This is a genomic window from Pseudomonas sp. FG-3G (genome assembly GCF_901007645.1).
Classification (GTDB): Bacteria; Pseudomonadota; Gammaproteobacteria; order Pseudomonadales; family Pseudomonadaceae; genus Aquipseudomonas; species Aquipseudomonas rhizophila.
This window is the reverse complement of record NZ_CAAKGZ010000008.1, coordinates 1-55,833: the sequence shown is the minus strand read 5'-3', so window position 1 is coordinate 55,833 and position 55,833 is coordinate 1. Positions and strand designations below refer to the sequence as shown.

Below are 55,833 nucleotides of genomic sequence, written 5' to 3'. Positions count from 1 at the left end.
GCCCAGGCATCGTTCGACGTGCTGCAATACCTGGCTCACCGCCGCGCTGACCGGCGTGCGGCTCGACGCCGAGAACAGCGCCACCCGCAGGCTGGCCAGCGGCTCGCTGGCGGTGAACGGTACGTCGACGGTGTCCGGATCCTGTCCGTCGGCACCGCTGATCAATTGGCCGAGCAGCGCCAGGTCATCGACATAGCGGCCCATCACGCCAAAGGCCGAGGTCATGTGGAACAGCCCGGAACGGTCATTGGGAAACTGGCCGGTCAGCGGCACCCGCCCCTGGGTCAGTTTCAAGCCGCAGATGCCATTGAAGTGCGCCGGTATCCGCACACTGCCGCATGCATCGGACGCCAGCCCGGCCGGGGAACACCCGGCAGCGATCGCCGCTGCCTCACCGCCGCTGCTGCCGCCGGCGGAGCGTTGCAAGTCGTGGGGGTTCAGGGTCCGGCCGTAGACCAGGTTTTCGGTTTCGAAGGCCATGCACAGCTCAGGCACATTGCTGATACCCAGAATGATCGCCCCGGCCTGTCGAAGCCGGGCAACGGCCGTTGCGTCCTGCTCGCTGGGTTCGCCCAACAGCTCCCCCAGCCCTCGGGACATCTTGAAACCACGCACATGCAGGACATCCTTGATGGTGATGGGAATGCCATGCAGCGGGCCACTGATCTGGCCAACGCGCGCCATCTCGTCAGCCTCGCGAGCCTGGCGCCGCAGTTCCTCGACTGGCGCCAGCTGGATCAGTGCGTTGATGTGCCGGTTACGCTCAGCGATGCGTTGCAGGTAAAACTCCAGCAACGTGACGCTGGTCAGCACGCCACGGCGCAGCAGACCGGCCATTTCCCGCAGGGTCAGCGTATCGGGGTTGAACAGGCTCATGACGCCTCCTTGCTGCGCAGCCACTTGTTGGGCAACAGATACATGTTGCGCACCACCAGGGAAAACGCTTTCACCGCCAGCGCCGGGCGCCGATCGATGGCTTGCAGGGACTCTTCGATCATCGCCAGGACATGCTGCAAGGCTTCGGGCGTGATATTCAGCGGCGGATAGAAACGCAACACCGGGCGTTCGGCCTTTTCATTCATGGAATGCCCGGCGTGGACGCCACGCTTGCCCAGCTCCATGCTCATCAGCGCCTCATAGACCGAACCACGCAGGCGCAGGCCCGTCATCAGGCCGACGCCCGGCACATCCTCGATGATGTGCGGATAACGCAAGGCCAGTCGTTGCAGACCGTGGCGCAGCAACCCACCGTTGACCCGCGACAGCTCCACCAGGTTGTGTTGCTCGATGTAGTCGATGGCCGCGAGCGCCGAGGCACACGCTAGCGGATGCCCGCCATTGGTTCGCGTGTCGGGCTCGATTTCGCTGAGTGGATACTGGGTGGCCAGGCGCCGGCTGTACATGGCGCAAGCGAACGAGGTGTAGCCGCCGGTCAGGCCCTTGGAGAGGATCATGATGTCAGGCACCACGTCGTCATATTGCACGGCGAACCATTTGCCGCATCGGCCGAAACCGGTCTGGATTTCATCCGCCACCAGCAGCGTGCCCGTGGCGTCGCACAAGGCGCGAAGGTTGGCCATGTAGCCCACCGGGGGCACCTGCAGATGAGCGCCGCCCAGAATCGGCTCGACGTACACCGCACAGACACCCTCGCCCACGGCCTTTTGCAGGGCGGCGAAATCGCCGTAGGGGACACAGGTCACTTCGGGGCAAGCGATGCCATAACTGCTGTGGTGCTGTTGCTGGCCCAGAATGCTCATCGCCGCCAAAGTCTTGCCATGATAAGAGCCGCTCATCACGACTATCCTGCGCCGCTGGGGCTGGATCCGCAGCACATAACGCAGGCTCTGCTCGACGGCCTCGGCACCCGAAACCATGAATTGCACGTCGCCCCATTCTCCCGGCACCAGTTGGCAAAGCCGCTCGGACAGCTTGTCTTGAAGCGGATGGCGCCGGCCTTCCGGGACCCAGGCCAACTGATTCAATTGCGCCTGCACCTGCTCACGCACTGTCGGGTTGCGATGCCCGACGATAAACACCCCGTAGCTGCACGCGCAGTCAATGAAGCGCTTGCCGGTGTGATCGGTGACATGGATGCCATCGGTCTGCTGTTCTACGCTGGTCTTGCCCAGGCGATACAGCTTGGCCGCCGATGCGCTCCAGTGCCGCTGGCAATCATCCAGCAGTTGTTCATGCGGCCTGAGTAAGGACATGGCTTAGCGTCTCCTTGATGAGGTGGGCGGCACGTTGAATCTGTTCGGGGCGTGCAGTGATCGGGCAGCGCAAGATCAATTCGCGGCCCCGGGGTGGGCTGATATAAACGCCTTGCTGGTAAAGCGCTTCGCACAGCAGGGACGGCTGCAGATCATCGGCCAGCGGCAGGCTGACCCAGCCACCCACAGCCACTGCTCCGAATGGCGCCAGGGTTTGCACCAGCCGCTGACCGTTCTCCAGACAATGCAGAGGCGAGTCGTGGGCCTGCACATAATCCAGGGCGGCCAGGGCCGCTACACACGCCATCGGATTACCAGCGGTGGTGCTGCCGTGTTTGGCCGGACTGCTGCGCCCATAGACCTGCCAGGCCATGCGCTCGCTGCAGGTATAGGTGCCGATGGGAATCGCGCTGCCCCCCAAGGGGCCCCCAAGCACGACAATGTCCGGGACAGGACGATAACGCTGGAAACCGAACAGCGTCCCCAGGCTACCGAGGCAACTGTGGGTGTCGACCGCGATGACCGGCGCGCCAGCCTGTGCTGCGCGGGCATGCAATTGCTCGAGCAGTGCAGCATCGAGCAGTTGCAATCGGCCGCTGGCATCCACGCGGGTGTTGCTGTGGCACACCGCGAAACAATCGCTCCAGTCCACCGTGTCCAGGTCAGCCAGATGCCGAATCGCCACTCGCTTGAACCCTAGAAAACTCTGCACGGCCAGATCATCTTGCGCGGCGCTGAGGCAACGTCCGTAGGTCAGCGCGCCATAATCCCCCCCCTGGATGAACACGATGGTGTTGCCCTTGGGCTTGAGGCCCTTGCACAACTTCAATGCGCCCTCGAACGCCTCATCCCCGGAGCTGCACACATAAGAGTTGACGAGCGGCGCAGGCAGCAGCTCGGCCAGGCGTCGGCACAAGGCAATAAGCGGTTGGGACATCAGCACCCGGTTGGATAACCCCATGATGTCCGCTTGGCGACTGACCGCCTCGATCACCGGCGGCACCTGGAAACCGAACCCGCCGCTCAGGTCGATAATCTGCCGGCCATCGCCATCGAGATAACTCTCGTACTGTCCGCTGACAATGTATTTGTTGTTGTTCGTCATGATGAGTCTCAGCGATAGCTCAAGGCGTTGAAGATGCGTCGACGTTCGTCGACGATGGTTTCACGACCGTGCATGACCCGACGGTTGTCGATCATCACCACGTCGTGATCGCGCCAGCCAACCGGGCAGGTGTACTGGGCGGACACTTCGGCAATTTCCCGCAGAAACCCGGCAGGAATCGGCTGCCCCCCCACGGTGTCGATCACCGGAGTTTCGTAGTTGAAGGAAGGTCCCAGGATGCTGTTGGCGAAGGCCGGACGCTGGCTGAACGCGGACGTGAGGATCGCCGGAGTGCTGAAGGCGTAGTGAATGGAATCATCGGCCGGGTTGAAGGAAATAACCGTCTGCGGGTCCTCCCCGATGATTTGCCACAGGTCCTCGATTTCGACGGCCGCCGGGTCCGACAACGCTGGCGAATAGTGGCAAACCAAGCGACGCCACTTTTCCCCCGCAACGGTACGGCTGTAGCGGATAGGGTTTTCTTCAAAAAAACTGCGGCAGACTGGAGACAGTTTCGCCAACACCTTCTCACCGTCACACAACGTCGTTTGCGACCCCTTGCGTGGTGCTTCCTGACAATAGAACCAGGTCATGTCCGGCCAGAACGGCGAGTTACCGTTTTCGCAGTGCAGGCCAACCGCCTGATGTCCCGCGTCCACCAACTGTGCCGCGCCGCCCACCATGACGCGGGCCGGATCCAGGCTCAGCCGCGAACTGTTTTGTTTGACGTAGGCGCTGAAATCTTCGGCGCTGTGGATACAGTTACGAAACAGCACGACCCCGTAATGGCCCAGCAGCTCATACAGCTCGCTCTTGCCCAGGCTGGCGAAGTGGTGCGACTCGACGATGGAGATGTCCGCGGTTTCAAAGTGAAAGGCAGGCGTGGTCATTGGATGCAGTCCCTTGCAGAGTGGAAAAAACAGTGGCGATGTCGGCGCGTTTTGGCCGGCCGGTAACGGTGTAAAGCTGCTCGATCAACGGGTCGTCCTGGGTCAACAACCAGAGTCGGCTGGGTCTTTCGATGTCGGAAAAACGCCGGGCGGACCAGGCCACCAGCTCATCGCGCGCGGGGGCCGACTCGACACACAGCAACGCCACCAGGCCATGGTGCTCATCGAAAAACACTGCTGCATCGTTGACGCCGGGGTATTTGCGATACTCCAGCTCAACCTGTTCAGGGCTGACGTTGCGCCCGTTGGGCAGGCAGATCACGTTCTTCTTGCGCCCGTGCACATAGAGGTAGCCATCGTCGTCCAGCATGCCCAGGTCTCCAGTGTCCATCCAGCCATCGGCGGACATGGAGCAGGCGCTAGGGTCAGTGCCGGAATAGCCACTGAACAGTGAGCTGCTCTTGACCTCAATGGTCTGGTCGGCGCCAATACGCACCTGGACATGGGGCAAGGGTTTGCCCACGCTGCCCAGGCGCTGTTGTTCGAAGGTGTTCATGCTGACCACCGAGGCGTTCTCGGACAGGCCGTAGCCTTGGTACACAGCAATGCCCCGTTCTTCCAGTCCGTGCAGTACATCGATGCTGACCGCCGCACCGCCACAGGTAATATGCGCACCCGATTGCAGATAGCGCGCCAGTCTCTCGCCCTGCTCGCCGCCCTCGTCCATTTGTTCCAGGAAGCGGTTGACCATCACCGGCGGCACTGTCAGGGCCGTTGGCTGGACCTGCAGGATCCACTCGACCAGACGCTGTGGCGAAGCCCCAGGCTCGCCGAGCAATGCTTCGTTCGGTGGCAAGAAATGCACGGTTCCGCCCGCCAGCAACGGTAGATAGGCGGCAGTCACCTGTTCGAGCAGCAAACTCAAGGGCACCAGCGACAGGTAACGGCGATGAGCATCGGCGGGCATACGTTGACGCAGCGATGCCAGCACGGCGCCGACCGCCTGGGTACTCAACTGCACGCCCTTCGGGCGACTGGTCGTGCCCGAGGTGTGAATGATTTTGCAGATCCAGTCTTCATCACCGTCGGGCGTATGCAACAAAGGCTGTTCGATGACCGGCTCGCTGATGTGGCGCAAACGGCTTTCAGGGAAATTCAACTTCCATCGCTGCGCCAGTGTCCGCTGCCCGGCGGCATCCACTACAAACCCGTCGCAACGCTCGGCCAGGTGCTCCGCCTGAGCCTGGCTGAAAGCCAATGGCAACGGTAACGCGGTAATCCCGGCAAACAAGCAAGCAAGATCGGCCACCAGCCAGTCGCTGCTGTTACGCGTGGCAATTCCCAAAACCACATGATCGCCATGGGCCGGGCTGGGAAAACGCCGTTGCAGTTCGGCGGCCAGATTGAGGGCACGATGTTCCAGCTCGCCATAGGTCAATGCCACCGGCTCGCCGCCCGACGCCGACCAGTCCACCGCGCAGACAGCCTGGCGATTGTCTTGCAACGCGCTTTGCAAGTGATGGATAAATCCGCCGCTCATGGCTGCGCCCTCGCCAGTGAATCGCCAGGCAGTTGGGTGAACGAGGTATTGAGCGTCATGGCCGCGAAACGCGAGCGCTGCGGGTCTACCCGGATGAACCCGGTGACCGGCAATTTGGAGTAATAAGTCCCCCAGTTCTTGCCACCCTCCTCGCCCAGGCGCGCAGGGTCTGCTGTCAGCAGCGGCTCGAAATCGATTTGGCAACTTTCCATCATTTGCCGAACGCGGGGCGTCACCGTACACAACAAGTAATGCCCACCCATGCACCAGGACAACAGGGGAATCATGTTGACCAGAATCATGCCGGCCGTCAGGTGATGGGAGATCAAATTGCCGATCTCGACAATGTTTGAGCGGTCGATCGTTTTCTCCAGGCGCTGGGACAAAATCACTTCTATCGGTTGCGCCAGGTATTGCTCGGAAAACAGTGTGCGGTGGTCCGCGAATGTAATACCGGCACAGGCAAGAATACGGTCTGACGGATCCTGGGTGACCGCAAAGTATTGTGGATTCGGTTCAACCGACGCCGAATAAGAACGGCGAAATTTCTCTTTCACTACTTCAGTGGCTTGCACCCATAACGGTGTCTTAGTTTCTGCGACGCGAATTTGCATATCGTCCTCCTCCGTCCTTGTGCAGGATTTCTATAAAAAGCGAGGCGAGCATATTTAAGAAAATTCCCACAAGCCATTTAAAAAATAAATGCCTTCCGCTAATATATAAATAAACCCCTTTGTCATAAAAACAAGGGACGCTAGCTGATGGATTGCGCCGAGAAGGATCTTATGCTCAATAGTAATTTGCTTAGAAAGCTGGACATGCAGGACCTGATGGTGTTTGTCGCGGTGTACGAGCAAAGCAGCGTCACCGAGGTGTCCGAGACCCTCTGTGTGAGCCAGTCAACCGTGAGCTACTGCCTGAAGAAGCTGCGCACAAGTTTCGAAGATGAGTTATTCATCAATACCCGTAGTGGCATGCGGCCCACGAACAAAGCCACGGCCATGTACAGCCATGTACTCAACATCCTCAAGACCATAAATATATGCCACTCCGGCATTCAAACATTCGACCCCACGCAGAAAGAAATAACATTCAATATTTGCGCCCCGGAGTATTTCGAACTTCTTATACTTCCCCAGCTAGTGAAACGATTCATTGGCAGCCGTTTCCCCGTCATCATTAACATCACGAAATTTCACAAAGATATTCCGGTTGACGAATTGATGGAGGGTCGATTCGACCTGGTTGTTTGTTTTGGCCCCAACTTTCATCGCGGCGCGAAGGGGTTGCGCTCGCAAGTATTACTGGAAGATGAACTGGTCTGCGTGGTCGATAAAGACTTTTCACTGCCCAGGGAGGAATTTGATCTGGAGGCGTTCGTCGCCTGCCAGCATGTTTTTCCGACGCCCTGGACCTCCGACACCAACATGGTGGACGGCTGGCTCGCCCGGCAAGGCTACAACCGACAGATTGTCGCTCGGGCCAACAGCTACGTGGCAGCACTGAATATGATTCCGGGAACAGACTTCATCCTGACGTTGCCTCGGCGTATCCAGGCGTTGACCTGCGATGAAGGCAAATACAGCCATCGCAGGCCACCAGTGGGCTTACCGAACTTTACGCTGGATATGATGTGGAGCGAGAAACCCGGCCAGGACAACGCCAACATCTGGTTTCGCGAACAGATCGTGAAGGTATGCGCCGAGGACGGCTTGCTTTAACAACCCAGGGAACCACTCGAATCGTCGGGTGGTTCCGGTTTTCAAGCGGCGAGTTTTCTACAGGCAAAAAAAAATCCGGAAATCCTCACTTTCGTGGGCCTTCCAGACTTTTAAAACTGCTAAAAATGGTGGGTCGTGTGGGATTCGAACCTACGACCAATTGGTTAAAAGCCAACTGCTCTACCAACTGAGCTAACGACCCGCTGTGTGGTGGCGCGTATAATACTGATTTCTAAGGACTATTCAACACCTAATTTGAAATAAATCAAAAATAAGGGGTTGGATCGCTCACACCCGCCGCCGCGAAGCCTTCGGCACGCAGGCGACAGCTGTCGCATTTGCCGCAGGCACGCCCCTGATCGTCAGCCTGATAGCAGGAAACGGTGAGCCCGTAGTCCACGCCAAGCTTCACCCCCGCCCGAACGATGTCGGCCTTGCTGAGATTCTGCAGTGGTGCCTGAATACGGAAGCCCTGCCCTTCTACACCGGCCTTGGTCGCCAGGTTGGCCATACGCTCGAACGCTTCGACGAACTCCGGACGGCAGTCCGGGTAGCCGGAATAATCCACGGCGTTGACGCCGATGAAGATATCACGGGCACCCAGCACCTCCGCCCAGCCCAGGGCCAGGGACAGGAACACCGTGTTGCGTGCCGGCACGTAGGTCACCGGAATGCCTTCGCTGGGGGTTTCAGGCACATCGATGGAGCTGTCGGTCAAGGCCGAGCCGCCGATGCCGTTGAGGTTCAGGCCGATCACCTTGTGTTCGACGACGCCCAGGTCCCGGGCCACCCGCTCGGCGGCGTGCAGTTCGGCGCGGTGGCGCTGGCCGTAATCGAAACTCATGGTGTAGCAGCGGTAGCCCTCGGCACGCGCCATGGCCACGACCGTCGCGGAATCGAGGCCGCCGGACAACAGGATGACGGCACGTTTTTCTGCAATGTTCGAGTGTTCAGTCATATCAGCGCCCCGGCTCGTCGTTCCAAAGATATTTATGCAGCTGCAATTGCAGGCGCACCGGCAAATTGTCCGCCACCACCCAGTCCGCCAGCTCCCGGGCGTTCAAGTCATGATGACTTGGCGAAAACAACACTTCGCCAGCCCGCTGGTCGAGCCCGTATTGAATCAGCTTGGACACGGCCCAGTCATAATCTTCCCGCGAGCAGATAACGAACTTGACCTGATCGTTGGGCGTCAGCAGTTCGATGTTCTCATAGCGATTGCGATGGGCTTCCTTGGACCCTGGGGTCTTCAGATCGACGACGCGGCTGACTCGCGGATCAACGGGGGCGATGTCCAAGGCGCCGCTGGTTTCCAGCGATACCTCGTAACCGGCATCGCACAACCGCTTGAGCAAGGGGATCGCGTTGGGTTGCGCCAGTGGTTCGCCGCCCGTAACGCAGACGTAGCGCGGGCGAAAACCGGCCACCTGCTCAAGGATGTCGTCGAGGCTGCGCAGGGTGCCGCCACTGAAGGCGTAGGCACTGTCGCAGTATTGGCAACGCAACGGGCAACCGGTGAGGCGCACAAATACTGTGGGCAGCCCGGCCGTTCGCGTTTCACCCTGCAACGAGTAAAAAACTTCGGTAATTCTCAATGTGTCTTGCATAGTCGCCACGGGCGTAACAGCTAAACAGGCTGTCCGCCTCCGTCAGGCACTTCCAGCAACCCCGCCAACGCGCAGATCCCAAGAAGCGTGTTTCATAAAAAGGGCGTGAATTCTAACGAAAAAACCCGCGACAAGCGCGGGTTTCTTCGAAACGGATCAAACAGCCTCACATACGCTGCAAGTCACGCTGAGCCAATTGGGCGGCGGAGGTACCCGGGTATTGGGCCACCACCTGCTCCAGAATGCCCTTGACCTTGTCGGTGTGGCCCAGGCGACGCTCCACGTCAGCGAGCTTGTAGAGCGAGTCCGGCACCTTGGCGTGCTTGGGATAGAGCTGCGAGACCTTGGCGAAGGCCTGACCGGCACCTTGCAGGTCGCCCTTGGCCAGGTTCACTTCACCCAGCCAATATTGGGCGTTGCCCGCATACTGGCTGTTAGGGTATTTGCGAAGGAAAGCGGCAAAGGCCAGGCTGGCCTTGTCAAAATCCTTGGCTTTGATCAGATCGAAGGCCGCATCGTAATAGAGCTTTTCCTTCGCCGGATCAGCCGGCTCACCGCCGGCTGCAGGTGCCGGAGCAGTTGCTCCCGCGCCTGCGGCTGCGCCAGGGGCGTTCAAGTCGCCACCGGCTGGAGAATTCTCAGGAGTCGCGGCAGGTGCAACGCCGGTTCCTATGCGCCGATCAAGATCCTGGTATCGCTCCAGGTTTTCCTGCTTCATGCGCGAAATTTCATTTTGCAGAACTTCAATCGCGCCTTGCTGGCGTGAAATCTGGTCTTGCATTTGCTGCAGTTGGTTGAACAGCTGGCCCTGTGCCGAGACAGGGGCCGAAACCCCTCCCCCGGCATAGGCGCCGCTCGTACCGTAACCTGCAGGCGGATAATTGCTTGCGCTATTGTTATAGCCGGAATCATTATCGACCACGGGAACCGCAGCCCACACCGCAAGCGGCGCGAGGCTGAGAGCCAGAACAGTTACAGCACGGCGGCACGTTCGCATGACGAATTACTTACGCAGTTCGACGCGACGGTTTTGAGCCCAGGACTGCTCGTCGTTGCCGGTAGCAACTGGACGCTCTTCGCCGTAGGAAACCAGTTCCAGCTGAGCTGGGGAAACACCTTGCAGTACCAGGTAGCGTTGAACGGCTTTCGCACGACGCTCGCCCAGTGCCATGTTGTACTCACGAGTACCACGTTCGTCGGTGTTGCCTTCCAGAACAACGCGAGCGCCGTTCGACTTCAGGTCTTTGGCGTGAACGTCCAGAGCGCGCATGGCTTCTGGCTTCAGGTCCGAGCTGTCGTATTCGAAGTAGAAGGTGGTGATTGCGCGCAGAGCAGCTTCTTCGCTCAGGGAGCCGTCAACTGCACCAGTGTTAGCGCCGTAACCAGCGTTTGGATCAACAGCGCCTTCACCGGCGTTGTCGCCGCCTTTGGACGAGCAACCTACAGCTACAGCCATGGCCAGAGCCAGCGCAGCAAATTTACCAAACTTCAGCATTTCCATCGTGAAACTCCTAATGAACCCCAGTGTGTTAAGTAAAACGTATTGCGCCGCGTCAGTTCAGGTAAGGGGACCAGGACGGTTCTCTGACTTCGCCTTGTGCGGTAGGAAGCGGGAGCCTCACGCGTCCATTAATGGACACGAGCATCAAGACTCCCCGGCCCTGCTGGCGGGTGGCGTAGATTACCATGGTGCCGTTGGGCGCAACAGTAGGTGACTCGTCCAGAGTGCTATCAGTGAGGATCTTTACACTACCGCGCTGCAGATCCTGAGCCGCCACCTTGAAATTGGTAAAGCCATCCTGGCGATGGATCATCACCAGGGTCTTTTCGTCCGCCGACAGTTTAGGGTTGGCGTTGTAGTTACCGACGAACGTTACGCGCTCGGCACCACCACCACTGGCGCTGGTCTTGTAGATCTGCGGCTTGCCGCCACGGTCGGAGGTGAAGTAGATGGTCGAGCCATCCTTGCCCCAGAACGGTTCGGTGTTGATGCCGGGACCGTTGGTCACGCGAGAAATCGCCCGCGAAGCCAGGTTCATCACATAGATGTCCGGGTTACCGTCCTTGGACAGCACGAATGCCAGGCGCGTACCGTCCGGCGACCAGGCTGGCGCACCGTTCAGGCCTTCGAAGTTGGTGATTTGCTCACGGCGACCGGTGTCAATGTGCTGCATGAAAATACGCGGGCGCTTCTGTTCGAACGAGACATAGGCGATGCGCTTGCCATCGGGAGCGAAACGCGGCGACAGGATCGGCTCGCGCGATTGCAGCAGGGTCACTGCACGAGCGCCGTCATAGTCTGAACGCTGCAAGGTGTAACGAGTGTTTTTCTCAGAGAAGCGTTCGGCCGTCACATAAAGCATGCGGGTAGAGAACGCACCCTTGATGCCGGTGAGTTTCTCGAACGATTGGTCGGAGATGTAGTGCGCCATGTCACGCAGTTGATCGACGCTGCCCGACACACTGCCGGTCAGCACTTGCTGTTCGGTGGCGACGTTGAACAGGGTGTACTGCACCTGCAGGCGACCACCGGCCGGCACGATGTTGCCGACCATGAGGTACTGGGCGCCCAGGGCTTTCCAGTCGCGATAGATGACTTCGCTGGCCTGGGTCGGCAGGCTGATCATGTTCTGCTTCGGAATCGGCGCGTAATAACCCGAGTTGCGCAGGTCATTACCGATGATTTCCGCCATGTCGTCCGGCAGGACGCTGCCGCCCTGCCAGCCGAACGGTACGACGGCGATCGGGGTCGCCCGATCGCTGCCGCTGGTGACCAGAATGTTCTTTTCCTCTGCTACCGCTATCCCTGCCAGGCAGCAGATAACGACCAGCATTGATCGAAGAAGGTTTCTCACAAGGCTAGATCCTCAGGTGTGAATGTCATCTTGAATGAACGATAGGGAGCAAAATCGCTCGGTTTCATTCCTTGCATTTCCGTCAATCGTCCAATGTTCTTGACCGCTGCGACCGCCGAAGCGTCGAACGGGCCATCACCGCTGGACTTGGCCACGCTGACCGAGGTAACCGTACCGTCGGGCAACATGCCGATTTGCAATACTACAGTCATGCCTTTGCGTGCCGAAGGTGGACGAGCCCAGCCTTCTGCCGCTCGGGCGCGAATCAAATCATCGAAACTGCCGGCGACTTCATCGCCCTGCTCATCAGCCAATGCCTGCTGGCGCTGCGGCGTGTCGGAAAGCAAATCTGCCAAGGCCTGGGCCTTTTTCTCTTCGGCGGATTTACGCGCTGCGTCCTGAGCCTTTTTCTTGGCGGCGTCGGCGGCGGCTTTCTTCTTCGCGTCTTCGGCGATTTTCTTTTTCGCCTCGTCAGCTTCAGCTTTCTTCTTGGCGTCTTCGGCCGCTTTTTTCTTCGCGTCCTCGACAATCTTTTTCTTCGCTTCTTCAGCGGCCGCTTTCTTGGCCTCTTCTTCAGCGGCTTTCTTGGCTTCTTCTTCGGATTTTTTCTTGGCTATATCAGCCAGTTTCTTTTCTTCGGCCTTTTTGGCCTCGGCGGTTTTCTTCGCCTCGTCGGCCTTCTTGGCTTCGTCAGCCTTCCTGGCTTCTTCGGCCTTTTGAGCCGCTTGCTCTTTCTTTTGTTCCGCAGCTTTTATCTCTTCCTGCTCGACCTTCTTTTGCTCCATCTGCTCGACTTCGGTCTGGCGCGCGGCGGATTTCTTCGCCTCACCGGCAAGCTTCTGGTTGGTCTGCGTGGTGGCCTGGCTCTTGGACTTGAGCTGATACAGGGTCGCCTGCACGATCGGCTTGGCCGGCGGCAGCTCCGGCGTCATGGCAAAACTGACGAACAGCATGCCAAACACCAGCACATGCAGGCCAATTGCCCAGACACTAGGCCAGAAGTAGCTTTCCGAGGCGGACGGCTCTCGCTGTTGCTGCATCAGGGCGCCTCAGTGATTAAGCCAACATTACCGACCCCGGCTTTCTGCAGGCCGCCCATGGCGCCCATCACCGCACCGTAGTCGACGGTCTTGTCGCCGCGAATGAAGACCTGGGTGCGTTTGCCGTTGCTGTTGCCGGCGTTGATGATCTTGGTCACCGCATCGGTCATCTGCGGCAAGGTCATGGCCCGGTCCTGCTGCTTCTCGGTGTCGACTTCGCTGCCAAGGTTCCAGTAGTAGGTCTTGTCAGCCTTGATCGAAATGGTCAGGACCTGGGTGTCGTTGTCCTGCGGCAAGGCTTCACTGGAAACCTTGGGCAGATCAACCTTCACGCCCTGATTGAGCATCGGCGCGGTCACCATGAAGATGACCAGCAGCACCAACATCACGTCGATGTAGGGCACCACGTTCATCTCGGCAACCGGCTTGCGCTTTTTTCGGGCTCGAGCGATTAAAGCCATTGGGAAATACCTGCTTATTCTTCGCTGGTGTGCACTTTGCGGTGCAGGATCGCCTGGAATTCATCGGCGAAGGTGTAGTAACGGCTGGTCAGCGTTTCGCTGCGGGCAGCAAAGCGGTTGTAGGCGATAACAGCCGGGATGGCCGCGAACAGACCGATGGCGGTGGCAATCAGTGCCTCGGCAATACCCGGGGCCACGGTGGCCAGGGTCGCTTGCTGGGCAGTGGCCAGGCCACGGAAGGAGTTCATGATCCCCCACACGGTACCGAACAGGCCGATGTACGGGCTGACCGAACCAACGGTGGCCAGGAACGGCAGGCCTTGCTCGAGTTTTTCTTCCTCGCGGGAGATGGCGACGCGCATGGCACGGGCCACCCCTTCCATCACCGCCTCAGGATCCACGCCTGGTTGCTGGCGCAGACGGGAGAATTCCTTGAAGCCGGCACGGAAGATCTGCTCGACCCCCGAGTCCGGGTCCGGGTTGCTGCCGGCCTGGCGGTAGAGTTTGGACAGGTCGATACCGGACCAGAAGCGCTCCTCGAAGCTCTCCAGGGCTCGACGACCGGCGCGCAGCATGTTGCTGCGCTGAAAGATCATGATCCATGAGGTCACCGATGCGGCTACCAGGATCAGCATTACCAACTGCACCACAACGCTGGCATTGCTGACCAGGCTCCACATGGAGGAATGGTCGACGACGTTAGCTTCCACGCTTTATCTCCTGCTCTGAGTATGTACCGGCGCCGCTCACGCCGGCAAAGGCCGCACGTAGAGCTTCGGGAATGGCCCGGGGTTTCAAACTATGGGTGCGCACACAGGCCACCAGAAACTGCCCTTCACAGAGCAGCGCATTATCCGTAGCCCGCCTGACCTGCTGCTTGAAGCGCAGGCTGACACGGTTCAATTCGATGACATCGGCACTTACCAGAAGCTCGTCGTCCAGTCGCGCCGGCGCGTGGTAGCGCGCTTCGCTGGAATGCACGACGAATAACAGGTCCTCTCCCACCAGCGCGGATTGGGCAAAACCCAGTTCCCGCAGCCGTTCGGTTCGAGCCCGTTCCATAAACTTGAGGTAATTGACGTAGTAAACGATGCCGCCGGCATCGGTGTCCTCGTAATAAACGCGACAGCGATGTGCGAACGACTCCAGCCCGTTTTGCGCGCGCATACTCTAGTGCTTACTCCTCAGGTTGCCAATCGGCCAGGCAACTGTTTTTTCATTCTCGAAATGCAATGACGCTCCGGGTGTCGTCTGGGACAGCACGAACCTGAAAAAAGTCGCTGCACAGAGGTCGTTCAATCGTCCACGGCATCGAGGAATTCGTCTACCACCGGCATCTCACCCATTCGTGTCGGGATGTTTAAGCCGAAATGCAGATAGGCGTGACGCGTCACCACACGCCCGCGAGGGGTGCGCATGATGTAGCCCTGCTGGATCAGGTACGGTTCCAGCACATCTTCGATGGTATGGCGCTCTTCGCTGATGGCCGCCGCCAGGCTGTCCACGCCCACCGGACCGCCGTCGAACTTCTCGATCATGGTCAGCAGCAGGCGCCGGTCCTGGTGGTCGAAACCACGCTCGTCGATGTCCAGCAGGTTCAACGCCAGGTCGGCAATCGGTTTGGTGATGTGGCCCTTGGCGCGGACTTCGGCAAAATCCCGGACCCGACGCAACAGCCGGTTGGCGATCCGCGGCGTACCCCGCGCCCGTCGGGCGATCTCATAAGCGCCATCCGGATCCAGCGGCAACCCGAGAATGCCGGCCGAGCGGCCGACGATCGTCGCCAGATCGGCGTTGTTGTAGAACTCCAGGCGCTGGACGATACCGAAACGGTCCCGCAGCGGGTTGGTCAACATGCCCGCACGGGTCGTGGCGCCCACCAGGGTGAACGGCGGCAGATCGAGCTTGATGGAACGGGCCGCCGGCCCCTCGCCAATCATGATGTCGAGCTGGAAATCTTCCATCGCCGGGTACAGCACTTCCTCGACGATCGGCGACAGCCGGTGGATTTCGTCGATGAACAGCACATCATGGGGCTCAAGATTGGTCAGCAGCGCCGCCAGGTCACCCGGACGCTCGAGGACCGGCCCGGACGTGCTCTTGATCGACACGCCCATCTCCTGGGCGATGATGTTGGCCAGGGTGGTCTTGCCCAAACCGGGTGGGCCGAAGATCAAGGTATGGTCCAGAGACTCGCTGCGCCCACGGGCCGCCTGGATAAACAGTTCCATTTGCTCGCGGACCGCCGGCTGACCGATGTAATCGGCCAGACTGACGGGACGAATCGCACGGTCTTGTACTTCTTCACGGTCACGGGGGGCACCCGTGGCGGCGATCAGACGATCGGCTTCAATCACTTAAATCATTCCCTTCAGGGCACGACGAATCATGTCTTCGGTGCTCAAGCCTTTTTCCTTGATAGCGGAAATCGCCTTGCTGGCCTCCTGCGGCTTGTAGCCCAAGGAGATCAGTGCGGTGACCGCATCGTTTTCCGCGCTGGCCGCGGGCGCTGGCGCGTCCGGCTGGTTAGGCACCAGCGCGAACATGGCCGGCACCGCTTCCCAGGCCTTGAAACGGTCCTTGAGCTCAACCAACAGGCGCTCGGCGGTTTTCTTGCCGACACCTGGCACCTTGGTCAGGGCCGAAGTGTCCTGGGACTGCACGCAGCGCACCAGTTCGTCGACTTCCAGGCTCGACATCAAGGCCAGGGCCAGTTTCGGGCCGACGCCGTTGAGACGAATCAGCTCGCGGAAGAAATCCCGCTCGCGCTTGCCGACGAAGCCATAGAGTAACTGGGCATCCTCGCGCACGACCAAATGGGTGTGCAGCGTCAGCGGTTCACCGACCGACGGCAAGCGATACAAGGTGGTCATGGGCACTTCCAGCTCATAACCCAGGCCATTTACATCCAGAATCAGGTGCGGCGGCTGTTTTTCAGCCAGGGTGCCGCGCAAGCGTCCAATCACGTTTCAGATCCTTGGGCGTAGGCCAGCCGTGGGCTGGCGAGTAACGGCCGGAGCATGGAGGCCGACGACACAGGCGCAAAATGCTCGGGCTCACGAAAGATTGCGCTGATGCTATCAGAGACGCAGGCGCCCGCCACGACTGCGTGCGGCTCCCAGGCCATGCGGCAACAGGCTGGAACGGGTATGGGCATGGCAAATGGCGATGGCCAGGGCGTCGGAGGCATCGATCTGCGGCTTGCTGACCAGTTTCAGCAGATGCATCACCATCATTTGCACCTGTTCCTTGTTCGCCGCGCCCGTTCCAACGACTGCCTGCTTGACCTGGGTCGCGGTGTATTCGGCGATTTCCAGGTTTTCCTCGGCACCGGCCACAATGGCCGCCCCACGAGCCTGCCCCAGCTTCAGGGCAGAATCGGCGTTACGCGCCATGAAGACCTTTTCAATGCCCATGGTGACCGGGCCGTAGGTCTGGATGACTTCACGCACGCCGCGATAAACGATCTGCAAGCGCTCGTGCAACTCACCGGCACCGGTGCGGATACAACCTGACGCGACGTACACGCAGCCGCGCCCGGTATCACGAACCACGCCGTAGCCGGTGATGCGCGAACCGGGGTCGATACCAAGGATTAAAGTCATAACGCCTGCGGTTTGAGGGGAGTTATTCAGGCCTGTGGGAGCGAGCTTGCTCGCGATGGCGTCGGATCAGCAAGCACAGCGTTGACTGAAATACCGCTATCGCGAGCAAGCTCGCTCCCACATTTTGGTCATTCGCAATCGTCAATATTTGAACAAGCCTTCTCAGCCAAGCTGTTCAGCCACCGACTCCGGAATGTCCGCGTTAGAGTAGACATTCTGCACATCGTCCAGGTCTTCGAGCATGTCGATCAGCTTGAGCACCTTCTCGGCACCCTCCAGGTCCAGTTCGGCGCTGGTGGTCGGCTGCATGACGATTTCCGCGTCGGCCGGCTTGAAACCGGCAGCCTCCAGGGCATTGCGCACGGCGTAGAAGCTGGCGAACGAGGTGAACACGTCGAAGGAACCGTCTTCATGACTGACCACGTCATCGGCGTCGGCTTCCAGGGCCGCCTCCGTCAGGGCATCTTCATCGAGGCCCGGCGCGAAGCTGATCTGCCCCTTGCGCTCGAACAGGTACGCCACCGAACCGTCGGTGCCCAAGTTGCCCCCGCATTTGCTGAAGGCGTGACGCACGGCGGCGGCGGTGCGGTTGCGGTTGTCGGTCATGCACTCGACCATCACCGCTACGCCACCGGGGCCGTAACCCTCGTAGGTCAGCTCTTCCACATTATCGGCTTCGGTCGCACCCGCGCCGCGGGCGATAGCGCGGTCGATGATGTCGCGACTCATGTTCGCCCCCAGCGCCTTGTCCAGGGCCAGGCGCAAGCGCGGGTTGGAGCCCGGATCACCGCCACCCTGGCGGGCAGCGACCGTCAGCTCACGGATCCACTTGGTGAATATCTTGCCCCTCTTGGCATCCTGACGTTCTTTGCGGTGCTTGATGTTCGCCCACTTGGAATGACCTGCCATAACTCGCTCCGGTTTCTCTTTGCAACATTGCCCGCCCTGCACTCGCACAGTAGCCGGCAACCAGAAATATCGACCCCAATGAAAAGGCGCATCCGAAGATGCGCCTTCAGGTGTCGGCCTTACTCAGCCTTTGGCTGTTCACGCAGACGGATGTGCAACTCGCGCAGTGCCTTGGCATCCACTACACCCGGAGCCTGGGTCATGACATCGGCCGCGCTCTGGGTTTTCGGGAACGCGATCACTTCACGAATCGACTGGGCGCCGGTCATCAGCATCACCAGGCGGTCCAGGCCAAAGGCCAGGCCACCGTGGGGCGGTGCACCGTACTTCAGAGCATCGAGCAGGAAGCCGAATTTCTCTTCCTGTTCCGCTTCACTGATGCCCAGCAGACGGAAGACCGCCTGTTGCATTTCCTTGCGATGGATACGGATCGAACCGCCACCCAGCTCGGTGCCGTTCAAGACCATGTCGTAAGCGCGTGACAGAGCGGTGGCCGGGTTGGCCTCCAACTCCTCAGGCGAGCACTTCGGCGCGGTGAACGGGTGGTGCAGCGCGGAGAAACTGCCGTCGTCGTTCTCTTCGAACATCGGGAAGTCGACGACCCACATCGGCGCCCATTCGCAGGTCAGCAGCTTGAGATCGTGACCCAGCTTGATGCGCAGCGCGCCCAAGGCTTCGCTGACGATCTTGGCCTTGTCAGCGCCGAAGAACACGATGTCGCCATCAACCGCGCCCACGCGATCGAGGATCACGTTCAGGTTGGCTTCAGGGATGTTTTTCACGATCGGCGATTGCAGGCCGTCAACACCCGCCGCGCGCTCGTTGACCTTGATGTACGCCAACCCCTTGGCACCGTAGATGCCGACGAACTTGGTGTAGTCGTCGATCTGCTTGCGCGGCATGCTTGCCCCGCCTGGCACACGCAGGGCCGCGATCCGGCATTTCGGGTCGTTGGCCGGGCCGCTGAACACCTTGAAATCGACTTCCTTGAGCTGATCGGCCACGTCCACCAGTTCCAGCGGGTTACGCAGGTCCGGCTTGTCGGAACCGTAGCGGCGCATGGCCTCTTCGAAGGTCATGTGCGGGAACTCGCCGAATTCCAGACCCAGCACTTCCTTGAACAGGTTGCGGATCATGCCTTCGGTCAGGCCCATGATGTCTTTTTCGTCGAGGAAGCTGGTCTCGATGTCGATCTGAGTGAACTCAGGCTGACGGTCGGCACGCAGGTCTTCGTCGCGGAAGCACTTGGCGATCTGGTAGTAGCGGTCGAAGCCGGCCACCATCAGCAGTTGCTTGAACAACTGCGGCGATTGCGGCAAGGCGAAGAAGCTGCCGGGGTGGGTACGGCTTGGCACCAGGTAGTCGCGAGCACCTTCCGGCGTGGCGCGGGTCAGGATCGGCGTCTCGACGTCGAGGAAGCCGTTCTCGTCCAGGTAACGACGGATGCTGGTGGTCATGCGCGAACGCAGACGCAGCTTCTCGGCCATTTCCGGGCGACGCAGGTCAATGAAGCGATAGCGCAGGCGGGTTTCTTCGCCCACGTCGGAGTATTCGTTGAGCGGGAACGGCGGGGTTTCCGCTTCGTTGAGCACTTCCAGCTCGTAGCCCAACACTTCGATCATGCCCGAGGCCATGTTGGCGTTGCCGGCACCGGCCGGACGCAGGCGTACCTTGCCGGTGATCTTGACTACGTATTCGCTGCGCACGCGGTCGGCGGTGGCGAAGGTTTCAGCGCGGTCCGGATCGAACACTACCTGAGCCAGGCCTTCACGATCACGGATATCGAGGAAAATCACCCCGCCATGGTCACGGCGACGATGGACCCATCCGCAAAGAGTAACTTCCTGACCTTCCAGGCTTTCGTTCAGTTGGCCGCAATAATGGCTGCGCATCATGGTAGTGGTTTCACTTCTCGTAATTCGAAATTCGGTTGGAGGCCCTGCCCGTGCAAGAGCTCGCGCGTGTTCAACTCAGTCAGCTTTGTCGCCACCGGCCAGGTTCTTCTTGGCGCCGGTCTTGAAGTCGGTTTCATACCAGCCGGTGCCACCGAGGCGGAAACCTGGCATGGACAGCATCTTTTTCAGTTCCGGCGCCTGACAGGCAGGGCAGTCGACCAGCGGTGCCGCGCTGATCTTTTGAATGGCTTCCATCTGATGACCACAGGAAGCACATTGATAGTCGTACATCGGCATGGGGGTTGTCTCGGCGATCAGGTTACTCGCGCAAAGGCTGGGCTTTGCGGCAAAGAGCGGGATTATATCCATTAAATGCGGCCTGTGCAGCCGTAAGACGGCACAGGCCGTTACCGGTCGGTCTCAGCCACTGACAGGCGCCACGCATTCATCACGCCAATGACGCCCCACGACCTCCGTCCCTGCCTCCTTCAAACTGTGCACCACGCAAACCACGCGCACTAAACCGCTGAAGTTGCGTACCCCGCCATGGCGCAGGTGCACTTCCCGGTCCACATGGGACAGCAGAGTACTGATGGAACAGCTGTTGAGCTGGGCCATGTTACCGAGAATATCCCAATAGACCTGCTCGAGCCGAAGACAGGTGGCGAACCCGTTCAGGCGGATCGATCGGGACAGGGGCCGGGCCAGCTGCATGTCGAACCCCCGGACGAACGGGTCGATGGTAATGGGCTGAAAGCGCCCATGCACACCCTCCCCGGTTTCTTTTCCTTGAATCATACCGTTGACACTCCTTTGCCATACGAACCTCTCAATTGGAACAACCAATCTGTGGCTCTATGGAAGCTCAACGGCATCGCCAGTTCCAGATGACTTTATGACCATCGGCGTAGGACAAGCCAGCAGCAGGCAGGCGACGAATTACGACGTCCTACACAAAGGGCCAGCGATAATGCCAGCCCCTCCGTCATCGCCCGGCCCGGCGCTTACCGGTCTTCCAGCAGCGAGCGCAACATCCATGCGGTTTTTTCATGGACCTGCATGCGCTGGGTCAGCAGATCGGTGGTCGGTTCGTCACTGACCTTGTCCGATAAAGGAAGGATGCTACGGGCCGTACGCGTCACGGCTTCCTGACCCTCGACCAACTGGCGGATCATGTCTTCGGCGCCAGGCACGCCTTCTTCTTCCTTGATAGAAGACAAGCGTGCATACACGGCGTAAGCGCCCGGCGCAGGAAAGCCGAGGGCACGAATGCGTTCGGCAATCAGGTCCACCGCCAGCGCCAGTTCGTTGTATTGCTCCTCGAACATCAGGTGCAGGGTGCGAAACATCGGCCCCGTGACGTTCCAGTGAAAATTATGGGTCTTGAGGTACAGAACGTAAGTGTCCGACAGCAGCCGTGAAAGCCCCTCGACGATGGATTTGCGATCTTCTTCACTGATCCCGATATCAATGGCCATGTTGGTTGATCTCCTGCGGTGATGAATTCGACAGCGGCCCTTGCACTCTAGCCGGTGTTACCGCCGCCAGCCTGCGACAAATCGCCAGCCCTCCTGAAACGACAAGCCGCAACACCGGACGGTTCCGACGAGGCGGGAGATTTCACGTCCTTGCCTGACACCTTGCGCCGACGAACAGCGCGGTCCGCCCCCCGTAACGGGTTTGAGAAGGTCGGGGCTTTGCTGTTAAATAGGCAGTGTGTCGCTACGCCTATTTTTCCGGGCATGGCGCATAGGCTGATTCGGGAATGTGTCCAACGCCTCTCTATTGTTCCGAAGCGAACCGTCCCGATCAGCTCTTCCTTGTGATCCGTCTTAACCGTGAGTCAATCAAAATGTTGAAAATCGTCCACTTGCTAATGGGCGCAGCTGCCCTGCTGCTGTCCTTCATCCCTAGCCTGGGTTCCGAAGCCACGCCTTACCTGCAACATCCCGATGCGCTTTACCTGGCCTTTTTCGGCCTGCTCAACCTGACCCTTGCACCTGTTATCCCCTACTGGAACAAAGGCCCACGCCATCAACTGCAAAACCTGGTCAGCGCCTTGCTGGTGTTGGCCGTTGCCCTGCAAACCCTGACCCTGCTGGCACCCATGCCGCAAATCGCCGGTCAACCGGCCGTGCTGTTCAGCCTGGCCGCGTCACTGCTCGCCGTGGCATTGCACCTGGCTGTCAGCTTCTACAAGAAGTCGTCACCGGCCGCCGCACCGCAAAACTACGACATGTCCAACCGCGATACCGGCACCGTGAAGTGGTTCAACACCTCCAAGGGGTTCGGTTTCATCTCCCGCGACTCCGGCGATGACATTTTTGTGCATTTCCGAGCCATTCGTGGTGAAGGCCACCGCGTCCTGGTCGAAGGCCAGCGCGTGGAGTTCTCCGTGATGAACCGCGACAAAGGCCTGCAGGCCGAAGATGTGATCGCCGCGCTACCGCGCCGCTGATCCCAAGCGTAAAAAACCGCGATGCAGCCAGGCTGCTCGCGGTTTTTTATTGCCTGTCGTTCCGGTCGGTCAGTAGTGAGGCGGAGGCGCTTCTTCTTCGAAGGTTTCAAATTGCCCGGCCATCTCTTCCTGGCGCTTGAGCAACGCGGCCATTTGCAGCTGCAGACGCTCGACCACTCGTTGCTGCTCCACCAGCACGTCATTTAATGCCTGGATGGTGTCATCCTGAAACGCCAGGCGGCTTTCCAGATCCGTTACACGCTCTTCAAGGTTCATGGTTCAGCCCTCCAGAAACTTGAAATCATCGGTCAAGGCCGCTCGCAATCGGTCGCGAATGACCTTCACCTGTTCAGCAGTATACGACCTGGCCGGGTGTTTGCCCCAGACCGGCGCTGGCCAGGCCGCGTCATCACGCTTGCGCACGATGACGTGCATGTGCAACTGACTGACGACGTTACCCAAGGTTGCAACGTTCAGCTTGTCAGCATTGAAGGAGTCCTTGAGGGTTTCGGCCAGGGCCGTGGTTTCCTTCCACAGCTGCCGCTGGTCGGCGTCATCCAATTGAAACAATTCGCTGATATTTTCCCGTCGCGGCACGAGGATGAACCACGGGTAATTGGAATCGTTGGACAAGAGCAACCGGCACAGCGGGAAGTCACCCATGACTAACGTGTCTTGTTGCAGTTGTGGATCTAAAGCAAACACCGCGCGCACTCCTCGCTGGTTATCGTTTTTGCCCGACTCAGCGGGCCTGAGGGGGACATAGAGCCGCAGCATACCCTTGAACGTCGAAGGGTTCACTGCGTACTGTCATGACCCTGTCCGATGCTTTTTTTCCAGTACGCGCACCAACTCAGCGCGGCCGGTAACACATAGGCCTGAGACGGGCGCTGCGAGCACTGCCTTTTGCACTGAGCCTGTAAAATTTTCGTACAAGGTAGAGATTTTTTGCACCAAAACAGCACAACGCGTCTACGCTCAGTGCACGAAGCATCCGTGATCTACTCACTGAGAGGGTGAACCGGTAACGTTTTTGGTTGTCTCGCAGCGTTTAGCGGTTCTAAACACGAGAGCGACACAGCAGTCAACCCTAATTAAAACAAGGCCTTTGGAGCCCGGTTTCATGAGGTTTCACCGTGCCAGCAGGGAGAATGTGAAAAAAACGTGAACAAAAAACGGGTTTGAGCATGCTTGTTGCATTCATCCCCATATCGCCTGCAGGGCATCGCCGGAAGCGAAAACCTGCGGGCCTATAAATAAAGTGGCAAGGTTGCCCACAGGGAGCTTCAAGCGCAGTAACAAAGGAGTCTTTACACCGACGCCGGAAAAAAGAAGCAACTTCGAGTTGTGAGTCCGATTGCGCCGGAACAGCCCAAATACGACATGGATCGAGCCATTGGCGACAGGGTCGTAAAGAAGCTGAAAGATTGGATGGGCAAGTATCGCCAATGAATGTCGTCGTGATATAAGTTCGCGCCGACACAAAAAGAAAGAGCCGCCCAGATAAAAAAACAGGTGGGACGGCAAGACTCTTCTAAAAACCAAAGGAGCAAATCACGATGCGCGTGATGAAGTGGAGCATGATCGCACTGGCTGTTTCGGCCAGTACCTCGCAGTTCGCAATGGCCTCTTCCCAGGAAGAATCCAAGGGCTTTTTTGAAGATCAGAGCCTGAACGTTCTGACCCGTATGCTGTACATGAATCGTGATTTCAAAAACAACTCTAGTGCTTCGCAAAGTTATCGTGAAGAAACCGGCCTTGCCGTGCGCGCCACGTACGAGTCCGGCTTCACCCAAGGCACCGTTGGTTTCGGTGTAGATGCCTTGGTCAACAGCATGGTCAAACTGGACAGTGGTCGTGGCCGTACCGGTAACGGCATGTTCGGTAACGATAGCGAAGGCCGACCAGAAGACACCCAATCCATTGGTGGTGGCGCGGTCAAGTTCCGTCTCTCTGACACAGTCCTTAAATACGGCAGCCAATACGTTGCCAGCCCTGTTCTCGCCACCGACGACAGCCGTCTGCTGCCGGAAGTCGCCACAGGCACCATGATCACCAGCAAAGAAATCGAAGGACTGGAACTGAGCGCTGGTCGGTTTACCGCGATAAGCGGACAGAACCACATGGGTCACGACAGCATCAACGGCACCGGCCTGAAATCCGCTGATATCGCTGGTGCAACCTACCAATTCACCGAGAATTTTGTAGCTGGCGTAGCAGCTTCCGACGTTGAAGACCACTACAAAAAGAAATACATCAACCTGAACTACACGCTGCCGATCAACGAAGATCAGTCTCTTAACTTCGACTTCAACGGCTATGACAGCAAGGATCAAGGTCAGAAGCTCAGCGGCGACGTTGACAACCGCATCTGGTCCCTCGCAGCTGCCTATTCCATCGGTGCCCACAAGTTCACCCTGGCTCACCAGCGCTCCACCGGCGATACCGGCTACGTTTACGGCGCCGACGGCAACGGTACTATCTTCCTCGCCAACTCGGTCCAATACTCCGACTTCAACGGCGCAGACGAGCGCTCTTGGCAGGCTCGCTACGACCTGAACATGAAGACCTACGGCGTTCCTGGCCTGAGCTTCATGACTCGGTACATCACCGGTGACAACATTGAGACTGGCGGTGAAGAAGGCAAAGAGCACGAGTGGGACTTCGAAACCAAATACGTCATGCAAAGCGGTCCAGCCAAAGACTTGTCTTTCCGCCTGCGTAGCGCGTTCTACCGCACTAACAGCTCTTACAATGCCATCAACGGCAACGACAACAATGACTTCCGCATCATCGTCGAATACCCTCTGAGCATCTTGTAATTCAGCGGTCATTCGATAGTTACACCGGCAACAAATAAAAAACCGCTCACCTGATCCAGGTGAGCGGTTTTTTTGTGCCCATTACAAGTCAGCTTAAAAGCAACTTCGTAATTAGCAAGCTAACTAACAATCAGCTCATGCATTCAAAGCGTTACTGCGCAGCCCCTTCGTGGACCATACGAATAACCCGCTGTGGAAACGGAATATCAATCCCCGCGTCCTTCAAACGATCCCGGGCCTGTTCATTGAACATGAACATCACGCTCCAGTAATCGGCCGTTTTGACCCATACCCGCAACGACACCGTGATCGAACTGTCGCCCAAGGTCGAAATCACCGCTTCCGGCGCTGGATCGGCCAGTACACGCTCCTCCTTGGCCAGCTCCAACAACACTTCGCGAGCCTTTTGCAGGTCGGCCTGGTAATCCACGCCGACATCGAACACGACTTTGCGGGTCGGCTGGCGATTGGTGTTGGTGATGATGCCATTCGACAGGTTGCCGTTGGGCACGATGACAGTTTTGTTGTCACCGGTGCGAATCACGGTGTGGAAGATCTGGATGCTGTCGACCGTACCGGCCACGCCTTGAGCTTCGATCCAGTCACCGATGCGGAACGGGCGGAACAACAGAATCAACACACCACCGGCGAAGTTCGCCAGACTGCCCTGCAATGCCAGGCCGATCGCCAGGCCTGCCGCACCGATGGCCGCGATGAACGAGGTGGTTTCAATGCCGATCATCGACGCCACGCTGACGATCAGCAGGATCTTGAGGATGATGTTCGCCAGGTTGCTGATGAACCCTTGCAGCGCCAGGTCGGCATTGCGCAGTGCCAACAGCCCGCCGAGTTTGCGGGTTACCTTGTTGATCAGCCACCAGCCAATGGCCAGCGTAACCACCGCCAGCAGCACCCGGCTGCCATACTCCATGATCATGGGGATCCAGGCCTCGGACACCTTGATCAAGTTGTCCACTTCAGCGTTCAAGTCCATCTACCTCTCCTTCTATTGCCGTAACCACGAAAGACCGGGCGAAGCATTGTGAAAAGAGCGTTTGCCCGCTCCCCACAATGCCTCTGTGCACCGGGTGTCAGTCGCGGAAGTTATTGAACTGCAAAGGCATGCCGAATTCCTTGCCCCGCAGCGCCGCGATGGCTTCCTGCAAGTCATCACGCTTTTTGCCGGTGACGCGCACTTGCTCGCCCTGGATGGCGGCTTGCACCTTGAGCTTGGCGTCCTTGATATGAGCAACGATTTTCTTCGCCAGTTCCTTGTCGATGCCTTCCTTGAGCACGGCTTCCTGCTTCATCAGCTTGCCCGAGGCATAGGCGTCCTTGACCTCAAGGCACTGAACGTCGATCTTGCGCTTGACCAGGGCCAGCTTGAGGATCTCGATCATTGCCTCAAGCTGGAAGTCGGCCTCGGCGGTCAGGTTGACGGTCAGGTCCTTCTCCTTGAACTCGAAACTGCCCTTGCCCTTGAGGTCATAACGACGGTCGAGTTCCTTGACGGCGTTTTCAACGGCGTTGGTGACTTCGTGTTTGTCCAGTTCGGATACCACGTCGAATGACGGCATGTAGTGTTCTCCAATAAAAAAGACGCGCCCGTGACAAAGGCGCGTGCTTGGCTTGTGGTTAAAATCGGGCTCATTATAACGGGTCTTTTCCTGTCGACACTGCGAGCCCCCAGATGCCTGCGCCAAACCGAGTAAAAAACTGATGCCTACTACCTGGCATGTCCTGGGGGCCGGCAGCCTCGGTACGTTGTGGGCGACGCGCCTGGCCCGGGCCGGTTTGCCGGTGCGGCTGGTACTGCGCAATGAACAACGCTTGCAGGCCTATCGGGCCGCCGGCGGTCTGACGCTGGTGGAACAGGGCCAGGCCCAACATTACCCGGTCCCCGGGCAAACAGCCGACGCCCCCGAGCCGATCAAACGCCTGCTCCTGGCCTGCAAAGCCTATGACGCCGAAGCGGCCGTGGCTTCTGTGGCTCATCGCCTGAGCGCCGACGCGGAACTGATCCTGCTACAGAACGGCCTCGGCAGTCAGGACGCAGTCGCCAATCGTGTTCCCCAGGCCCGTTGCATCAGTGCCTCCAGTACCGAAGGGGCATTCCGCGACGGTGACTGGCGCGTGGTGTTTGCCGGCCACGGCTACACCTGGCTGGGTGACCCCGCGCACCCGGTGGCACCGATCTGGCTGGACGACCTCACCGCCGCCGCCATACCCCACGAATGGACGGCTGACATCCTCACCCGGCTCTGGCGCAAACTGGCGCTCAACTGTGCCATCAACCCTCTGACCGTCCTGCACCACTGCAAGAACGGCGGCCTGCAGGCGCATCACTGCGAAGTGGCGACCCTCTGCGCGGAACTCACGGACCTGCTGGAACGCTGCGGCCAGCCCATGGCGGCCGAAGACTTGCAGCCGGAAGTCGAACGGGTCATCCAGGCCACCGCCGCCAACTACTCCTCGATGTACCAGGACGTCGCCCATGGCCGCCGCACCGAAATCAGCTACCTGCTCGGCCACGCTTGCAAGGTTGCCGAGCGCCACCGGTTACCGGTGCCACACCTGGAACAATTGCGGCAGCGACTGATTGCCCACTTGAACAACCTCGGATTGCCCGGCGACTGAGCAGCGGCTACGCTGGCCCTCGTGTTCCTTTTTAACGAAGAGTCCGATGCCATTGCGCCAGCGCCTTGAAAACCTCCCGGTCGGCCAGAAACTGCTGGCCGCCCTGCTGGTGTTGTTGACCACCGTCCTGCTGGTGGCCAACCTGACCTTTATCAGCGCCGCCTATTACATTTCCCAGGAAAGCATGGCGCCCCAGGCCCTGCAGACCATCGGTCGGCTGGTGGCCAACCCGAGCCTGATCGCCGATGCCCTGCAGTCGCCCCAGACCGCCCAGCGCCTGCTGGATGAACTCAACAGCTACGCGCCGTTGCGGGCCGCTGCGTTGTATGACGGCGAGGGCGCACGCCTGGCGCAACTGCAACAGGGCGAAAAGCTCAAGCTGCCGGACCATTACCGCCACATGCAGGCGTGGCAAGCCAGTGAGTTTCGCAGCAATCAGGTCATCACCCTGCCCCGCCCGGGGACGGCGCCGGGTCATCTGTTGCTGGTGGCCAGCAGCGAACTGCCGACGGCGTTCTACACCGGCACCCTGACCGCCAGCCTCGGCATCCTGATCTTCAGCGTGTTGCTCTGGCTGGTCATTGCCCAGCAGATCAAACGCCTGATCACCCAGCCGATTCATCAGCTCGAGGAACTGTCGCGCCAGGTCACCCGCGAGGAGAACTATTCCCTGCGCGCCGCCCGCGGCAACCACGACGAAATCGGCAGCCTGGCCGAGGCGTTCAACACCATGCTCTCGCGGATCGAAGCCCGGGAGCAGCAACTCAAGCGCGCGCGGGACGATTCCCAGGCTGCCTACGACCAGGCCCAGGGCCTGGCGGAAGAAACCCGCCACACCAATCGCAAACTGGAACTGGAAGTCCAGGTGCGCAGCAAGATCGAGAAAAAGCTCACCGGTTTCCAGAACTACCTCAACAGCATTATCGATTCCATGCCCTCGGCCCTGATCGCCCTCGACGAACAGCTCTACGTCACCCAATGGAACCAGGAAGCCAGCGCCCTCTCCGGCACACGCCTGGACGAGGCGCTGAACCAGCCGATCTTCCTCGCCTTCGAACCGCTGAAGCCTTACCTGCCGCAGCTCAAGCAAACGGTCGAACAGCACACGGTGGCGAAGATCGAACGCGTCACCTGGACCAAGGATGACGAGGCCCGGCACTACGCCCTCACCTTCTATCCACTGATGGGCGGCGCCGGGCGCGGCGTGGTGATCCGCATCGATGACATCACCCAGCGCCTGTCGCTAGAAGAAATGATGGTGCAATCGGAGAAGATGCTCTCGGTCGGCGGCCTCGCGGCGGGCATGGCCCATGAAATCAACAACCCGCTGGGAGCCATCCTGCACAACGTGCAAAACATCCGCCGACGTCTGTCGCCGGAACTGCCGAAGAACATCGAACAGGCCGAACAACTGAATATCGAACTGCAGAGGGTGAACCTTTACCTGCAAAGCCGGGAAATCCCGCAGTTGCTTGACGGCATCCAGCAGGCCGGCGCCCGGGCGGCGAAAATTGTCACCCACATGCTCAGCTTCAGCCGGCGCAGCACCCGGCAGATGGCCCCCTGCGACCTGCCGGCACTGATCGACCAGGCGGTGGAGATCGCCGGCAACGACTTCGACCTGGCAATCGGTTTCGATTTCAAGGGCCAGGCGATCATCCGGCAGTTCGACCCCAACCTGGGCCCGGTGCCCGGCACCGCCAACGAGCTGGAGCAGGTGCTGCTCAACCTGCTGAAAAACGCCGCCCAGGCGATCCATCAACGCCAGGACGACAGCGAACCCGGGCGCATTATTCTGCGCACGCGGCTGAACCCACCGTGGGCAGAGATCCAGGTGGAGGACAACGGCATCGGCATGAGCGAGAACGTACGCAAACGCACCTTCGAGCCGTTCTTCACCACCAAGGAAATCGGCCAAGGGACCGGGCTGGGGCTGTCGGTGTCGTATTTCATCATCACCAATAATCACAAGGGCCAGATGGAAGTGCAGTCGGCGCCGGGCCAGGGCACCTGCTTCACCTTGCGCCTGCCATTGACCGGCACCTCAATGGTGCCGCAGGAACACAAACAACTGGAGCGCTGAACATGGGTTTTCGCCTGTCGAAGATTTACACCCGCACCGGCGACAAAGGTGAGACCGGGTTGGGGGATGGTCGCCGTGTAGCCAAGGACCATCCACGGGTCGAGGCCATTGGCGAGGTGGACACGCTCAATAGTCAGTTGGGATTGTTGCTCGCCAGCCTCGCGGTAGAGGCAGCTGAATATCCGGCGCTACAGGAGCTGATCGAGGTCTTGGCGCCTTGTCAGCATCGACTGTTCGACCTGGGCGGTGAACTGGCGATGCCGGCTTATCAGGCCTTGAACATGCTGGAAGTCGAGCGCCTGGAAGCAGCCATCGATGCATGGAACGAAGAAGTCGGGCCGCTGGAGAATTTCATCCTGCCCGGTGGCTCGACACTGATCGCCCAGGCCCACGTCTGCCGCAGCCTGGCCCGTAGCGCCGAACGCCGTTGTCAGCAGTTGAACGCCGTGGAGCCACTGGCCGGGCCGGGGCTGGCGTATATCAATCGGTTGTCGGATCTGTTATTCGTCGCGGCGCGGGTCATTGCCCGGCGGCAAGGGGTGGCTGAGGTGCTGTGGGTGGCGGCGGCCAAGCCCGAGAGTTGAGCTGGGTCGCCTGTCAGGACCTCATCGCGAGCAGGCTCGCTCCCACAGAGAATCTGTTGCGTGACATGGATACTGGTTACACCATAAATCCCATGTGGGAGCGAGCCTGCTCGCGATGAGGCCCGCGAACACCCCACCCAATCAAGGCCCAGGCCAAAACGCCCGAATCCCCGCCACACCCTGCGCCCCAGCGGCCCAGGCTTGCTGCCGTTCGTCAGGCCCCACCCCGCCCAACAGATACACCGGCCTGTTGAAGCCCTCGATCAACCGCGAAGCCTCTTCCCACCCCAGCGGTTGGGCCTCGGGATGGGTCTGGGTCGGTTGCACCGGCGAGAGCGTCACGAAGTCCACGTCCATCTGCTGCGCCAGGGACAGCTCCTCGGCGTTGTGGCAGGACGCCGCCAACCAACGGTCTTTGCCAAAAGGACGACCGGCCGCAGCATGCTTGCGCAATTGCGCGGCGGTAATGTGCCAGCCGGCGGACGGGAAATCCCCCAGCCATTCGAAAGGCCCCTTGAGCATCAACTGGGCCTTGCCGGCGCACAAACCTGCCGCATCCACCGCCAGATCGCGGTACTTCGGGTCGTAGCCGTTGGGCGCGCGCAGCTGGACCAGTTTGATCCCGCCGGCGATAGCCTTTTGCATGCCGCGCAGCAACTGCGGCGTTTCGAGGCCTTCAGGGGTGATCAAATATTCGCCGGGCAAACGAGCCGCCGCGATGATCGGCTGGTTGGCCGCCGGGAACTCATGGTTCAAAAGCTCCCGGGCCGTGACCCAGGCCAATGGCTGCCCTTCGGCACCGTGAGGCTCGCCGGTGAACGCCGAGACTTCCCAGACATCCAGCATCACCTGTTTATCCGGGTAATCGTGACGCACCTTGATCAACGGCCGGGCGGCGACGACGACAATGCCCAGCTCCTCATGAAGTTCGCGGGCCAGGGCGGTTTCGACGGACTCATCCGCCTCGACCTTGCCACCGGGAAACTCCCAAAGGCCACCCTGGTGCTGGGTGTCGGCCCGTCGGGCGATCAGGATTTTGCCGGCAGCGTCACGAATGACCGCCGCCGCTACATGGACTCGTTTCACCGCGCTGTTTCCTCCAGGCCGGCCTGTTGCCACGCCTTGAACGCCGGCCATTGATAGATAGTTTCGACATAGGCCGCATCGACCTCGGGCAACGCCACCTGATAGGTGCGCAAGCGCACGGCCACCGGCGCGAAGAACACATCGGCCAGGCTCAAGCGGCCAAACAGGTAGGGCCCGGCTTCAGTAGCCGCCGCACGGCATTCGGCCCACAGTGCCAGCATCCGCTGGATTTCCGCTTGAACCTCCGCCGGCATGGGCACTAGCGGCGCATCGCGCAGCAGGTCAAACGGCATGTGGCTGCGGATAGCAAAAAAACCGCTGTGCATTTGTGCACAGGCCGAACGTGCCTGAGCCCGGGCCGCGACGTCCCTGGGCCAGAGGCCCGCATCTGGAAACTGTTCAGCCAGGTATTCGGCAATCGCCAGGGAGTCGGCGATCACACCGAATTCGGTCTTGAGCAACGGGACTTTGGCGGTGGCTGAATACTTGAGCAGTTTCTCACGGGTGTCCGGTTGGTCGAGCCTGACCAGCTCTTCGGTGTACTTTGCGCCGGTCAACGCCAGGGCCAGCGCACCGCGCAAGGACCAGGAGGAAAGGTGTTTGTCGCCGATGATCAGGTGCAGGCTCAAGTCTGGAATCCTTTCTTGGGGTGTTGTGGAAGCTGTACTGGCGCCATCGCGAGCAAGCTCGCTTCCACAATGGATCGGTGGTGTGAACACGTCCAGGTCACCCAACCAATCCCTGTGGGAGCGAGCCTGCTCGCGATGGCAGCAACTCGGTCCCGAACTGTTAAGTCCGATATTCCGCGTTAATCTTCACATACTCGTGGGACAGGTCAGTCGTCCAGATCGTTTCGCTGCAATCACCACGTCCCAGCTCGATACGAATGGTGATTTCTTCCTGCTGCATCACCGCCGCGCCCTGGGCCTCGGTGTAGGTGGCGGCGCGTGCGCCCTGGCTGGCGATGCAGACTTCACCGAGGAACACGTCGATCTTGCTCACGTCCAGGTCCGGCACACCGGCACGGCCGACGGCGGCGAGGATCCGGCCCCAGTTCGGGTCGGAGGCGAACAGCGCGGTCTTGATCAGCGGCGAGTGCGCCACGGTGTAGCCGACATCCAGGCATTCCTGATGGTTGCCGCCACCGTTGACCTGCACGGTCACGAACTTGGTCGCGCCTTCGCCGTCACGGACGATGGCCTGGGCCACTTCCATGCAGACTTCGAATACCGCCTGCTTCAGGGCGGCAAACAGCGCACCGCTGGCTTCGGTAATTTCCGGCAGGTCGGCCTTGCCGGTGGCGATCAGCATGCAGCAGTCGTTGGTGGAGGTGTCGCCGTCGATGGTGATGCGGTTGAACGACTTGTTGGCGCCGTCGAGCATCAGGTCTTGCAGCACCTGCCGGGAGACTTTGGCGTCAGTGGCGATGTAGCCAAGCATGGTCGCCATGTTCGGGCGGATCATGCCGGCGCCTTTGCTGATGCCGGTGACGGTGACAGTCACGCCATCGTGCTGGAACTGGCGGCTCGCGCCTTTGGGCAGTGTGTCGGTGGTCATGATGCCGGTGGCGGCAGCGGCCCAGTTGTTTTCCGACAGGTCATCCAGAGCGGCCTGCAACGCGCCTTCGATCTTCTCGACCGGCAGCGGTTCGCCGATCACCCCGGTGGAGTACGGCAGCACCTGGCTGGCGTCGACGCCGGTCAGCTCGGCCAGCTTGGCGCAGGTGCGTTCGGCGGCGGCCAGGCCTGGCGCGCCGGTGCCGGCGTTGGCGTTACCGGTGTTGGTCAGCAGGTAACGCACCGGCCCCTGCACGCGTTGCTTGGCCAGGATGACCGGCGCGGCGCAAAAGGCGTTGAGGGTGAACACGCCGGCAACCGTCGAGCCTTCGGCGCAGCGCATGACCACGACATCCTTGCGCCCTGGGCGCTTGATGCCCGCCGAGGCGATACCGAGTTCAAAACCGGCAACCGGGTGCAACGTTGGCAACGGACCAAGACCAACAGCCATGAATGCGCTCCTAAATAGATAAATCGACACCGCCTTAATCGAGACGGCGAATCAAAATGGCAAAACGCCGCGACGGCTGAAAGCCGGTCGCGGCGCGGGTCGTTCAGCGCTTGAAACGGGTGTTACTGAATCTGCCCGTGACAATGCTTGTATTTCTTGCCCGAACCGCAATAGCACAGCTCGTTGCGGCCCAGCTTCTGCTCGTTACGTACCGGCGCGGTCGCCAAGGCAACATCCACCTCGGCGCCCTCCTCCTGGGCAACTTCCAGGCCTGGGGCCGGGGCGTGCTCGAACTGCATGCGCGCGGCCAAGGCTTCGGCTTCCTGACGCAAACGGGCTTCTTCTTCGGCCGGGTCTTCGCGGCGAACCTGAACGTGGGACAACACGCGGATCGAGTCGCGCTTGATCGAATCCAGCAACTCGGAGAACAGCGTGAACGACTCGCGCTTGTACTCCTGCTTGGGGTTCTTCTGGGCATAACCACGCAGATGGATACCATGGCGCAAGTGATCCATGGTCGACAGGTGGTCTTTCCACAAGTCGTCCAGCACCCGCAGTACGATCTGCTTCTCGAAGGAGCGCAGCGCTTCTTCGCCGGCTTGGTCTTCTTTCTCGTTGTACGCGGCGATCAGTTCGGCCAGCAGCTTCTCGCGCAGGGTTTCTTCGTACAGGTGATCGTCTTCGTCCAGCCATTGCTGGATCGGCAACGCCACGCCGAAGTCGCTCTGCAAGGCAGCTTCCAGACCGGCGACATCCCACTGCTCAGGCAGCGACTGCGGCGGAATGTGGGCGCTGACGGTTGCGTTGAGCACGTCCTGGCGGAAATCTGCGATGGTTTCGCCAATGTTGTCGGCGGCCAACAAACTGTTACGCATGTGATAAATCACTTTACGCTGTTCGTTGTTAACGTCGTCGAACTCCAGCAATTGCTTGCGGATATCGAAGTTGCGGCCCTCGACCTTGCGCTGGGCTTTCTCGATGGCGTTGGTGACCATCCGGTGTTCGATCGCTTCGCCCGGCTGCATGCCCAGGGCCTTCATGAAGTTCTTCACCCGATCAGAGGCGAAGATACGCATCAGGCTGTCTTCCAACGACAGATAGAAGCGGCTGGAACCGGCATCGCCCTGGCGACCGGCACGGCCACGCAGCTGGTTGTCGATACGACGCGATTCGTGACGCTCGGAAGCGATCACCTGCAAACCGCCGGACTCGAGCACCTGTTGATGACGCTTCTGCCAGTCGGCCTTGATCTGCGCGATCTGCTCGGGAGTCGGGTTTTCCAGGCTGGCGACTTCCACTTCCCAGTTACCGCCCAACAGGATGTCGGTACCACGGCCGGCCATGTTAGTGGCAATGGTCAGAGCACCCGGGCGACCGGCCTGGGCGATGATCTCGGCTTCTTTTTCGTGGAACTTGGCGTTGAGGACCTTGTGCTCGATACCTTCCTTGGTGAGCAATGCGGACATGTGCTCGGAGGTTTCGATCGTGGCAGTACCCACCAGGATAGGACGGCCCTGGGCCATGCATTCCTTGATGTCGGCGATGATCGCCGCGTATTTCTCATCGGCGGTGAGGAACACCAGGTCGTTGTAGTCTTTACGGGCCAGCGGCTTGTTAGGCGGGATCACCATCACTTGCAGGCCGTAGATCTGATGGAATTCGAACGCTTCGGTGTCGGCGGTACCGGTCATGCCGGACAGCTTGTTGTACAGGCGGAAGTAGTTCTGGAAAGTGGTCGAGGCCAGGGTCTGGCTTTCGGCCTGGATGTTCAAACCTTCCTTGGCTTCAATGGCCTGGTGCAGGCCTTCGGACAGACGACGGCCCGGCATGGTCCGGCCGGTATGCTCATCCACCAGCACGACCTGGCCGTCCTGGACGATGTACTCGACGTTGCGATGGAACAGCTTGTGCGCACGCAGGCCGGCATAGACGTGGGTCAGCAGGCCCAGGTTATGGGCCGAGTACAGGCTCTCGCCCTCGGCCAGCAGGCCGACGCGGGTGAGCATTTCCTCGATGAACTGGTGACCGGCTTCATTGAGTTCGACCTGACGGGTCTTCTCGTCGACCGTGTAATGGCCGGCCTTGGTCACTTCACCCTCGACTTCTTCGACGTGAAGTTCCAGCTGCGGGATCAGCTTGTTGATCTCGATGTACAGCTTGGAACTGTCCTCGGCCTGACCGGAAATGATCAGCGGGGTACGGGCTTCGTCGATGAGAATGGAGTCGACTTCGTCGATCACGGCAAAGTTGAGTTCACGCTGGAATTTTTCATCCATGCTGAACGCCATGTTGTCGCGCAGGTAATCGAAACCGAATTCGTTGTTGGTGCCGTAGGTGATATCGCAGGCGTAGGCGGTGCGTTTTTCTTCCGGTGGCTGGAACGGCGTGACCACGCCGACCGTCAGGCCGAGGAATTCATACAGCGGGCGCATCCAGTTGGCATCACGGCGGGCCAGGTAGTCGTTGACCGTCACCACATGCACGCCCTTGCCGGACAGTGCATTGAGGTATACCGCCAGTGTCGCCACCAGGGTCTTGCCCTCACCGGTACGCATTTCAGCGATCTTGCCTTCGTGCAAGGTCATGCCGCCGATCAACTGAACGTCGAAGTGACGCATGCCCATCACCCGCTTGCCGGCTTCACGGGCAACCGCGAAGGCTTCGGGCAGGAGCTGGTCAAGGGTTTCCCCCTTGGCAATGCGGTCCTTGAATTCGGCAGTCTTGGCGCGTAACTGATCGTCCGAAAGGGCCACCATTTGCTCTTCGAAGGCATTGACGATCTGTACCGTCTTGAGCATGCGTTTGACTTCACGCTCGTTCTTGCTTCCAAAAAGTTTCTTTAACAAAGGCGCAAACATATCGGCAGGATCTTCCACACTAAAGGGATGGAGGGCGGCCCCGTGAGTCGCCCGTGCAGCCCTCATGGCCGCATGCGAACGAGCATTCTACCCGGAAACGATGGTGAGGAAAGTGGCGTTATTCCACGATGCTGGCACAGCGCTGTGACGGGGCCTCCCTAAAATAAGGGCTTTTGCGGGAACTTCAACCCACAAACGAGAGAAGTTATTCATTGATTGCGCGGACAAGGGCGCCCGTGGCGAGCGGTCGCGGCGCACTCGGCGCTTTCTGCTACCATGGTGCCTCTGTCACTTGCGGTATTCGTTCATGGCCTTTCGCCCTCTTCCAGCCAAGGTTCCCGCCGTTCTGCTGCGCGAAGCCAAACCGCTGAAAGCCATCTTCGGCCACGCCAAACGACTGGGTCACTTGCAGCGCCTGCTGGACAGCCAATTACAGCCCGCCGCTCGCGAGCACTGCCACGTGGCCTCCTGGCGCGAAGGCAGCCTGCTGCTGATCGTCACGGACGGTCACTGGGCCACGCGCTTGCGCTATCAGCAAAAACGCCTGCTGAGGCAATTGCAGGCGTTCGAGGAATTTGCCGGCCTGACGCGGATTCTGTTCAAGGTACAACCGCCCACGGTGCAAGTCGCCGTCAAGGGGCACACGCTGGACTTGTCCACCGACGCAGCCGCCACCATCCAGGCCACGGCGGATGGCATCACCGACCCCAACCTGCGGGCGGCGCTGGAGCGGTTGGCGGCGCATGCGCGGCCCAAGGACTGACATCCAGGTCGCCAGTTGAATCGCTATCGCGAGCAGGCTCGCTCCCACAGGGGATCTTCAGTGAACACAGACTTTGTGTACGACACAGATCAATTGTGGGAGCGAGCCTGCTCGCGGTAGCGGCAGATCAGTCGGTACATTTGGCGCCCGTTGAATCGCCATCGCGAGCAGGCTCACTCCCACAGGGGATCTTCAGTGAACACAGATTTTGTGTACGACACAGATCAAATGTGGGAGCGAGCCTGCTCGCGATAGCGGCAGATCAGTCGGTACATTTGGCGCCTGTTGAATCGCCATCGCGAGCAGGCTCGCTCCCACAATGTTGAACTGTGCCGAGCCGGTTATCGGCGCTTTTTGCTCCCCAGCAACGACCCCATCAACCCACGTACCAGTTGCCGTCCCAACTGATTGGCGGCCTGGCGCATTGCCGATTTCAATGCCTGGCCAGCCGCCGTACCGAGAAATTCCCCGGCCTTGTCGGTGAAACTCGGTTCTTCAGCGCTCGCCTTGCCCTGTGCCTCTTCGGTCTGAGGCTCCAAGCCCTTGCGCCCCATCAGCACTTCATAGGCCGACTCGCGATCAATGGGTTTGTCATAACGCCCTTGCAAAGGGGAACGGGCGATCAGCCCGGCGCGCTCAGCGTCGGTCAACGGCCCGATCCGCGATTGTGGCGGCGCCACGAGCACACGCTGGACCATTTGCGGCGTGCCCTTTTCCTGCAAAGTGCCCACCAAGGCTTCGCCAATACCCAGCTCGGTCAGCACTGTCAGCGCATCGAATTGCGGGTTGGGCCGGAAACCGTCCGCCACCGCCCGCAGGGATTTCTGCTCCTTGGTGGTGAAGGCCCGCAAGCCGTGCTGGATGCGCAGGCCCAACTGCGCCAGCACGTCGTCCGGCAAGTCTCCTGGCGACTGGGTCACGAAGTACACCCCCACGCCCTTGGAGCGAATCAGCCGCACCACTTGCTCCAACCGCTCTTGCAACGCCTTGGGGGTATCGGCAAAGAGCAGATGGGCCTCATCGAAGAACAGCGCCAGCAGCGGTTTGTCCGCGTCGCCGCGCTCGGGCAATTGCTCGAACAACTCGGCCAGCAGCCAGAGCAGGAACGTTGCGTAGACTTTTGGTGCTTCATGCACCAGACGGCTGGCGTCCAGCAAATGGATAGGGCCGCGGCCGTCGCTGGCCGGTTGCAGGATGTCCTCAAGCTGCAAGGCCGGCTCGCCGAACAGCGCATCCGCGCCTTGTTGCTCCAATGTGGCCAAGCGCCGCAGCAATGCCTGGCTGGAACCGGTGGTCATCAAAGCGGCGTCGTCCCCCAGCAGCTCAGGGTTGTCCCTGAGGTGATTGAGCAGCGCCTTCAAGTCCTTGAGATCCAGCAGCAACAGGCCTTCGCGGTCGGCAACCTTGAAGGCCGCGTACAGCGCCGATTGCTGACTGTCGGTGAGTTCCAACAGGCTGCCGAGCAACAGCGGGCCCATTTCACTCAGGGTGGTGCGCAGCGGATGACCGGACTTGCCATGAATGTCCCACAAGGTCACCGGATAAGCCTGGGGTTTGTGGCCGAGCCAGGACATGCCGGCGATACGCTCGGCGACTTTGCCTTGGGGGTTGCCGGCGGCGCCGAGGCCGCACAGGTCGCCCTTGATGTCTGCGGCGAATACCGCAACGCCGGCATCGCTGAACGTCTCGGCCAGGCGTTGCAAGGTGACGGTCTTGCCGGTGCCGGTGGCACCTGCCACCAGACCATGACGGTTGGCCAGGCGCATGGCCTGGGCGATGGGTTGGCCGGCAGGGTCGGCGCCAATAACAAGTTGCGATGAGTCAGGCATTTCGTCACCTGTGGTTAATCTATGGCCTTGCATGGCCGATATCTAAAGCGACAGACCCTACTGAAACAAGGTCGGATAATTCCCTAAGGAGAGGAGGAAATATCAGCTTTTTTTCACTATGAAGCCATTTTTGCGCGCTTATATATAAGCACGCTTAGCGTATCAAGACCTTAGCGGACCCCGTGCCATGAATAAAAACCTGCGCTTTAGCCATAAAATTCTAATAGCCGCCGCGCTCATCGTGATTGCAGCCTTCGCTTCCTTCACGACCTACAACGATTACCTGCAACGCAATGCCATCCGTGACGACCTGGACAGCTACCTGCATGAAATGGGTGCTGTCACGGCAAATAACATTCAGACCTGGCTGACCGGCCGCATCCTGCTTATCGAGAACCTGGCCCAGAACATCGCCGTCACCCCCGACCCGAGCAGCGTCACCCACCTGCTGGAACAGAAAGCGCTGACCTCGACCTTCATGGCGTCCTACCTTGGCGATGCCCAGGGCAGTTTCATCATTCGCCCCGATGCGAAGATGCCTGACGGTTTCGATCCGCGCGTACGTCCTTGGTACAAAGGCGCACAAAGCAGCAGCACCTCGACCCTGACCGAACCCTACATCGACGCTGCCAGCGGCGGGCTGATCATTTCCATCGCCAGCGCCTCGAAAAACGCCACGCAAAATGTCGGTGTCGTGGGCGGCGACCTGAGCCTGCAGACCATTGTGGACAACCTCAAGACCGTGAATTTCGACGGCATGGGGTATGCCTACCTGATCAGCGCCGACGGCAAGATTCTGGTACACCCGGATAAAGCCCTGGTCATGAAAACCCTGGCCGAAGCCTACCCGACGAACACCCCGAAGATCAGCGACCAGATCAGCGAAGTCGAAGTCGATGGCCAAACGCGCATCGTGACCTTCACGCCGATCAAGGGCCTGCCCTCGGTGAACTGGTACGTCGGCGTGTCGGTGGACAAAGACAAGGCCTACTCGATGCTCAGCGATTTCCGCACCTCGGCCGTCGTGGCGACGGTCATTGCCGTGGCGTTCATCATTGCGCTGCTGAGCATGTTGATCCGCTTGCTGATCCAGCCGCTGCATGTGATGACCCGGGCGATGGAAGACATTGCCGATGGCGACGGCGACCTGACCAAACGTCTGACGATCCAGAATCAGGACGAATTCGGCATTCTGGGCACGGCGTTCAACCGTTTCGTGGAACGTATCCATAATTCGATCCGCGAAGTGTCCTCCGCCACCGAACACGTCAACGAAGTCGCCTTGCGGGTGGTGAGCGCGTCGAACTCCTCGATGGTCAATTCCGACGAGCAGGCCAGTCGCACCAACAGCGTGGCCGCGGCCATCAATCAATTAGGCGCTGCTGCTCAGGAAATCGCCCGCAATGCAGCGCAAGCTTCCCATCAGGCCAGCGACGCCCGTGGCCTGGCCAAGGATGGTCAACAAGTGGTGGATCGCAGCATTGCCGCGATGAATCGCTTGTCCGACTTGCTGAGTGCCTCAAGCAGCAACGTTGAATCGCTGAACAGCAAAACCGTGAACATTGGCCAGATCCTGGAGGTGATCACCAGCATTTCCCAGCAAACCAACCTGCTGGCCCTCAATGCTGCAATTGAGGCAGCCCGGGCCGGTGAGGCCGGGCGCGGGTTTGCCGTGGTGGCCGATGAAGTGCGCAACCTGGCCCACCGCACCCAGGAATCGGCGCAACAGGTGCAGACCATGATCGAGGAGTTGCAGGTCGGCGCCCGGGATTCGGTCACGACCATGAACGACAGCCAGCGCCACAGCCAGGAAAGCGTGGAAATCGCCAACCTGGCCGGCGAGCGCCTGAACAGCGTGACCCAGCGCATCGGTGAAATCGATGGCATGAACCAGTCAGTGGCCACCGCCACCGAGGAGCAGACGGCCGTGGTGGAATCCATCAACGTGGACATCACCGAGATCAACACGCTGAACCAGGAAGGCGTGGAGAACCTGCAATCGACATTGCGCGCCTGCTCAGACCTTGAGCAGCAAGCGGCGCGGTTGAAGCAACTGGTGGGCAGTTTCCGCATCTGACGTCATCGCCAGCAGGCTCGCTTCCACGGGGTTTTGTGCACAACACAGATCCATGGTGGGAGCGAGCCTGCTCGCGATAGGCCCCTCTCAAACGACACACCGCTGACAGACATTCCGCCGCCCACAACCCCAACCGAACATCTATTCTTACTAAAGGTCAACAAAGGAGAATACAGACCGGAGGGATGTTCATCGTGCACATAGCGGACATAACCATGTTCTACGCCCCCGCCAGCGGCGGCGTGCGCACTTATCTGGATGCCAAGCACCGGCGCCTGAGTGATCGGCCCGGAATTCGTCACAGTCTGTTGATCCCTGGCGCGCATCTGAGCGAGCACGACGGGATCTATAAGGTTCCGGCCCCCGCCCTGCCTTTCGGCAAGGGCTACCGCTTCCCGCTTCGCCTGGCGCCCTGGCGCAATGTCCTGCGTGATTTACAACCGGACCTGATTGAAGTCGGCGATCCCTACCTCACCGCATGGGCTGCCCTGGATGCCCGGCGCCAGCTCGATGTGCCGGTGATCGGTTTCTATCACTCCGACCTGCCGCTGCTGGTCAGCAACCGCATGGGCAACTGGTTCACGCCCAACATCGAAGCCTATGTCAGCAAGTTGTACGGCAATTTCGACCGGGTCCTGGCGCCGAGCCAGGTCATGGCCGACAAGTTGATCGGGCTGGGGGTCAAGAACGTCTACGTGCAGCCTTTGGGCGTGGATCTGCAAACCTTCAACCCCGCCGCCCGCGACCCGGAACTGCGTGCCGAACTGGGAATTGCCGAAGACACGCGCCTGCTGATTTTCGCCGGTCGCGGTTCCAGGGAAAAAAACCTGCCGGTGCTGCTCAAGTGCATGAAACGCCTGGGCGAACGTTACCACCTGCTGCTGGTGGGTTCGTCCATGCCCGCCGTGGTGCCGGACAACGTTACGGTGGTCGATGAGTTCTGTCCGGCGCCGCAAGTTGCCCGGCTCATGGCCAGCGCCGATGCCCTGGTGCATGCCGGTGACCAGGAAACCTTCGGCCTGGTGATCCTCGAAGCCATGGCCAGCGGTATCCCCGTGGTGGCGGTGGCGGCCGGGGCCTTCACCGAAATCGTCCACGAAGACTGCGGCCTGCTATGCACGCCCGACAATCCACAGGCCATGGCCAACGCCGTGCGGCAGCTGTTTGCCGAAGGCTGTCAGCGACGCGGTGTGCTGGCGCGCCAGCACGTTGAGCGTCACTACGCCTGGGACTCGGTGGTCAACAGCCTGTTGGGCCACTACCACAGCGTCCTGGGTGAACAACTGCCCCTGTTGGCCAATGGTTGAGGTGAAGTCCGTGTCGATGAATCAATCGCCCAGCCTACTGTTGGTGCTGCATGACGTGGCGCCGCAAACCTGGCCCGACTACCAGCCCTTCGTCGAAGCTGTCGACGCCCTCGGCCAGGTGCCAATGACCTGGCTGGTGGTGCCGGACTTTCACCACGCCAACGCGCTGGAGGATCACCCAGGTTTTCGGCGCCTGCTCGACAACCGGGTCGAGCGCGGCGACGAATTGGTGCTGCACGGCTACTACCATTGCGACGACGGTCCGCCGGCGACTCATCCCAAGGACTGGTTCATGCGCCGGGTGTATACCCACGAAGGCGAGTTTTACAGCCTGTCCGAGGAGGCGGCCCTCGCCCGCCTGCGCGCGGGTGTCGAAACCTTCCAGCGCTATCAGTGGCCACTGGAGGGTTTCGTCGCTCCGGCCTGGCTCATGAGCGAAGGCACGCGCCAGGCACTGCGCCAGTTGCCACTGAGTTACACCAGCGATCCCCAGCATCTCTATCGCTTGCCGGACTTCACCCCGATCGACGCTCCGGGACTGGTATGGAGCGCCCGCAGCGCCTGGCGCCGTGGCCTTTCCAAAGTCATCAATGATCAACGTGAACAGCGCTGGCGTCAGGCGCCAGTCATTCGCCTTGGCCTGCATCCCGTCGACATGCGCCATGGGTTCTCCCGGGATTATTGGTTGCGCACCCTCGAACGTCTGCTCAACGACGGCCGCGTGCCGATGACCAAGGTCCAATGGCTGGCGACCCAGGGCCTGCGGGTCAGCGACGCGGCATGAAACGGCTGATATGGCTGGGCGCCGCCTTGCTCTTGGCGCTACTGGTGCCGTGGTTGATGGGTGGCGGGGAGATGTGGTCGCGGGTGCAGCGCTTTCCCTTGTCACTGCTGCTGACCATGCTCGGCATGATTGTCCTGTGCTGGGGCTTGAACTCCGTGCGCCTGCGTTTGCTGCTGGGTGAACACCGCGGGCGCGTCGGCCGGCTGAAAAGCATTGGCGTCGTCATGTCTACCGAGTTCGCCATGTGTGCCACGCCCGGCGGCAGTGGCGGGCCGCTGACGCTGATGGCGTTGCTGGCGCGCAACGGCGTGCGTCCGGCCCATGGCAGCGCGGTGTTTGCCATGGATCAGTTGAGCGATCTGCTGTTTTTCCTCTGCGCCTTGGTCGGCATCCTGTTTTATGCCTTGTTCCAGAACCTGAGCCAGAGCATCGAATGGATGCTGGCATTGAGTGCCTTCTCGTTGTTTGGCGGACTGTTCGGCTGCGTGCTGGTGGCCCGCTACCACCGCAAACTGATTCTGCTGGGCGCTCGGTTATTGCGACATCTGCGGGTAAAGACCGCCACTCGCCAACGCTGGGGACGCAAGATCCTGCACTTTCTGGCGGCATTTACCGACACCCTGAAATTGCCCCGTCAGACCCTGTTCCAGGTCTTCGGCCTGACCTGCCTTCACTGGGCCCTGCGCTACAGCGTGTTGTATCTGGCGTTGAGAGGACTGGGGGCGGATTTGCAGTGGGCCTGGAGCTTTCTGATCCAGATGCTCTCCTTGAGCGCAGGGCAGTTCAGCCTGCTGCCCGGTGGCGCCGGGGCGGCAGAGTTGACCTCGGCGGCGCTGCTGGCGCCCATGGTGGGCAAATCCACGGCGGCAGCGGCGATTCTGATCTGGCGGGCGGTGACCTATTACTTTTATCTGGTCGCCGGTGGCCCCGTGTTCTTTTTGATGGTCGGGCGACCATTGATCAAGAAACTGATCAAGCTGCGACAGGCGTGACTCCTATTTAGACTTCACCGCTTTCAGGCTTTGCAGGCGCTGGTTCGTCCTCGGGGTGCATTTGTTTCCACAGTTGCGCAGCGTCGGGAAACTCCGTGCCATCCTCCGGGCTCAACGCTTCAGGATCGTAACGGCTCAGGCACCCCTCACCCAGGGTCGCCGGGGCTCGGGAGGTGGCTTTGTCCAATGGATCGGTCATGGCGAACCTCATGAAAAAAGGGCCTGGTGATCACTCGCCCAGGCCCTTTGCAGTGTAGTCAGAACACCACGGTCTTGTTGCCGTGCACCAGCACTCGGTCTTCCAGGTGATAACGCAAGCCGCGCGCCAGTACCATTTTTTCCACGTCACGGCCGAAACGCACCATGTCTTCGATGCTGTCGCTGTGGCTGACGCGCACAACGTCCTGCTCGATGATCGGCCCTGCGTCCAGCTCTTCGGTCACGTAGTGGCAGGTGGCGCCAATCAGCTTCACACCCCGCATCGAGGCCTGGTGATACGGCTTGGCACCGACAAACGACGGCAGGAAGCTGTGGTGGATATTGATGACCTTGTGCGCGTATTCGCTGCACAAGGAAGGCGGCAGGATTTGCATGTAGCGGGCCAGCACCACCACCTCGGCGTCGTGCTGTTTGACCAGCCGCGAAACTTCGGCAAACGCCGGCTGCTTGTCCTGTGGGTCGACCGGAACGTGGTAATAAGGGATACCGTGCCACTCCACCATGCTGCGCAAGGCGTCATGGTTGGAAATGACACAGGCAATGTCGCAATCGAGCTCATCGCTGTGCCAGCGGTGCAGCAAATCTGCCAGGCAGTGAGATTCTTTGCTGGCCATCAGCACCACGCGTTTTTTTTGCGCGGTATCGGTGATTCGCCAGTCCATCGAAAACTCTTCGGCAATCGGTGCGAATGCCTCACGAAAGGCTTCGATGCCGAAGGGAAGCGAGTCGGCACGAATTTCGTGACGCATGAAAAACCAGCCACTGTGAGTGTCCGAGTGATGGCTCGCTTCAGTGATCCAACCATTATGGGACGCCAGAAAATTACTGACCTTAGCAACGATGCCGACGCGGTCCGGGCAAGCGATCACCAGCCGAAAAGTGCGCATTAGGGGAACTCCAGAACTTCACAAAGGCGGCCATTCTAGCCATTGCGCGGCAAAACTGCAGTATCGATGACACGCCGCGCACATTTGTCTGCCCGGGCAGCAATGGGCCGGACCTTTGGCAACACGCTATATTTGTGAGCAGATGTGAAGACTGTGTTTCAGTATTTAACTGCAACGCCGTTTTTGCGAGGCTGCACTAATTAATTAAATAAAACATCGGTTAAATGTTTACTTGATGAAACTGTCTGATTACTATTGCCTCACTGTCTCCTTGTCACCCGCGTCCTACATAAGGTAGTCCTCATGTCCTTGATCAATGAATACCGCAGCACCGAAGAAGCAATCAAAGAACTGCAAGAACGCCTGAAAGCTCTGTCCAAAGACGACAAGCTGCAGAAAGAACTGGAATTCGAAGGCAAACTGCGCACGCTGATGGGCGAATACCAGAAATCGCTGCGTGACATCATTGCTATGCTGGATCCAGAAGCCAAATCGAGCAAGGCAACCCGTGGCGCCGTAAAAACTACCGGCACCAAACGCGCTCGCAAAGTTAAGCAATACAAAAACCCGCACAACGGCGAAGTCATCGAAACCAAAGGTGGCAACCACAAGACTCTGAAAGAGTGGAAAGCCAAGTGGGGCGGTGACGTGGTTGAAGGTTGGGCAACCCTGCTGGGCTAAGCCTCACCGGTTCGCGCCGCTTTATGCGAACAGAATAACGCCAGCGATTGCTGGCGTTTTTTTATGCCTGCGATTTACCCACTTCATCGCCACTCAAAGGCTTAAACGTTTACGCAATTGCTGGCTGTAGCCCTGCCACTCTATGAGTACCTCGCGCTGCAATGGCGTGGAAACGGCCATCCATTCCTCCATCGCCTCATCAAAACTTTGCAAGGTATTAGGCGCCCCCCATTCCGGGGAGGACAAACGCTGCTGACAGAAAAGTCTCCAACGCTCCTGCTCTTCGCCGGTCAAGGTCTCAGGGAAGTTGCGCGCGCGATATCTGAACAATAACTCCGGTAAACGCTCATCATCAAAAGGCCAGTGTTCTGAAGCCAATTGAGCAGGGTCAGCCATGCGGACTTGCTCGCACAATCGACGATCGCGGTCGCCGATGAAGCCTGCGTATAACTGCTGCTCGGGATCCTCACTGGCCGTGAAATCCTCGCGACCATAAATGGCCTGAAGTTTGTCCTGCCAAACTTGCTGTGCGTCAGTTAGCCGCAGCGCACGCTCCTGATAAACGTCCATGTCCAGTTGCAGCCGCTGCTGGTCCTCGGCACGCAGCACCGAGAGCGGCGCGACCACCGGGCACTTGTTGATATGAATGAGTTTGAGAGGCACCGGCAACTCGCCTTCGAGCAGTTCTTCACGGCGGGTATACAAACGTTGCCTCAGGGTTTCAGCATCGTGGTCCAGCAAACCCAGCGGGTCCAGGTGCAAGTCACAGACAATCAGGGCATTGCGATTTTTCGGGTGCCAGGCCAATGGTAAAACTACCCCGATGTAGTTGCGCGCGGCCGAGAAACGCCCGGAAACATGCACCATAGGCTGCAACAGGCGGATCTGATCCATGACTTTCTGTTTGCTGCGCAGTTGGAACAGCCACTCGTAAAGCCTGGGTTGTTTCTGGCGGATCAGACGGGCCAAGGCGATCGTCGCGCGCACGTCCGACAACGCATCGTGAGCCTGGCCGTGGTCAATACCATTGGCGGCGGTCAGGCGCTCCAGCTTGAGGGTCACGCGGCCCTCCTCTTGCGGCCAGACAATGCCTTCGGGGCGCAGCGCATAGGCGGCGCGCACCAGGTCGATCAGGTCCCAGCGGCTATTGCCGCCCTGCCACTCGCGCGCGTACGGGTCGAAAAAATTCCGATAGAGGCTATAGCGGGTCATTTCGTCGTCGAAGCGCAGGGTGTTGTAACCGGCGCCACAGGTGCCGGGCGCGGCCAGTTGCCCGTGGATACGGGTCATGAAGTCGGCTTCAGTCAAGCCTTTGTCGGCCAGGCATTGCGGGGTAATGCCGGTGATCGCACAAGCCGCCGGATGCGGCAGGATGTCCTCGCTGGGCTGGCAATACAGGTTCACCGGCTCGTCGATTTCATTGAGTTCGAAATCGGTACGGATCCCCGCCACTTGCAAGGGCCGGTCACAACGCGGGTTGATGCCGGTGGTTTCGTAGTCGTACCAGAAGATAGAAGTCACGGGGCGTTCCTGGGTTGAAGACTGGCGAAGTCTAGGCCTTCGAGCCCACCTGCGGCCAGCGCTGCCTGAGTTTTGAAATCCAAAGGGGGATCTGAGGCGGACACCGGATCAGTGAACACCCCGATCAAAACTGTGGGAGCGAGCCTGCTCGCGATAGCGGTCTGCCTGAAACGGCAATGCTGAATGTGCCGCGGTCATCGCGAGCAGGCTCGCTCCCACAAGGGATGTGTGGCGGGTGCAAAATGCGTGAACACCGTCAATCAAAACTGTGGGAGCGAGCCTGCTCGCGATAGCGGTCTGCCTGAAACGGCAATGCTGAATGTGCCGCGGTCATCGCGAGCAGGCTCGCTCCCACAGGGGATGTGTGGCGGGTGCAAAATACGTGAACATCGTCAATCAGAACTGTGGGAACGAGCCTGCTCGCGATAGCGGTCTGCCTGAAACGGCAATGCTGAATGTGCCGCGGTCATCGCGAGCAGGCTCGCTCCCACAGGGGATCTGCTTTTGTGTTCGGGTCCTGAATCCTGTGGCAAGCCATGAAATGACATACATAGTTATGTCGTTTGCCCGCACGAAGACTGCTAGCATCGGGACCGAGACTGAACGTTCGAACCGGCCCATCACTCAGGTTGCCCATGCTCGAGAGACCAGCACTGCAAAGGAACGCGAAGCTGCCCCCGCCACTCGATACGCGGTATCAGGTTGAAACGCCCGAAGGCATCGACCTGCCGCTGCGCCCGGCGGGGTTGATGCCTCGTGCGCTGGCCTTTGCCATCGACCTGGGCATACGCGGGCTGGTCCTGGGGCTGGTGTTCATCATCCTGGCGTTTTTTGGTGAGCTGGGCATTGGCCTGGGCTCCATCCTGCTGTTCGTTGTCAGTTGGTGGTACATGGTGCTGTTCGAGGTGCTGAACCAGGGGCGCTCCCCCGGCAAGCAGATCATGGGGTTGCGAGTGGTGCAGGACGACGGCAGGCCTATCGGCTGGTCCGCTTCACTGATCCGCAACCTGCTGCGTTTTGTCGACATGCTACCCTTCGGCTACACCTTCGGGGCAATCAGTTGCCTGCAACATCCTGCCTTCAAACGCCTGGGAGACCTGGCCGCCGACACCCTGGTGGTGTATCGCGAGCAACCGGTCAAACGTCCCGCGCTGCCCCTGGCGCAGTCGATACGACCGCCCTTTACCCTGAGCCTGAACGAGCAACGCGCCGTGCTGGGTTTCGCTGAACGCCAGGCTGAACTGTCCGAAGCGCGGGTCAACGAACTGGCGAGCATCCTGGCCGCGCCACTGAACGTCCAGGCCCCCAGAGCCGTGGCCGAACTCAATGGCATCGCCCGTGGCCTGCTGGGGCCGACATGAAACAAAGCCTGTTCGAAAGCCGCCACCAAGGCGAATGGGACCGACTGTCCCGACAACTCGATCAACTGGAGCGCAGTCGTAACGTGCCCCAAAGCAGTGACTTTCCTCCTGCCTACCGCAGGCTTTGTCAGCATCTGGCGCTGGCCCAGGCACGGGGTTACAGCAGCCTGTTGGTCGACACGCTGCAGCAGTTGGCGCTGCGCGGTCACCAGCAACTCTATCGGGATCGCAGCCGGCCATCGACCGGCCTTTCGACTTTCATCCTGGCCGGTTTCCCCCGACTCGTGCGGGAACAATGGCGTTTCGTACTGGCCGCCGGAGCGATGTTCATGGGTAGCCTGATCGGCATCGGGCTGCTGGTCTATCTGTTTCCCGAGCTGGTCTACAGCCTGTTGAGCGTCGAGGAAGTCAGCCAGATACGTGGCATGTACGACCCGGCCAGCGGGCACCTGGGGCGTTCGATCGAACGGGCCGCCAGCCAGGACTGGGTCATGTTCGGCTACTACATCATGCACAACATCGGCATCGCCTTTCAGACATTCGCCAGTGGCTTGATGTTTGGCCTGGGTAGCGCGTTCTTCCTGTTTTTCAACGGCCTGACCATTGGTGCGGTGGCCGGGCACCTGACCCAGATCGGCTCGGGTGGGACGTTCTGGTCGTTCGTGATCGGCCACGGCGCCTTCGAACTCACCGCCATCACGTTGGCCGGCGCCGCCGGCCTGCAACTGGGCTGGGCGTTGATCGCACCGGGGCGCCTCACCCGAGGCGAGGCCTTGCGGATCGCCGCCGGCAAAAGTGTGCTGATGGTCGGCGGCGTGATGCTGTTGCTGCTGATTGCCGCGTTCATCGAAGCGTACTGGTCCTCCAGCGCCGTGACAGCCGCGACCAAATACACGGTCGGCGCCTTGTTGTGGCTTCTGGTGATCAGTTATCTGGTGTTTGCCGGACGGGCCCGCCATGCGTCTGAGTGATGCCACCGTGGTCATCCGCCCGCGCACCACCTGGGAAGCCATGGACCTGGGCGTGTTGATGAGCCAGCAGCATCGACGTTTGCTGATGACCAGCTGGGCCGTCATCACGCTGCCGGTGTTTGCGCTGTTGTCCCTGCTGCTGTGGGATTCGCCCTCTCTGGCGATGTTCCTGTTCTGGTGGTTGAAACCGGCCTTTGACCGTTTGCCCCTGTACATTTTGTCCAAGGCGCTGTTCGGCGAAACACCGACGCTGAAACAGGCCTTGCGCCAGTGGCCCGCGCTGCTCAAGCCCCAGTTGCTGGCAAGCCTGACCTGGCGACGGCTGAGCCTGAGTCGCAGCTTCCTGATGCCCGTGGTGCAACTCGAAGGACTCGACGGCGAGGCGCGTGAACAGCGCTTGCGGGTGCTGCTGCAACGCAACCGTGGCGCAGCGCAATGGCTGACCGTGATCGGCGTCCACCTGGAGATCGCCTTGTGGTTCGGCCTCATGGCCCTGTTCTACCTGCTCGTGCCGCAACAGGTAGAGCTGCAATGGAACTGGCAGACGCTGATCGCCGTCGCCGAGCACGACTGGTTGTGGCTCGAACACCTGATCAACTTGTTGTATCCCCTGCTGCTGATCATCTGGGAGCCGGTGTATGTCGCCTGCGGTTTCAGCCTCTACCTGAACCGGCGCACGATACTCGAAGCCTGGGACATTGAACTGGTGTTCCGACGCCTGCGCCAACGCCTGAGCAGCACCGCCCCCGCGCTGATGCTGCTGGCACTGCTGCTGGTGCCGCTGGCACCGCCGGCCTGGGCCACCGAAGACAACACCGGCCCCGACAGCCCGCGGCTGCTCAACCAACCTCTTACCAGCGAAGCCTCCAGGGACAGCATCAAGGCGATCCTCCAGGCTCCGCCGTTCAAGAACCCGGAAACGCTCACCCGCTATCGACTGGGTGAAGAAACCGCCGAATCGGCCGAGACCGACGAAGCGCCGGGCTGGCTCAAGGCATGGTTCAAATGGATCAGCGGCCAACGCTTCGACATCGCCGCCGCGCTGATCCAGATCGTACTGTGGGCCTGCCTGGTGGCGGCGATTGCCTGGCTAGCCTGGCGCTACCGGGAAAGGCTCAGGGCCTTGGTGAATCTGCGACCGACAAAACGCCCACCCGCGGCACGACCGATGCCGGCGCAGATGTTCGGTCTGGATATTCGCGAAGAAAGCCTGCCGGACGACGTGGCCACCAGCGTGGAACAACTATGGGCCGCTGACCCTCGCCAGGCCCTGGGGCTGCTGTATCGGGCCTTGCTCAGCCGGTTGCATCATGACTTTGCGCTTCCCTTGAAGCCGGCCGACACCGAAGGCCAGGTGCTGCAACGCATCGAACAGCTTGAGCATGAACGCCTGCTGACGTTCAGCCAACACCTGACTCAGCACTGGCAAAACATTGCATACGGCCATCGCCCGCCGCCACCCCATCTGCAACAGCAACTGTGCGATGACTGGCGCGGGTTGTTCGGGCCGGAGGCGTCTCGATGAATCGCCGCGCAGGGTTGTTGGTCGGCGCCGGGGTGGCCGCGCTGCTCTGCGTCTTGGGCCTCTATCTGTTCCTGAAGGCGGTGCCCTATCAGGAAACCATCGATCACGGCCCCTCCCCCGAGGCCCAGGCCAATCCCTACCTGGCCGCCGAACATTTCCTGCGCCGGCAGGGCATAAACGTCGAGCACGCCAATAATCTGGACGTCCTGCCCAACCTTGAGCCCGATCAGCGCAGCCTGCTGTTGCTGGGTGAACGCACCCACATGACCCCACGGGAAGTCGACCAGTTGATGAACTGGGCCCAGGCCGGTGGACGATTGCTGTTTGTCGCCGAAGCCTTGTGGGATAACAGTACCGCCAGCAGCGGCGACTTATTGCTGGACCGTGTGCGCCTGCGTCAATTCCTGAGCAAGGACCTCAAGGCGCCGGAGCCCGAACTCATCAAGGATCGCTACCCCAAGCTGACCAAGCTGTACCTGGAGGACGAAGAAGCACCCGCGTATGTGGGCTTCGACACCGATTTCCACCTCGAAGACCCGCAAAACCTCGCCCAGGCCTGGGCCAACAGCGCGTTGGCGACCCACATGATGCAGCTCAACCACGGCCTGGGCTCAATCACCGTGCTCACCGACGCCGAGCTGTGGAAGAACGACCATATCGACCAATACGACAACGCCTGGCTGCTCTGGTATTTGAGCGCCGACACCCACGTGACGCTGCTGTACGACATCGACCACGACAACTTGCTGGCCCTGTTGTTGCGTTATTTCCCCCAGGCCTTGGTGGCGCTGCTGGCCTTGATCGCCCTCTGGCTCTGGCGTTCGGCGGTGCGTCAGGGCCCGCTGCAACAACCGGCTCCCAAGGCGCGGCGCCAGTTGGAGGAACACGTGCAGGCCAGCGCCGGTTTTCATCTACGACACAATGGCCGTCAGCATCTGCTGCACAGCTTGCAACAGGACGTGCTGCGCCGGGCACGCCATCTGCATCCCGGTTTCGAACAACTGGCCGTGGCCGAACAGTGGCAAGTGCTCGCCCGTCTGACCCGCCAACCCACGCGGGCCATCAGCCAGGCCTTAAGCCCCCGACCGCAACAGCGCATGTCCAGCGCTGAGTTCTGCCGTCAGGTCGCCCATCTGCAAACCCTCAGGAATGCCTTATGACTGAAGAGAACGAACCTGCCGGCGGCCAGACCCACGCCGCCCAACAGCGCCAGCGCGCCAGTCAACTGGCCCAGGCTATTCGCACCGAGCTGCACAAGGCGGTGGTCGGCCAGGCCGCGGTGATCGACGATGTGCTCACGGCCCTGATCGCCGGCGGGCACGTCTTGCTCGAAGGGGTTCCAGGATTGGGCAAGACGCTGCTGGTGCGCGCCCTGGCACGCTGTTTCGGCGGCGAATTCGCGCGCATCCAGTTCACCCCCGACCTGATGCCCAGCGACGTCACCGGGCACGCGGTGTACGACCTGCAAACCGAGCAGTTCAAGCTGCGCAAGGGGCCGGTGTTTACCAACCTGCTGCTGGCCGACGAAATCAACCGCGCCCCGGCCAAGACCCAGGCGGCGCTGCTCGAAGCCATGCAGGAACGCCAGGTCACCCTCGAAGGTCGCGCCTTGCCCATCGCCCAACCGTTCATGGTGCTCGCCACCCAGAACCCGATCGAACAGGAAGGCACCTACCCGCTGCCGGAAGCCGAGCTCGACCGTTTCATGCTCAAAGTGCGCATGGACTATCCCGACGCCGACCAGGAATTGAACATGGTCCGTCAGGTCAGCCGTTCGACCCGGGCCGACATGCTCGATGTACAACCGTTGCGCACGGTGTTGCAGGCCAAGGACGTGCAAGCGCTGCAACGCATCGCCAGTGACCTGCCGATGGACGATCAGGTGCTCGACTACGCCGTGCGCCTGGCCCGCACCACCCGCAGTTGGCCGGGCCTGACCCTGGGCGCCGGGCCGCGTGCCTCGATTGCCCTGGTGCGCTGCGCCCGGGCCCGGGCATTGTTGCGCGGCGGCGAATTCGTGGTGCCGGATGACATCAAGGGCTGCGCCCTGGCCGTGCTGCGCCACCGGGTGCGGCTGGCACCGGAGCTGGACATCGAAGGGCTTTCGGTGGATCAGGTGCTGGGGCAACTGCTCGATCAAGTGCCGGCGCCGCGGTTGTGAGGAGGCGGCCTGTGCCAAGAGCACTTCTTGAGGCAAGACCGCTTTCTGTGGCGAGGGAGCTTGCTCCCGCTGGGCTGCGAAGCAGCCCCCTGGTTTTGCCTGGCACACCGCAAGGGGACGCTACGCGTCCAGCGGGAGCAAGCTCCCTCGCCACAGGAAACCTCTTGGCGGCAAACTCTTTTACCAAAGCAAATACCTTCTCCAAGGGAACGCCCCCATGAAACCCGCGCGCCTACTGCTGACCTGGCTCGCCATTCTGCTGGCCCTCGGCATCGTGCTGGGCGCGTTGCGGGCGCTGGGCGTTGCGGTTCCATCGATGTTGCTGTCGATCCACTGGGGGTTGCTGCTGGCCCTTCTGGCCCTGGCAATACTTGATGCCGTACGCCTCAAGCGCTTGCCCTCGCCCCGGGTGCAACGGCAGATGCCCGGCAGCCTGGCACTGGGTCGCTGGAGCGAAGTGCGGCTACAGATCAGCCATGACTTTGCGCAGCCGCTGAATGTTCAGGTCTTCGATCACGTCCCCGACGGCCTGGACTTCGAAAGCCTCCCCTTGTCGGTCGAGCTGCAACCCGGTCAACACAGCCAGGTTGGCTACCGCCTGCGCCCGCTCAAGCGCGGTCACTTCAGCTTTGAACACTGCGAAATCAGCCTGCCCAGCCCATTGGGCCTGTGGGCCGGCAAACGTCTGCTGGACGCCCTCGACCACACCCGCGTCTACCCGGATTTCGCCAGGCTCTACGACGGTCAACTGCTGGCGGTGGACAACTGGCTCAGCCAATTGGGTATCCGCCAGCGCCAACGGCGCGGCCAGGGGCAGGAGTTTCATCAACTGCGCGAATTTCGCGAAGGCGACAGCCTGCGCCAGATCGACTGGAAGGCCACTGCCCGCCATCGCACACCGATTGCCCGGGAGTACGAAGACGAGCGCGACCAGCAGATCATCTTCATGCTCGATTGTGGCCGGCGCATGCGCAGCCAGGACGGCGAGCTGGCGCACTTCGACCACGCTCTCAACGCCTGCCTGCTGCTCAGCTACACCGCGCTGCGCCAGGGTGACGCCGTGGGCCTGAGCACCTTCGCCAGCGAACAGCCACGCTACCTCGCACCGGTCAAAGGCACCGGTCAACTCAACGTGTTGCTCAACACCGTGTACGACCTGGACAGCAGCCAACGCCCGGCCGACTACCAGGCCGCCGTCACCCAACTGCTGACCCGGCAAAAGCGCCGAGCCCTGGTGGTGCTGGTGACCAACCTTCGCGATGAAGACGATGAGGAGCTGCTGGCCGCCGTCAAACGCCTGGGCCAACAGCATCGGGTTCTGGTGGCGAGCCTGCGGGAAGAGGCACTCGACCGCTTACGCCAGGCACCGGTGCAAACCCTGCCCGAAGCCCTGACCTATTGCGGGACAGTGGATTATTTGAACGCCCGGGCCGAACTGCATGAGCGCTTGAGTGCCCATGGGGTGGCGGTGCTGCAAGCCCGGCCCGGGGAGTTGGGGGCCGAGCTGGTGACGTTGTATCTGGGGTGGAAGAAGGCGGGGAATTTGTAGAACCTCAGAAGCGTTGTCAGACCGTACTTCCGTCGTAACGGTTACGGATCGACAAATGAAAATTATCGTCTCCAAATTCGCCTATTGAAGCCTCACCGCGTTCATCGGTGCGAATGCCGTAAGGCCCTCCGTTGACGAGTACCTCAAGCCCGGCGGCGACTTTATTCGAATACCGAGAACGGGCACGAATGCTCTTTATACGATCAGGTGGCGGACTCGTCGTTGAGCTGTCCGTATTCAGTCTCGTCGTCCAACGTTCAACCTTTACCAGGTTATTGCCCAATGACATGGCCAATACCTCAGTCGTCTCCCCCGACTCCACGGCTTCCATGTGCAAGGAGAAGTCCGCATCCTGGGTCGTATTCAAGAAATTCAACTGCCACGTCACGCCCTCCGGGCCCAGCAACTGGGGAGTGTGCAATGGGGGGGTGATCACCACACCGAGATCTGCGGCGGGCTCCCCGCTCCATACCAGTTTTACATTTTTATTCAGAAACTGGCTGGAGGAGTGCGGTCGCACGGTAAAGGTGTGCCTTGCGCCATGGCAGGGATAGGCACTGCCTCCAAAAGTCACTGGAACTTCGTCAAACGTGTTCTCAAACTCCGGCTGACTTATTTGCCCCGGCAAGGGCGGAGACTTCGGCATCCCGCTCATCAGCGGCATATCGAATTGCAAAACAAACGGGTCAATCTGGGTCTCCTGGGTGGAGATAGACCAGCTCAACGCAGTACTCCCCGCCTCCATCGCCACCAACTGCCCCAACGGCGGATCGAATACCAAACCCTGTGCTTCTTCGCCCGGCTTATATTCCAGAAGGACTTGCGCATCC

General features: G+C 60.2%; 54 protein-coding genes, 1 tRNA gene and 1 pseudogene (1 of these 56 only partly in view). 19 read left to right on the top strand and 37 right to left on the bottom strand.

The window, feature by feature from the left end:
- The 6 genes in view from PSEUDOMOFG3G_RS04120 to PSEUDOMOFG3G_RS04095 are tightly spaced (at most 8 nt apart) and all read right to left on the bottom strand, a layout consistent with a single transcriptional unit that may run on beyond the window.
- Positions 1 to 876: the 5' portion of an amidase gene (locus tag PSEUDOMOFG3G_RS04120; RefSeq protein WP_171061325.1), read on the bottom strand. The gene continues 546 nt to the left of window position 1, outside the view; 876 of the gene's 1,422 nt are visible here — the first part of the coding sequence; it begins with the start codon at positions 874 to 876; its stop codon lies beyond the left edge, outside the window.
- Positions 873 to 2,213, bottom strand: coding sequence for an aspartate aminotransferase family protein (locus tag PSEUDOMOFG3G_RS04115; protein ID WP_107321977.1), 1,341 nt, complete (start codon positions 2,211 to 2,213; stop codon positions 873 to 875). The genes PSEUDOMOFG3G_RS04120 and PSEUDOMOFG3G_RS04115 overlap by 4 nt, the downstream gene beginning before the upstream one ends.
- Complete coding sequence (locus tag PSEUDOMOFG3G_RS04110) at positions 2,191 to 3,318, bottom strand: aminotransferase class III-fold pyridoxal phosphate-dependent enzyme (protein WP_107321976.1); 1,128 nt, start codon at positions 3,316 to 3,318, stop codon at positions 2,191 to 2,193. The genes PSEUDOMOFG3G_RS04115 and PSEUDOMOFG3G_RS04110 overlap by 23 nt, the downstream gene beginning before the upstream one ends.
- Before the next feature lie 8 nt (positions 3,319 to 3,326).
- Positions 3,327 to 4,208 (bottom strand): TauD/TfdA family dioxygenase, encoded by an 882-nt coding sequence (locus PSEUDOMOFG3G_RS04105; protein WP_139049282.1) that lies wholly within the window; start codon positions 4,206 to 4,208, stop codon positions 3,327 to 3,329.
- Positions 4,183 to 5,748, bottom strand: coding sequence for an AMP-binding protein (locus PSEUDOMOFG3G_RS04100; protein ID WP_139049281.1), 1,566 nt, complete (start codon positions 5,746 to 5,748; stop codon positions 4,183 to 4,185). Before PSEUDOMOFG3G_RS04100 ends, PSEUDOMOFG3G_RS04105 begins: the two co-directional genes overlap by 26 nt.
- Positions 5,745 to 6,362, bottom strand: a complete 618-nt coding sequence (locus PSEUDOMOFG3G_RS04095) for a thermostable hemolysin (protein ID WP_047227059.1) — start codon at positions 6,360 to 6,362, stop codon at positions 5,745 to 5,747. Before PSEUDOMOFG3G_RS04095 ends, PSEUDOMOFG3G_RS04100 begins: the two co-directional genes overlap by 4 nt.
- A gap of 171 nt (positions 6,363 to 6,533) precedes the next feature.
- Between PSEUDOMOFG3G_RS04095 and PSEUDOMOFG3G_RS04090 the strand changes: the two genes are divergently transcribed.
- A complete protein-coding gene (locus tag PSEUDOMOFG3G_RS04090) occupies positions 6,534 to 7,469 on the top strand; it encodes a LysR family transcriptional regulator (protein ID WP_047227126.1) in 936 nt (311 codons plus the stop codon).
- A 126-nt stretch (positions 7,470 to 7,595) separates the two neighbouring features.
- Here PSEUDOMOFG3G_RS04090 and PSEUDOMOFG3G_RS04085 read toward each other — a convergent pair.
- The 18 genes from PSEUDOMOFG3G_RS04085 to PSEUDOMOFG3G_RS04000 all read right to left on the bottom strand — a co-directional run bounded on the left by PSEUDOMOFG3G_RS04085 (position 7,596) and on the right by PSEUDOMOFG3G_RS04000 (position 21,319).
- Positions 7,596 to 7,671 (bottom strand) — tRNA-Lys (locus tag PSEUDOMOFG3G_RS04085).
- Between the two features lie 63 nt (positions 7,672 to 7,734).
- A complete protein-coding gene (gene queC, locus PSEUDOMOFG3G_RS04080) occupies positions 7,735 to 8,409 on the bottom strand; it encodes a 7-cyano-7-deazaguanine synthase QueC (protein WP_171061329.1) in 675 nt (224 codons plus the stop codon).
- A gap of 19 nt (positions 8,410 to 8,428) precedes the next feature.
- Positions 8,429 to 9,076, bottom strand: a complete 648-nt coding sequence (queE, locus tag PSEUDOMOFG3G_RS04075; protein ID WP_047227061.1) for a 7-carboxy-7-deazaguanine synthase QueE — start codon at positions 9,074 to 9,076, stop codon at positions 8,429 to 8,431.
- Positions 9,077 to 9,242: 166 nt separating this feature from the next.
- Entirely contained in the window at positions 9,243 to 10,073 is an 831-nt protein-coding gene (ybgF, locus tag PSEUDOMOFG3G_RS04070) for a tol-pal system protein YbgF (protein WP_076383696.1), read from the bottom strand.
- Positions 10,074 to 10,079: 6 nt separating this feature from the next.
- A complete protein-coding gene (gene pal / locus PSEUDOMOFG3G_RS04065; RefSeq protein ID WP_003205029.1) occupies positions 10,080 to 10,577 on the bottom strand; it encodes a peptidoglycan-associated lipoprotein Pal in 498 nt (165 codons plus the stop codon).
- A gap of 52 nt (positions 10,578 to 10,629) precedes the next feature.
- Complete coding sequence (gene tolB / locus PSEUDOMOFG3G_RS04060) at positions 10,630 to 11,931, bottom strand: Tol-Pal system beta propeller repeat protein TolB (RefSeq protein WP_092393294.1); 1,302 nt, start codon at positions 11,929 to 11,931, stop codon at positions 10,630 to 10,632.
- Positions 11,928 to 12,971, bottom strand: a complete 1,044-nt coding sequence (tolA, locus tag PSEUDOMOFG3G_RS04055) for a cell envelope integrity protein TolA (protein WP_076383694.1) — start codon at positions 12,969 to 12,971, stop codon at positions 11,928 to 11,930. The genes tolB and tolA overlap by 4 nt, the downstream gene beginning before the upstream one ends.
- Complete coding sequence (gene tolR / locus PSEUDOMOFG3G_RS04050) at positions 12,971 to 13,423, bottom strand: protein TolR (RefSeq protein WP_160893274.1); 453 nt, start codon at positions 13,421 to 13,423, stop codon at positions 12,971 to 12,973. Before tolR ends, tolA begins: the two co-directional genes overlap by 1 nt.
- 23 nt (positions 13,424 to 13,446) lie before the next feature.
- Positions 13,447 to 14,142, bottom strand: coding sequence for a protein TolQ (gene tolQ, locus PSEUDOMOFG3G_RS04045; protein WP_047227067.1), 696 nt, complete (start codon positions 14,140 to 14,142; stop codon positions 13,447 to 13,449).
- Entirely contained in the window at positions 14,132 to 14,599 is a 468-nt protein-coding gene (gene ybgC, locus PSEUDOMOFG3G_RS04040) for a tol-pal system-associated acyl-CoA thioesterase (RefSeq protein WP_047227068.1), read from the bottom strand. Before ybgC ends, tolQ begins: the two co-directional genes overlap by 11 nt.
- A 128-nt stretch (positions 14,600 to 14,727) precedes the next feature.
- Positions 14,728 to 15,789 (bottom strand): Holliday junction branch migration DNA helicase RuvB, encoded by a 1,062-nt coding sequence (ruvB, locus tag PSEUDOMOFG3G_RS04035; protein ID WP_047227069.1) that lies wholly within the window; start codon positions 15,787 to 15,789, stop codon positions 14,728 to 14,730.
- Entirely contained in the window at positions 15,790 to 16,398 is a 609-nt protein-coding gene (gene ruvA, locus PSEUDOMOFG3G_RS04030; RefSeq protein ID WP_047227070.1) for a Holliday junction branch migration protein RuvA, read from the bottom strand.
- Positions 16,399 to 16,512: 114 nt separating this feature from the next.
- Positions 16,513 to 17,037, bottom strand: a complete 525-nt coding sequence (gene ruvC / locus PSEUDOMOFG3G_RS04025; protein ID WP_030140802.1) for a crossover junction endodeoxyribonuclease RuvC — start codon at positions 17,035 to 17,037, stop codon at positions 16,513 to 16,515.
- 162 nt (positions 17,038 to 17,199) lie between these two features.
- Positions 17,200 to 17,946 carry a YebC/PmpR family DNA-binding transcriptional regulator gene (locus PSEUDOMOFG3G_RS04020; protein WP_018614256.1) on the bottom strand — a complete coding sequence of 249 codons (747 nt, stop codon included), beginning with the start codon at positions 17,944 to 17,946 and terminating at the stop codon, positions 17,200 to 17,202.
- Positions 17,947 to 18,065: 119 nt separating this feature from the next.
- On the bottom strand, positions 18,066 to 19,841 hold the full coding sequence (gene aspS, locus PSEUDOMOFG3G_RS04015; protein WP_047227071.1) for an aspartate--tRNA ligase: 1,776 nt from the start codon (positions 19,839 to 19,841) through the stop codon (positions 18,066 to 18,068).
- Between the two features lie 75 nt (positions 19,842 to 19,916).
- Entirely contained in the window at positions 19,917 to 20,138 is a 222-nt protein-coding gene (locus PSEUDOMOFG3G_RS04010; protein WP_003178589.1) for an FmdB family zinc ribbon protein, read from the bottom strand.
- Between the two features lie 123 nt (positions 20,139 to 20,261).
- Positions 20,262 to 20,639: a ribbon-helix-helix domain-containing protein gene (locus tag PSEUDOMOFG3G_RS04005; RefSeq protein WP_139049280.1), complete on the bottom strand. Its 378-nt coding sequence runs from the start codon at positions 20,637 to 20,639 to the stop codon at positions 20,262 to 20,264.
- A gap of 206 nt (positions 20,640 to 20,845) precedes the next feature.
- Positions 20,846 to 21,319, bottom strand: a complete 474-nt coding sequence (locus tag PSEUDOMOFG3G_RS04000) for a Dps family protein (protein WP_047227073.1) — start codon at positions 21,317 to 21,319, stop codon at positions 20,846 to 20,848.
- Between the two features lie 374 nt (positions 21,320 to 21,693).
- On the opposite strand from PSEUDOMOFG3G_RS04000, the gene PSEUDOMOFG3G_RS28225 reads away from it, so the two are divergent.
- Positions 21,694 to 22,299: a cold-shock protein gene (locus PSEUDOMOFG3G_RS28225; RefSeq protein WP_047227074.1), complete on the top strand. Its 606-nt coding sequence runs from the start codon at positions 21,694 to 21,696 to the stop codon at positions 22,297 to 22,299.
- 69 nt (positions 22,300 to 22,368) lie between these two features.
- On the opposite strand, the gene PSEUDOMOFG3G_RS03990 is transcribed toward PSEUDOMOFG3G_RS28225, so the two are convergent.
- On the bottom strand, positions 22,369 to 22,575 hold the full coding sequence (locus PSEUDOMOFG3G_RS03990) for a SlyX family protein (protein ID WP_047227075.1): 207 nt from the start codon (positions 22,573 to 22,575) through the stop codon (positions 22,369 to 22,371).
- Between the two features lie 3 nt (positions 22,576 to 22,578).
- Positions 22,579 to 23,004, bottom strand: coding sequence for an HIT domain-containing protein (locus PSEUDOMOFG3G_RS03985; protein ID WP_076383691.1), 426 nt, complete (start codon positions 23,002 to 23,004; stop codon positions 22,579 to 22,581).
- 854 nt (positions 23,005 to 23,858) lie between these two features.
- Here PSEUDOMOFG3G_RS03985 and PSEUDOMOFG3G_RS03980 point away from each other — a divergent pair.
- Positions 23,859 to 25,121: an OprD family porin gene (locus tag PSEUDOMOFG3G_RS03980; protein ID WP_139049279.1), complete on the top strand. Its 1,263-nt coding sequence runs from the start codon at positions 23,859 to 23,861 to the stop codon at positions 25,119 to 25,121.
- Between the two features lie 151 nt (positions 25,122 to 25,272).
- Here PSEUDOMOFG3G_RS03980 and PSEUDOMOFG3G_RS03975 read toward each other — a convergent pair whose 3' ends face one another.
- Both PSEUDOMOFG3G_RS03975 and PSEUDOMOFG3G_RS03970 read right to left on the bottom strand, forming a co-directional pair.
- On the bottom strand, positions 25,273 to 26,115 hold the full coding sequence (locus PSEUDOMOFG3G_RS03975; protein WP_139049278.1) for a mechanosensitive ion channel family protein: 843 nt from the start codon (positions 26,113 to 26,115) through the stop codon (positions 25,273 to 25,275).
- Between the two features lie 97 nt (positions 26,116 to 26,212).
- Positions 26,213 to 26,698, bottom strand: a complete 486-nt coding sequence (locus PSEUDOMOFG3G_RS03970) for a YajQ family cyclic di-GMP-binding protein (protein WP_003205057.1) — start codon at positions 26,696 to 26,698, stop codon at positions 26,213 to 26,215.
- A gap of 142 nt (positions 26,699 to 26,840) precedes the next feature.
- On the opposite strand from PSEUDOMOFG3G_RS03970, the gene PSEUDOMOFG3G_RS03965 reads away from it, so the two are divergent.
- From PSEUDOMOFG3G_RS03965 to PSEUDOMOFG3G_RS03955, 3 genes are read left to right on the top strand one after another with little or no spacing between them, the layout of a single operon-like run.
- Complete coding sequence (locus tag PSEUDOMOFG3G_RS03965) at positions 26,841 to 27,758, top strand: putative 2-dehydropantoate 2-reductase (RefSeq protein WP_139049277.1); 918 nt, start codon at positions 26,841 to 26,843, stop codon at positions 27,756 to 27,758.
- 46 nt (positions 27,759 to 27,804) lie between these two features.
- Entirely contained in the window at positions 27,805 to 29,841 is a 2,037-nt protein-coding gene (locus tag PSEUDOMOFG3G_RS03960) for a HAMP domain-containing sensor histidine kinase (protein WP_047227080.1), read from the top strand.
- Between the two features lie 2 nt (positions 29,842 to 29,843).
- Entirely contained in the window at positions 29,844 to 30,425 is a 582-nt protein-coding gene (locus tag PSEUDOMOFG3G_RS03955; RefSeq protein WP_047227081.1) for a cob(I)yrinic acid a,c-diamide adenosyltransferase, read from the top strand.
- A gap of 141 nt (positions 30,426 to 30,566) precedes the next feature.
- Here the strand turns inward: PSEUDOMOFG3G_RS03955 and PSEUDOMOFG3G_RS03950 are convergent, their stop codons facing one another.
- From PSEUDOMOFG3G_RS03950 to secA, 4 genes are all read right to left on the bottom strand, one after another.
- Positions 30,567 to 31,511 (bottom strand): Nudix family hydrolase, encoded by a 945-nt coding sequence (locus PSEUDOMOFG3G_RS03950; RefSeq protein WP_139049276.1) that lies wholly within the window; start codon positions 31,509 to 31,511, stop codon positions 30,567 to 30,569.
- On the bottom strand, positions 31,508 to 32,140 hold the full coding sequence (locus PSEUDOMOFG3G_RS03945; RefSeq protein WP_047227083.1) for a glutathione S-transferase family protein: 633 nt from the start codon (positions 32,138 to 32,140) through the stop codon (positions 31,508 to 31,510). Before PSEUDOMOFG3G_RS03945 ends, PSEUDOMOFG3G_RS03950 begins: the two co-directional genes overlap by 4 nt.
- A gap of 160 nt (positions 32,141 to 32,300) precedes the next feature.
- Entirely contained in the window at positions 32,301 to 33,518 is a 1,218-nt protein-coding gene (gene argJ, locus PSEUDOMOFG3G_RS03940) for a bifunctional glutamate N-acetyltransferase/amino-acid acetyltransferase ArgJ (RefSeq protein ID WP_047227084.1), read from the bottom strand.
- Between the two features lie 122 nt (positions 33,519 to 33,640).
- Complete coding sequence (secA, locus tag PSEUDOMOFG3G_RS03935; RefSeq protein WP_047227085.1) at positions 33,641 to 36,376, bottom strand: preprotein translocase subunit SecA; 2,736 nt, start codon at positions 36,374 to 36,376, stop codon at positions 33,641 to 33,643.
- A gap of 307 nt (positions 36,377 to 36,683) precedes the next feature.
- Between secA and PSEUDOMOFG3G_RS03930 the strand changes: the two genes are divergently transcribed.
- Positions 36,684 to 37,139, top strand: coding sequence for a DUF721 domain-containing protein (locus PSEUDOMOFG3G_RS03930; RefSeq protein ID WP_047227086.1), 456 nt, complete (start codon positions 36,684 to 36,686; stop codon positions 37,137 to 37,139).
- A 341-nt stretch (positions 37,140 to 37,480) separates the two neighbouring features.
- Here PSEUDOMOFG3G_RS03930 and PSEUDOMOFG3G_RS03925 read toward each other — a convergent pair whose 3' ends face one another.
- Positions 37,481 to 38,968 (bottom strand): helicase HerA-like domain-containing protein, encoded by a 1,488-nt coding sequence (locus PSEUDOMOFG3G_RS03925; protein WP_139049275.1) that lies wholly within the window; start codon positions 38,966 to 38,968, stop codon positions 37,481 to 37,483.
- Positions 38,969 to 39,155: 187 nt separating this feature from the next.
- Here PSEUDOMOFG3G_RS03925 and PSEUDOMOFG3G_RS28295 point away from each other — a divergent pair.
- The 5 genes and pseudogenes from PSEUDOMOFG3G_RS28295 to PSEUDOMOFG3G_RS03905 form a co-directional block, all read left to right on the top strand.
- Positions 39,156 to 40,187: pseudogene (locus PSEUDOMOFG3G_RS28295) on the top strand (cache and HAMP domain-containing protein); the annotation flags it as partial.
- A gap of 93 nt (positions 40,188 to 40,280) precedes the next feature.
- Positions 40,281 to 41,045, top strand: coding sequence for a methyl-accepting chemotaxis protein (locus tag PSEUDOMOFG3G_RS28290; RefSeq protein WP_373685063.1), 765 nt, complete (start codon positions 40,281 to 40,283; stop codon positions 41,043 to 41,045).
- A gap of 185 nt (positions 41,046 to 41,230) precedes the next feature.
- Positions 41,231 to 42,352 (top strand): glycosyltransferase family 1 protein, encoded by a 1,122-nt coding sequence (locus PSEUDOMOFG3G_RS03915; protein ID WP_047227089.1) that lies wholly within the window; start codon positions 41,231 to 41,233, stop codon positions 42,350 to 42,352.
- 16 nt (positions 42,353 to 42,368) lie between these two features.
- Positions 42,369 to 43,136 carry a DUF2334 domain-containing protein gene (locus PSEUDOMOFG3G_RS03910; RefSeq protein ID WP_139049387.1) on the top strand — a complete coding sequence of 256 codons (768 nt, stop codon included), beginning with the start codon at positions 42,369 to 42,371 and terminating at the stop codon, positions 43,134 to 43,136.
- Positions 43,133 to 44,128 carry a lysylphosphatidylglycerol synthase transmembrane domain-containing protein gene (locus PSEUDOMOFG3G_RS03905; RefSeq protein WP_139049273.1) on the top strand — a complete coding sequence of 332 codons (996 nt, stop codon included), beginning with the start codon at positions 43,133 to 43,135 and terminating at the stop codon, positions 44,126 to 44,128. Before PSEUDOMOFG3G_RS03910 ends, PSEUDOMOFG3G_RS03905 begins: the two co-directional genes overlap by 4 nt.
- Before the next feature lie 7 nt (positions 44,129 to 44,135).
- On the opposite strand, the gene PSEUDOMOFG3G_RS03900 is transcribed toward PSEUDOMOFG3G_RS03905, so the two are convergent.
- Positions 44,136 to 44,327: a hypothetical protein gene (locus PSEUDOMOFG3G_RS03900; protein WP_047227092.1), complete on the bottom strand. Its 192-nt coding sequence runs from the start codon at positions 44,325 to 44,327 to the stop codon at positions 44,136 to 44,138.
- A 58-nt stretch (positions 44,328 to 44,385) separates the two neighbouring features.
- Positions 44,386 to 45,234 carry a formyltetrahydrofolate deformylase gene (gene purU / locus PSEUDOMOFG3G_RS03895; protein ID WP_092393378.1) on the bottom strand — a complete coding sequence of 283 codons (849 nt, stop codon included), beginning with the start codon at positions 45,232 to 45,234 and terminating at the stop codon, positions 44,386 to 44,388.
- 303 nt (positions 45,235 to 45,537) lie between these two features.
- Between purU and mvaT the strand changes: the two genes are divergently transcribed.
- Positions 45,538 to 45,915 carry a histone-like nucleoid-structuring protein MvaT gene (mvaT, locus tag PSEUDOMOFG3G_RS03890; RefSeq protein ID WP_047227094.1) on the top strand — a complete coding sequence of 126 codons (378 nt, stop codon included), beginning with the start codon at positions 45,538 to 45,540 and terminating at the stop codon, positions 45,913 to 45,915.
- A 93-nt stretch (positions 45,916 to 46,008) separates the two neighbouring features.
- On the opposite strand, the gene sbcB is transcribed toward mvaT, so the two are convergent.
- A complete protein-coding gene (gene sbcB, locus PSEUDOMOFG3G_RS03885; RefSeq protein WP_047227095.1) occupies positions 46,009 to 47,436 on the bottom strand; it encodes an exodeoxyribonuclease I in 1,428 nt (475 codons plus the stop codon).
- A 635-nt stretch (positions 47,437 to 48,071) separates the two neighbouring features.
- Between sbcB and PSEUDOMOFG3G_RS03880 the strand changes: the two genes are divergently transcribed.
- The 6 genes from PSEUDOMOFG3G_RS03880 (at position 48,072) to PSEUDOMOFG3G_RS03855 (ending at position 55,003) form a co-directional block, all read left to right on the top strand.
- Positions 48,072 to 48,797: an RDD family protein gene (locus PSEUDOMOFG3G_RS03880; RefSeq protein WP_139049272.1), complete on the top strand. Its 726-nt coding sequence runs from the start codon at positions 48,072 to 48,074 to the stop codon at positions 48,795 to 48,797.
- Positions 48,794 to 49,768, top strand: a complete 975-nt coding sequence (locus PSEUDOMOFG3G_RS03875) for a stage II sporulation protein M (protein ID WP_076383679.1) — start codon at positions 48,794 to 48,796, stop codon at positions 49,766 to 49,768. The genes PSEUDOMOFG3G_RS03880 and PSEUDOMOFG3G_RS03875 overlap by 4 nt, the downstream gene beginning before the upstream one ends.
- Entirely contained in the window at positions 49,755 to 51,293 is a 1,539-nt protein-coding gene (locus PSEUDOMOFG3G_RS03870; protein WP_139049271.1) for a DUF4129 domain-containing protein, read from the top strand. The genes PSEUDOMOFG3G_RS03875 and PSEUDOMOFG3G_RS03870 overlap by 14 nt, the downstream gene beginning before the upstream one ends.
- Complete coding sequence (locus tag PSEUDOMOFG3G_RS03865) at positions 51,290 to 52,453, top strand: DUF4350 domain-containing protein (RefSeq protein WP_139049270.1); 1,164 nt, start codon at positions 51,290 to 51,292, stop codon at positions 52,451 to 52,453. The genes PSEUDOMOFG3G_RS03870 and PSEUDOMOFG3G_RS03865 overlap by 4 nt, the downstream gene beginning before the upstream one ends.
- Complete coding sequence (locus PSEUDOMOFG3G_RS03860) at positions 52,450 to 53,454, top strand: MoxR family ATPase (protein ID WP_047227100.1); 1,005 nt, start codon at positions 52,450 to 52,452, stop codon at positions 53,452 to 53,454. The genes PSEUDOMOFG3G_RS03865 and PSEUDOMOFG3G_RS03860 overlap by 4 nt, the downstream gene beginning before the upstream one ends.
- A gap of 217 nt (positions 53,455 to 53,671) precedes the next feature.
- The gene (locus PSEUDOMOFG3G_RS03855; protein ID WP_139049269.1) at positions 53,672 to 55,003 is read left to right on the top strand and encodes a DUF58 domain-containing protein; all 1,332 of its coding nucleotides are present in this window, start codon (positions 53,672 to 53,674) and stop codon (positions 55,001 to 55,003) included.
- Positions 55,004 to 55,019: 16 nt separating this feature from the next.
- On the opposite strand, the gene PSEUDOMOFG3G_RS03850 is transcribed toward PSEUDOMOFG3G_RS03855, so the two are convergent.
- Positions 55,020 to 55,833: hypothetical protein (locus PSEUDOMOFG3G_RS03850; protein WP_171061323.1), on the bottom strand; the 814-nt coding region annotated here is incomplete at its 5' end.

Bases quoted from the DNA above. Each gene is read 5' to 3' on its own strand.
- PSEUDOMOFG3G_RS04115 (WP_107321977.1), bottom strand. From the start codon at position 2,213: ATGTCCTTACTCAGGCCGCATGAACAACTGCTGGATGATTGCCAGCGG.
- PSEUDOMOFG3G_RS04110 (WP_107321976.1), bottom strand. From the start codon at position 3,318: ATGACGAACAACAACAAATACATTGTCAGCGGACAGTACGAGAGTTAT.
- PSEUDOMOFG3G_RS04105 (WP_139049282.1), bottom strand. From the start codon at position 4,208: ATGACCACGCCTGCCTTTCACTTTGAAACCGCGGACATCTCCATCGTC.
- PSEUDOMOFG3G_RS04100 (WP_139049281.1), bottom strand. From the start codon at position 5,748: ATGAGCGGCGGATTTATCCATCACTTGCAAAGCGCGTTGCAAGACAAT.
- PSEUDOMOFG3G_RS04095 (WP_047227059.1), bottom strand. From the start codon at position 6,362: ATGCAAATTCGCGTCGCAGAAACTAAGACACCGTTATGGGTGCAAGCC.
- PSEUDOMOFG3G_RS04090 (WP_047227126.1), top strand. From the start codon at position 6,534: ATGCTCAATAGTAATTTGCTTAGAAAGCTGGACATGCAGGACCTGATG.
- queE (WP_047227061.1), bottom strand. From the start codon at position 9,076: ATGCAAGACACATTGAGAATTACCGAAGTTTTTTACTCGTTGCAGGGT.
- ybgF (WP_076383696.1), bottom strand. From the start codon at position 10,073: ATGCGAACGTGCCGCCGTGCTGTAACTGTTCTGGCTCTCAGCCTCGCG.
- pal (WP_003205029.1), bottom strand. From the start codon at position 10,577: ATGGAAATGCTGAAGTTTGGTAAATTTGCTGCGCTGGCTCTGGCCATG.
- tolA (WP_076383694.1), bottom strand. From the start codon at position 12,971: ATGCAGCAACAGCGAGAGCCGTCCGCCTCGGAAAGCTACTTCTGGCCT.
- ybgC (WP_047227068.1), bottom strand. From the start codon at position 14,599: ATGCGCGCGCAAAACGGGCTGGAGTCGTTCGCACATCGCTGTCGCGTT.
- ruvC (WP_030140802.1), bottom strand. From the start codon at position 17,037: ATGACTTTAATCCTTGGTATCGACCCCGGTTCGCGCATCACCGGCTAC.
- PSEUDOMOFG3G_RS04020 (WP_018614256.1), bottom strand. From the start codon at position 17,946: ATGGCAGGTCATTCCAAGTGGGCGAACATCAAGCACCGCAAAGAACGT.
- aspS (WP_047227071.1), bottom strand. From the start codon at position 19,841: ATGATGCGCAGCCATTATTGCGGCCAACTGAACGAAAGCCTGGAAGGT.
- PSEUDOMOFG3G_RS04010 (WP_003178589.1), bottom strand. From the start codon at position 20,138: ATGCCGATGTACGACTATCAATGTGCTTCCTGTGGTCATCAGATGGAA.
- PSEUDOMOFG3G_RS04005 (WP_139049280.1), bottom strand. From the start codon at position 20,639: ATGATTCAAGGAAAAGAAACCGGGGAGGGTGTGCATGGGCGCTTTCAG.
- PSEUDOMOFG3G_RS04000 (WP_047227073.1), bottom strand. From the start codon at position 21,319: ATGGCCATTGATATCGGGATCAGTGAAGAAGATCGCAAATCCATCGTC.
- PSEUDOMOFG3G_RS28225 (WP_047227074.1), top strand. From the start codon at position 21,694: ATGTTGAAAATCGTCCACTTGCTAATGGGCGCAGCTGCCCTGCTGCTG.
- PSEUDOMOFG3G_RS03990 (WP_047227075.1), bottom strand. From the start codon at position 22,575: ATGAACCTTGAAGAGCGTGTAACGGATCTGGAAAGCCGCCTGGCGTTT.
- PSEUDOMOFG3G_RS03980 (WP_139049279.1), top strand. From the start codon at position 23,859: ATGCGCGTGATGAAGTGGAGCATGATCGCACTGGCTGTTTCGGCCAGT.
- PSEUDOMOFG3G_RS03975 (WP_139049278.1), bottom strand. From the start codon at position 26,115: ATGGACTTGAACGCTGAAGTGGACAACTTGATCAAGGTGTCCGAGGCC.
- PSEUDOMOFG3G_RS03970 (WP_003205057.1), bottom strand. From the start codon at position 26,698: ATGCCGTCATTCGACGTGGTATCCGAACTGGACAAACACGAAGTCACC.
- PSEUDOMOFG3G_RS03965 (WP_139049277.1), top strand. From the start codon at position 26,841: ATGCCTACTACCTGGCATGTCCTGGGGGCCGGCAGCCTCGGTACGTTG.
- PSEUDOMOFG3G_RS03960 (WP_047227080.1), top strand. From the start codon at position 27,805: ATGCCATTGCGCCAGCGCCTTGAAAACCTCCCGGTCGGCCAGAAACTG.
- PSEUDOMOFG3G_RS03955 (WP_047227081.1), top strand. From the start codon at position 29,844: ATGGGTTTTCGCCTGTCGAAGATTTACACCCGCACCGGCGACAAAGGT.
- argJ (WP_047227084.1), bottom strand. From the start codon at position 33,518: ATGGCTGTTGGTCTTGGTCCGTTGCCAACGTTGCACCCGGTTGCCGGT.
- secA (WP_047227085.1), bottom strand. From the start codon at position 36,376: ATGTTTGCGCCTTTGTTAAAGAAACTTTTTGGAAGCAAGAACGAGCGT.
- PSEUDOMOFG3G_RS03930 (WP_047227086.1), top strand. From the start codon at position 36,684: ATGGCCTTTCGCCCTCTTCCAGCCAAGGTTCCCGCCGTTCTGCTGCGC.
- PSEUDOMOFG3G_RS03925 (WP_139049275.1), bottom strand. From the start codon at position 38,968: ATGCCTGACTCATCGCAACTTGTTATTGGCGCCGACCCTGCCGGCCAA.
- PSEUDOMOFG3G_RS28290 (WP_373685063.1), top strand. From the start codon at position 40,281: ATGGTCAATTCCGACGAGCAGGCCAGTCGCACCAACAGCGTGGCCGCG.
- PSEUDOMOFG3G_RS03915 (WP_047227089.1), top strand. From the start codon at position 41,231: ATGTTCATCGTGCACATAGCGGACATAACCATGTTCTACGCCCCCGCC.
- PSEUDOMOFG3G_RS03910 (WP_139049387.1), top strand. From the start codon at position 42,369: ATGAATCAATCGCCCAGCCTACTGTTGGTGCTGCATGACGTGGCGCCG.
- PSEUDOMOFG3G_RS03905 (WP_139049273.1), top strand. From the start codon at position 43,133: ATGAAACGGCTGATATGGCTGGGCGCCGCCTTGCTCTTGGCGCTACTG.
- PSEUDOMOFG3G_RS03900 (WP_047227092.1), bottom strand. From the start codon at position 44,327: ATGACCGATCCATTGGACAAAGCCACCTCCCGAGCCCCGGCGACCCTG.
- purU (WP_092393378.1), bottom strand. From the start codon at position 45,234: ATGCGCACTTTTCGGCTGGTGATCGCTTGCCCGGACCGCGTCGGCATC.
- mvaT (WP_047227094.1), top strand. From the start codon at position 45,538: ATGTCCTTGATCAATGAATACCGCAGCACCGAAGAAGCAATCAAAGAA.
- PSEUDOMOFG3G_RS03880 (WP_139049272.1), top strand. From the start codon at position 48,072: ATGCTCGAGAGACCAGCACTGCAAAGGAACGCGAAGCTGCCCCCGCCA.
- PSEUDOMOFG3G_RS03875 (WP_076383679.1), top strand. From the start codon at position 48,794: ATGAAACAAAGCCTGTTCGAAAGCCGCCACCAAGGCGAATGGGACCGA.
- PSEUDOMOFG3G_RS03870 (WP_139049271.1), top strand. From the start codon at position 49,755: ATGCGTCTGAGTGATGCCACCGTGGTCATCCGCCCGCGCACCACCTGG.
- PSEUDOMOFG3G_RS03865 (WP_139049270.1), top strand. From the start codon at position 51,290: ATGAATCGCCGCGCAGGGTTGTTGGTCGGCGCCGGGGTGGCCGCGCTG.
- PSEUDOMOFG3G_RS03860 (WP_047227100.1), top strand. From the start codon at position 52,450: ATGACTGAAGAGAACGAACCTGCCGGCGGCCAGACCCACGCCGCCCAA.
- PSEUDOMOFG3G_RS03855 (WP_139049269.1), top strand. From the start codon at position 53,672: ATGAAACCCGCGCGCCTACTGCTGACCTGGCTCGCCATTCTGCTGGCC.